At 46.1% G+C, this 57,412-nt stretch carries 68 protein-coding genes, 1 pseudogene and 1 other annotated feature (1 of these 70 cut by a window edge); of the genes and pseudogenes, 68 read left to right on the plus strand and 1 reads right to left on the minus strand.

Going from position 1 to position 57,412, the window contains the following annotated elements:
- The first annotated feature begins 927 nt into the window (after positions 1–927).
- The 7 genes from QP775_RS25110 to pssA all read left to right on the plus strand — a co-directional run bounded on the left by QP775_RS25110 (position 928) and on the right by pssA (position 9,171).
- A complete protein-coding gene (locus QP775_RS25110) occupies positions 928–1,392 on the plus strand; it encodes a CtsR family transcriptional regulator (protein WP_028543475.1) in 465 nt (154 codons plus the stop codon).
- A 96-nt stretch (positions 1,393–1,488) separates the two neighbouring features.
- Positions 1,489–2,043: a protein-arginine kinase activator protein McsA gene (mcsA, locus tag QP775_RS25115; protein ID WP_285109321.1), complete on the plus strand. Its 555-nt coding sequence runs from the start codon at positions 1,489–1,491 to the stop codon at positions 2,041–2,043.
- 50 nt (positions 2,044–2,093) lie between these two features.
- Positions 2,094–3,200: a protein-arginine kinase McsB gene (gene mcsB / locus QP775_RS25120; RefSeq protein ID WP_239333636.1), complete on the plus strand. Its 1,107-nt coding sequence runs from the start codon at positions 2,094–2,096 to the stop codon at positions 3,198–3,200.
- A gap of 51 nt (positions 3,201–3,251) precedes the next feature.
- Positions 3,252–5,696 (plus strand): ATP-dependent protease ATP-binding subunit ClpC, encoded by a 2,445-nt coding sequence (clpC, locus tag QP775_RS25125; RefSeq protein ID WP_239333634.1) that lies wholly within the window; start codon positions 3,252–3,254, stop codon positions 5,694–5,696.
- A 229-nt stretch (positions 5,697–5,925) separates the two neighbouring features.
- Positions 5,926–7,293 (plus strand): DNA repair protein RadA, encoded by a 1,368-nt coding sequence (gene radA, locus QP775_RS25130; protein ID WP_285109322.1) that lies wholly within the window; start codon positions 5,926–5,928, stop codon positions 7,291–7,293.
- 16 nt (positions 7,294–7,309) lie between these two features.
- Complete coding sequence (disA, locus tag QP775_RS25135) at positions 7,310–8,389, plus strand: DNA integrity scanning diadenylate cyclase DisA (RefSeq protein ID WP_285109323.1); 1,080 nt, start codon at positions 7,310–7,312, stop codon at positions 8,387–8,389.
- A 50-nt stretch (positions 8,390–8,439) separates the two neighbouring features.
- The gene (gene pssA / locus QP775_RS25140) at positions 8,440–9,171 is read left to right on the plus strand and encodes a CDP-diacylglycerol--serine O-phosphatidyltransferase (protein ID WP_239333630.1); all 732 of its coding nucleotides are present in this window, start codon (positions 8,440–8,442) and stop codon (positions 9,169–9,171) included.
- 94 nt (positions 9,172–9,265) lie between these two features.
- Here the strand turns inward: pssA and QP775_RS25145 are convergent, their stop codons facing one another.
- Positions 9,266–9,661 (minus strand): nucleoside triphosphate pyrophosphohydrolase family protein, encoded by a 396-nt coding sequence (locus QP775_RS25145; protein WP_028543482.1) that lies wholly within the window; start codon positions 9,659–9,661, stop codon positions 9,266–9,268.
- A gap of 220 nt (positions 9,662–9,881) precedes the next feature.
- Here QP775_RS25145 and QP775_RS25150 point away from each other — a divergent pair, with 220 nt between their 5' ends.
- From QP775_RS25150 to QP775_RS25450, 61 genes and pseudogenes are all read left to right on the plus strand, one after another.
- Positions 9,882–10,967, plus strand: coding sequence for a PIN/TRAM domain-containing protein (locus tag QP775_RS25150; RefSeq protein ID WP_285109324.1), 1,086 nt, complete (start codon positions 9,882–9,884; stop codon positions 10,965–10,967).
- Positions 10,968–11,010: 43 nt separating this feature from the next.
- The gene (ispD, locus tag QP775_RS25155; protein WP_239333626.1) at positions 11,011–11,721 is read left to right on the plus strand and encodes a 2-C-methyl-D-erythritol 4-phosphate cytidylyltransferase; all 711 of its coding nucleotides are present in this window, start codon (positions 11,011–11,013) and stop codon (positions 11,719–11,721) included.
- Between the two features lie 184 nt (positions 11,722–11,905).
- Positions 11,906–12,388: a 2-C-methyl-D-erythritol 2,4-cyclodiphosphate synthase gene (gene ispF / locus QP775_RS25160; RefSeq protein WP_239333648.1), complete on the plus strand. Its 483-nt coding sequence runs from the start codon at positions 11,906–11,908 to the stop codon at positions 12,386–12,388.
- A gap of 61 nt (positions 12,389–12,449) precedes the next feature.
- Positions 12,450–13,910: a glutamate--tRNA ligase gene (gene gltX, locus QP775_RS25165; RefSeq protein WP_239333624.1), complete on the plus strand. Its 1,461-nt coding sequence runs from the start codon at positions 12,450–12,452 to the stop codon at positions 13,908–13,910.
- Between the two features lie 597 nt (positions 13,911–14,507).
- Positions 14,508–15,152 (plus strand): annotated as a pseudogene (cysE, locus tag QP775_RS25170) (serine O-acetyltransferase); the annotation flags it as partial.
- A 200-nt stretch (positions 15,153–15,352) separates the two neighbouring features.
- Positions 15,353–16,798 (plus strand): cysteine--tRNA ligase, encoded by a 1,446-nt coding sequence (gene cysS / locus QP775_RS25175; RefSeq protein ID WP_285109325.1) that lies wholly within the window; start codon positions 15,353–15,355, stop codon positions 16,796–16,798.
- Positions 16,799–16,818: 20 nt separating this feature from the next.
- The gene (locus QP775_RS25180) at positions 16,819–17,259 is read left to right on the plus strand and encodes a Mini-ribonuclease 3 (RefSeq protein WP_285109335.1); all 441 of its coding nucleotides are present in this window, start codon (positions 16,819–16,821) and stop codon (positions 17,257–17,259) included.
- Between the two features lie 101 nt (positions 17,260–17,360).
- Positions 17,361–18,101 carry a 23S rRNA (guanosine(2251)-2'-O)-methyltransferase RlmB gene (gene rlmB / locus QP775_RS25185; protein WP_239333618.1) on the plus strand — a complete coding sequence of 247 codons (741 nt, stop codon included), beginning with the start codon at positions 17,361–17,363 and terminating at the stop codon, positions 18,099–18,101.
- A gap of 5 nt (positions 18,102–18,106) precedes the next feature.
- Positions 18,107–18,652 (plus strand): NYN domain-containing protein, encoded by a 546-nt coding sequence (locus tag QP775_RS25190; protein WP_239333616.1) that lies wholly within the window; start codon positions 18,107–18,109, stop codon positions 18,650–18,652.
- 334 nt (positions 18,653–18,986) lie between these two features.
- Positions 18,987–19,643, plus strand: coding sequence for an RNA polymerase sporulation sigma factor SigH (sigH, locus tag QP775_RS25195; RefSeq protein ID WP_028543491.1), 657 nt, complete (start codon positions 18,987–18,989; stop codon positions 19,641–19,643).
- Positions 19,644–20,011: 368 nt separating this feature from the next.
- Positions 20,012–20,161, plus strand: coding sequence for a 50S ribosomal protein L33 (gene rpmG / locus QP775_RS25200; protein ID WP_028543492.1), 150 nt, complete (start codon positions 20,012–20,014; stop codon positions 20,159–20,161).
- Positions 20,162–20,199: 38 nt separating this feature from the next.
- Entirely contained in the window at positions 20,200–20,391 is a 192-nt protein-coding gene (gene secE / locus QP775_RS25205; protein WP_028543493.1) for a preprotein translocase subunit SecE, read from the plus strand.
- Between the two features lie 24 nt (positions 20,392–20,415).
- Positions 20,416–20,949, plus strand: coding sequence for a transcription termination/antitermination protein NusG (gene nusG, locus QP775_RS25210; protein WP_028543494.1), 534 nt, complete (start codon positions 20,416–20,418; stop codon positions 20,947–20,949).
- A 77-nt stretch (positions 20,950–21,026) separates the two neighbouring features.
- Entirely contained in the window at positions 21,027–21,452 is a 426-nt protein-coding gene (rplK, locus tag QP775_RS25215; RefSeq protein WP_239333614.1) for a 50S ribosomal protein L11, read from the plus strand.
- Positions 21,453–21,512: 60 nt separating this feature from the next.
- Complete coding sequence (gene rplA, locus QP775_RS25220; RefSeq protein ID WP_028543496.1) at positions 21,513–22,205, plus strand: 50S ribosomal protein L1; 693 nt, start codon at positions 21,513–21,515, stop codon at positions 22,203–22,205.
- Between the two features lie 92 nt (positions 22,206–22,297).
- Positions 22,298–22,463, plus strand: a sequence feature (ribosomal protein L10 leader region).
- A 55-nt stretch (positions 22,464–22,518) separates the two neighbouring features.
- Positions 22,519–23,022: a 50S ribosomal protein L10 gene (rplJ, locus tag QP775_RS25225; protein WP_239333612.1), complete on the plus strand. Its 504-nt coding sequence runs from the start codon at positions 22,519–22,521 to the stop codon at positions 23,020–23,022.
- A 68-nt stretch (positions 23,023–23,090) separates the two neighbouring features.
- Positions 23,091–23,453: a 50S ribosomal protein L7/L12 gene (gene rplL, locus QP775_RS25230; protein WP_028543498.1), complete on the plus strand. Its 363-nt coding sequence runs from the start codon at positions 23,091–23,093 to the stop codon at positions 23,451–23,453.
- A 146-nt stretch (positions 23,454–23,599) separates the two neighbouring features.
- On the plus strand, positions 23,600–24,208 hold the full coding sequence (locus QP775_RS25235) for a class I SAM-dependent methyltransferase (protein WP_285109326.1): 609 nt from the start codon (positions 23,600–23,602) through the stop codon (positions 24,206–24,208).
- 409 nt (positions 24,209–24,617) lie between these two features.
- Positions 24,618–28,160 (plus strand): DNA-directed RNA polymerase subunit beta, encoded by a 3,543-nt coding sequence (gene rpoB, locus QP775_RS25240; RefSeq protein ID WP_239333609.1) that lies wholly within the window; start codon positions 24,618–24,620, stop codon positions 28,158–28,160.
- Between the two features lie 191 nt (positions 28,161–28,351).
- Positions 28,352–31,969, plus strand: coding sequence for a DNA-directed RNA polymerase subunit beta' (gene rpoC, locus QP775_RS25245; RefSeq protein ID WP_239333607.1), 3,618 nt, complete (start codon positions 28,352–28,354; stop codon positions 31,967–31,969).
- Positions 31,970–32,252: 283 nt separating this feature from the next.
- Positions 32,253–32,504 (plus strand): ribosomal L7Ae/L30e/S12e/Gadd45 family protein, encoded by a 252-nt coding sequence (locus QP775_RS25250; RefSeq protein ID WP_239333605.1) that lies wholly within the window; start codon positions 32,253–32,255, stop codon positions 32,502–32,504.
- A 142-nt stretch (positions 32,505–32,646) separates the two neighbouring features.
- Complete coding sequence (gene rpsL / locus QP775_RS25255) at positions 32,647–33,066, plus strand: 30S ribosomal protein S12 (protein ID WP_028543503.1); 420 nt, start codon at positions 32,647–32,649, stop codon at positions 33,064–33,066.
- Positions 33,067–33,116: 50 nt separating this feature from the next.
- Complete coding sequence (gene rpsG / locus QP775_RS25260) at positions 33,117–33,587, plus strand: 30S ribosomal protein S7 (protein WP_028543504.1); 471 nt, start codon at positions 33,117–33,119, stop codon at positions 33,585–33,587.
- A 56-nt stretch (positions 33,588–33,643) separates the two neighbouring features.
- On the plus strand, positions 33,644–35,722 hold the full coding sequence (gene fusA / locus QP775_RS25265) for an elongation factor G (protein ID WP_239333603.1): 2,079 nt from the start codon (positions 33,644–33,646) through the stop codon (positions 35,720–35,722).
- A gap of 107 nt (positions 35,723–35,829) precedes the next feature.
- Complete coding sequence (gene tuf, locus QP775_RS25270) at positions 35,830–37,020, plus strand: elongation factor Tu (protein ID WP_239333601.1); 1,191 nt, start codon at positions 35,830–35,832, stop codon at positions 37,018–37,020.
- Positions 37,021–37,257: 237 nt separating this feature from the next.
- Positions 37,258–38,616 carry a globin-coupled sensor protein gene (locus tag QP775_RS25275; RefSeq protein WP_285109327.1) on the plus strand — a complete coding sequence of 453 codons (1,359 nt, stop codon included), beginning with the start codon at positions 37,258–37,260 and terminating at the stop codon, positions 38,614–38,616.
- A 354-nt stretch (positions 38,617–38,970) separates the two neighbouring features.
- Positions 38,971–39,279 carry a 30S ribosomal protein S10 gene (gene rpsJ / locus QP775_RS25280; protein WP_005544556.1) on the plus strand — a complete coding sequence of 103 codons (309 nt, stop codon included), beginning with the start codon at positions 38,971–38,973 and terminating at the stop codon, positions 39,277–39,279.
- 47 nt (positions 39,280–39,326) lie between these two features.
- Positions 39,327–39,950, plus strand: coding sequence for a 50S ribosomal protein L3 (gene rplC, locus QP775_RS25285; protein ID WP_028543508.1), 624 nt, complete (start codon positions 39,327–39,329; stop codon positions 39,948–39,950).
- 25 nt (positions 39,951–39,975) lie between these two features.
- Positions 39,976–40,599 carry a 50S ribosomal protein L4 gene (gene rplD, locus QP775_RS25290; RefSeq protein ID WP_239333597.1) on the plus strand — a complete coding sequence of 208 codons (624 nt, stop codon included), beginning with the start codon at positions 39,976–39,978 and terminating at the stop codon, positions 40,597–40,599.
- Positions 40,599–40,889 (plus strand): 50S ribosomal protein L23, encoded by a 291-nt coding sequence (rplW, locus tag QP775_RS25295; protein WP_028543510.1) that lies wholly within the window; start codon positions 40,599–40,601, stop codon positions 40,887–40,889. Before rplD ends, rplW begins: the two co-directional genes overlap by 1 nt.
- Before the next feature lie 33 nt (positions 40,890–40,922).
- Positions 40,923–41,753, plus strand: coding sequence for a 50S ribosomal protein L2 (gene rplB, locus QP775_RS25300; protein WP_239333595.1), 831 nt, complete (start codon positions 40,923–40,925; stop codon positions 41,751–41,753).
- Between the two features lie 71 nt (positions 41,754–41,824).
- Positions 41,825–42,103, plus strand: a complete 279-nt coding sequence (gene rpsS / locus QP775_RS25305; RefSeq protein WP_239333593.1) for a 30S ribosomal protein S19 — start codon at positions 41,825–41,827, stop codon at positions 42,101–42,103.
- A gap of 33 nt (positions 42,104–42,136) precedes the next feature.
- Positions 42,137–42,469: a 50S ribosomal protein L22 gene (rplV, locus tag QP775_RS25310; RefSeq protein WP_028543513.1), complete on the plus strand. Its 333-nt coding sequence runs from the start codon at positions 42,137–42,139 to the stop codon at positions 42,467–42,469.
- Between the two features lie 13 nt (positions 42,470–42,482).
- On the plus strand, positions 42,483–43,148 hold the full coding sequence (gene rpsC, locus QP775_RS25315; protein WP_239333642.1) for a 30S ribosomal protein S3: 666 nt from the start codon (positions 42,483–42,485) through the stop codon (positions 43,146–43,148).
- A gap of 2 nt (positions 43,149–43,150) precedes the next feature.
- Positions 43,151–43,585 carry a 50S ribosomal protein L16 gene (rplP, locus tag QP775_RS25320; RefSeq protein ID WP_028543515.1) on the plus strand — a complete coding sequence of 145 codons (435 nt, stop codon included), beginning with the start codon at positions 43,151–43,153 and terminating at the stop codon, positions 43,583–43,585.
- The gene (gene rpmC / locus QP775_RS25325) at positions 43,575–43,775 is read left to right on the plus strand and encodes a 50S ribosomal protein L29 (protein WP_028543516.1); all 201 of its coding nucleotides are present in this window, start codon (positions 43,575–43,577) and stop codon (positions 43,773–43,775) included. Before rplP ends, rpmC begins: the two co-directional genes overlap by 11 nt.
- A gap of 62 nt (positions 43,776–43,837) precedes the next feature.
- Positions 43,838–44,104 (plus strand): 30S ribosomal protein S17, encoded by a 267-nt coding sequence (gene rpsQ, locus QP775_RS25330; RefSeq protein ID WP_028543517.1) that lies wholly within the window; start codon positions 43,838–43,840, stop codon positions 44,102–44,104.
- Between the two features lie 36 nt (positions 44,105–44,140).
- Positions 44,141–44,509, plus strand: a complete 369-nt coding sequence (rplN, locus tag QP775_RS25335) for a 50S ribosomal protein L14 (protein WP_028543518.1) — start codon at positions 44,141–44,143, stop codon at positions 44,507–44,509.
- 38 nt (positions 44,510–44,547) lie between these two features.
- Positions 44,548–44,901 carry a 50S ribosomal protein L24 gene (gene rplX, locus QP775_RS25340; RefSeq protein WP_084159035.1) on the plus strand — a complete coding sequence of 118 codons (354 nt, stop codon included), beginning with the start codon at positions 44,548–44,550 and terminating at the stop codon, positions 44,899–44,901.
- A gap of 26 nt (positions 44,902–44,927) precedes the next feature.
- The gene (rplE, locus tag QP775_RS25345) at positions 44,928–45,470 is read left to right on the plus strand and encodes a 50S ribosomal protein L5 (protein ID WP_028543520.1); all 543 of its coding nucleotides are present in this window, start codon (positions 44,928–44,930) and stop codon (positions 45,468–45,470) included.
- Between the two features lie 101 nt (positions 45,471–45,571).
- Complete coding sequence (locus tag QP775_RS25350; protein ID WP_028543521.1) at positions 45,572–45,757, plus strand: type Z 30S ribosomal protein S14; 186 nt, start codon at positions 45,572–45,574, stop codon at positions 45,755–45,757.
- A 32-nt stretch (positions 45,758–45,789) separates the two neighbouring features.
- Positions 45,790–46,188 (plus strand): 30S ribosomal protein S8, encoded by a 399-nt coding sequence (gene rpsH, locus QP775_RS25355; protein WP_028543522.1) that lies wholly within the window; start codon positions 45,790–45,792, stop codon positions 46,186–46,188.
- A 33-nt stretch (positions 46,189–46,221) separates the two neighbouring features.
- Positions 46,222–46,764, plus strand: coding sequence for a 50S ribosomal protein L6 (rplF, locus tag QP775_RS25360; RefSeq protein ID WP_028543523.1), 543 nt, complete (start codon positions 46,222–46,224; stop codon positions 46,762–46,764).
- Between the two features lie 62 nt (positions 46,765–46,826).
- On the plus strand, positions 46,827–47,195 hold the full coding sequence (rplR, locus tag QP775_RS25365) for a 50S ribosomal protein L18 (protein ID WP_239333583.1): 369 nt from the start codon (positions 46,827–46,829) through the stop codon (positions 47,193–47,195).
- Positions 47,196–47,221: 26 nt separating this feature from the next.
- Positions 47,222–47,719, plus strand: coding sequence for a 30S ribosomal protein S5 (rpsE, locus tag QP775_RS25370; RefSeq protein WP_028543525.1), 498 nt, complete (start codon positions 47,222–47,224; stop codon positions 47,717–47,719).
- A 13-nt stretch (positions 47,720–47,732) separates the two neighbouring features.
- Positions 47,733–47,918, plus strand: coding sequence for a 50S ribosomal protein L30 (rpmD, locus tag QP775_RS25375; RefSeq protein ID WP_239333581.1), 186 nt, complete (start codon positions 47,733–47,735; stop codon positions 47,916–47,918).
- 90 nt (positions 47,919–48,008) lie between these two features.
- A complete protein-coding gene (gene rplO / locus QP775_RS25380; protein ID WP_239333579.1) occupies positions 48,009–48,449 on the plus strand; it encodes a 50S ribosomal protein L15 in 441 nt (146 codons plus the stop codon).
- On the plus strand, positions 48,449–49,747 hold the full coding sequence (gene secY / locus QP775_RS25385; protein ID WP_285109328.1) for a preprotein translocase subunit SecY: 1,299 nt from the start codon (positions 48,449–48,451) through the stop codon (positions 49,745–49,747). The genes rplO and secY overlap by 1 nt, the downstream gene beginning before the upstream one ends.
- Before the next feature lie 145 nt (positions 49,748–49,892).
- Positions 49,893–50,537, plus strand: a complete 645-nt coding sequence (locus QP775_RS25390) for an adenylate kinase (protein ID WP_239333575.1) — start codon at positions 49,893–49,895, stop codon at positions 50,535–50,537.
- A gap of 5 nt (positions 50,538–50,542) precedes the next feature.
- A complete protein-coding gene (map, locus tag QP775_RS25395; RefSeq protein WP_285109329.1) occupies positions 50,543–51,295 on the plus strand; it encodes a type I methionyl aminopeptidase in 753 nt (250 codons plus the stop codon).
- 9 nt (positions 51,296–51,304) lie between these two features.
- Positions 51,305–51,616 carry a KOW domain-containing RNA-binding protein gene (locus QP775_RS25400; protein WP_239333571.1) on the plus strand — a complete coding sequence of 104 codons (312 nt, stop codon included), beginning with the start codon at positions 51,305–51,307 and terminating at the stop codon, positions 51,614–51,616.
- A 2-nt stretch (positions 51,617–51,618) separates the two neighbouring features.
- Positions 51,619–51,834, plus strand: coding sequence for a translation initiation factor IF-1 (gene infA / locus QP775_RS25405; protein ID WP_006676514.1), 216 nt, complete (start codon positions 51,619–51,621; stop codon positions 51,832–51,834).
- Positions 51,835–51,932: 98 nt separating this feature from the next.
- The gene (gene rpmJ, locus QP775_RS25410) at positions 51,933–52,046 is read left to right on the plus strand and encodes a 50S ribosomal protein L36 (protein WP_003333770.1); all 114 of its coding nucleotides are present in this window, start codon (positions 51,933–51,935) and stop codon (positions 52,044–52,046) included.
- An 18-nt stretch (positions 52,047–52,064) separates the two neighbouring features.
- On the plus strand, positions 52,065–52,433 hold the full coding sequence (gene rpsM / locus QP775_RS25415) for a 30S ribosomal protein S13 (protein WP_028543532.1): 369 nt from the start codon (positions 52,065–52,067) through the stop codon (positions 52,431–52,433).
- 16 nt (positions 52,434–52,449) lie between these two features.
- On the plus strand, positions 52,450–52,845 hold the full coding sequence (rpsK, locus tag QP775_RS25420) for a 30S ribosomal protein S11 (RefSeq protein WP_028543533.1): 396 nt from the start codon (positions 52,450–52,452) through the stop codon (positions 52,843–52,845).
- 136 nt (positions 52,846–52,981) lie between these two features.
- Positions 52,982–53,926: a DNA-directed RNA polymerase subunit alpha gene (locus QP775_RS25425; protein ID WP_028543534.1), complete on the plus strand. Its 945-nt coding sequence runs from the start codon at positions 52,982–52,984 to the stop codon at positions 53,924–53,926.
- A 33-nt stretch (positions 53,927–53,959) separates the two neighbouring features.
- The gene (rplQ, locus tag QP775_RS25430) at positions 53,960–54,325 is read left to right on the plus strand and encodes a 50S ribosomal protein L17 (RefSeq protein ID WP_239333569.1); all 366 of its coding nucleotides are present in this window, start codon (positions 53,960–53,962) and stop codon (positions 54,323–54,325) included.
- A gap of 183 nt (positions 54,326–54,508) precedes the next feature.
- Entirely contained in the window at positions 54,509–55,285 is a 777-nt protein-coding gene (gene truA / locus QP775_RS25435) for a tRNA pseudouridine(38-40) synthase TruA (protein ID WP_285109330.1), read from the plus strand.
- A 258-nt stretch (positions 55,286–55,543) separates the two neighbouring features.
- Positions 55,544–55,981, plus strand: a complete 438-nt coding sequence (gene rplM / locus QP775_RS25440; protein ID WP_239333565.1) for a 50S ribosomal protein L13 — start codon at positions 55,544–55,546, stop codon at positions 55,979–55,981.
- Between the two features lie 20 nt (positions 55,982–56,001).
- Complete coding sequence (gene rpsI, locus QP775_RS25445) at positions 56,002–56,394, plus strand: 30S ribosomal protein S9 (protein WP_028543538.1); 393 nt, start codon at positions 56,002–56,004, stop codon at positions 56,392–56,394.
- A gap of 359 nt (positions 56,395–56,753) precedes the next feature.
- A protein-coding gene (locus QP775_RS25450; RefSeq protein WP_239333449.1) for a phosphoadenylyl-sulfate reductase crosses the window boundary here: on the plus strand, positions 56,754–57,412 show its 5' portion. 34 nt of this gene lie beyond the right edge of the window; 659 of the gene's 693 nt are visible here — the first part of the coding sequence; its start codon is at positions 56,754–56,756; its stop codon lies off the right edge, out of view.

Below are 57,412 nucleotides of genomic sequence, written 5' to 3' on the forward strand. Positions count from 1 at the left end.
GTACTTGGACCGCAGGGTCCTGGGAGAGTAGGACGTTGCCAAGCAGTAAAGCCCATTGACTTATGTCGATGGGCTTTGTTTTCTCTATTGCAGGCAATGACTTAAGTAACTATAAGTACACCGGCCACTGAGTCATCATCGTTATCTGAATATAAAACGTGATATCCACCGTGTGAATAGTGGATATTATTTGTGTTTTTATCCGTTATCCACATGTGTATAACTAATGAGATTTAATTTATATATCCATTTTAGCAGCACATAACGATGAAACCACGGCATATTGCTCCGTTTATAGGGCTGAATATTAATGTTATTAAGATAGTTGTCCACTTTTTGTCCACTGCTTGTGGAAATGTCATATGTTGTTCACAATCTCATAAGAAGTGTATCTCTTTATTCCCCCCCCAAAGAACCAATTATCCACATATATTAGTCCATTTATTTATGATTTCAAAGATTTCAAATCCAAATTATAAATGTTATCTACAAGTACCTAAGTTAAGCGTTTACGGAATAAGCGGACGCAGATCGTCAAACGGCTGAAGTTACATTTGCCTAGTTACTTGTGCACCAAGTAACACAGGCTGTTATCAAATCTGATGTCACTTCATCTAGCCTCGCTTCATATGATTAGAAAAGAAAGTTGGATCTCATTACAAGTAATACCTTAAGTGAGCGTTTCTCTAATACAATTTGATGTGTACATGTTTTCTCGTAAGGCGCCATAGTTCCGATCATTAATGATTAACGTCCTTACAGAAGAATAAAGGCTAACCAAATTTATATTTGGCAAACGGAAACCGATTTGTTATAATAAATTCAAGGTCAAAGAAAGTCAAAGTCAATAAATGATTACCAACTCCGAATAATAATACGTCAAAATTGGTTAAACCTAATATAGATGCATAGAAAGGAGGGAGTAAGTTGCGCAACATTTCGGATTTGATCGAACAGCATCTGAAAATTATGCTGTTGGACAGCCGCGAGGGCGCTGTGGAAATTCAGCGTAACGATCTTGCTCAACAATTTGCTTGCGTTCCATCACAGATTAATTACGTGATTAGCACACGGTTTACGTTAGAAAAAGGTTATGTCGTGGAAAGCAAGCGCGGTGGCGGTGGATATATTCGCATTCAACGCATTGAACTTCCGGCTCAGCATGCCATACATACGCACGTGTGTGACACGATCGGTGAATGTATTGGACAAGATCCGGCAGATGGCCTTATCTATCAACTGGAAGAAGCGAAGATTATCTCCCGACGAGAAGCAAGTTTGCTTCGTGCAGCTATGTCACGTGACAACTTAATGTTAAAACTGCCTTATCGAGACGAGCTGCGTGCGAGATTGTTGCGCGCGATGCTGGTTGCTTTGCTAGGGAAGTCATAGTTATGATGGTGACATGAAGGACACAGCGTTCATTTTTGTTATGCTCAAGTTTGAAGGTGTAAGTAAAGAATGCACCTGACTAGGAGGAACGGGACTATGATGTGTCAACAGTGCGGCCAGAAGCCCGCAACCTTACATTTTACGAAGATTATTAATGGAGAGAAGACTGAATCCCATATTTGCGAGGGATGTGCCCGTGAGAAGGGAGAATTGAATGCTGATCCCGCGCATGAGTTTTCTATTCATAATCTGCTTTCAGGATTGTTGGATTTTGACTTATCGAACGGAACGGGTAATCTCAAAAATGGAGTATATGGGTTTAAGGCAACATCTGAGGCGATGCGCTGCGACAATTGCGGCCTTACGTTTTCGCAGTTCAGCAAGATGGGTAGATTCGGTTGTGACGAGTGTTATAAGTCATTCGGTTCACGACTTGATCCGCTGCTGAAAAGAGTTCATGGCAACATTATTCATGTTGGCAAGATTCCGAAGCGTAATGGTATTGTGTTACAGCGAAAGCGTGAATTGGATGAACTACGTGAGAAGCTGCAAGAGTGTATTCGTATGGAACAATTTGAAGAGGCGGCTCAATTACGGGATCACATTCGTATGCTGGAGAAAGAACTGACCGGCGGAGCAGAAGCGCAATAATATAGAGTGGTGTTAAGAAACGTTCAGACGGGTAAGGAGGAGTAAAGCTTATGTCTAATCATTCCTTTATGAAACAGCCTGTCAGCGATTGGATGCGTGGTACAGGGCCTGACTCGGATATTGTGATTAGCAGCCGGATTCGGATTGCTCGCAACTTGCATGGGATACCGTTTCCGCTTTTGGCAACGAACCAACAGTCCGCTGAATCGCTTACTCGCTTGACTGCTGTGGCTGAGTCGCCTGATTTTGCGGAGCTAGGGCATTTTTATGTGATGAAGCTGACAGAGTTAAACGTGACGGAAAGACAAGTACTAGTCGAGAAGCATCTCATCAGTCCTAATTTGGCTAATGAATCCCGCAATGGGGGACTACTGCTGAAGGATGACGAATCGATTAGTATTATGTTAAATGAAGAGGACCATCTCCGTATTCAATGTTTGTATCCAGGTCTCCAAATACGAGAGGCATGGGAGGCTGCAAGTCAGCTAGATGATGTATTTGAAGCTAAAGTAGATTATGCTTTTGATGAGAAACGCGGCTATTTAACCAGTTGTCCAACTAATGTTGGTACAGGGATTCGTGCTTCTGTGATGATGCATCTGCCAGCTCTTGTGCTGACACAGCAAATCAATCGTATTTTGCAAGCAGTAGCGCAAGTCGGTCTTGCGGTTCGTGGCTTGTATGGGGAAGGCAGCGAGGCGATTGGGAATCTGTTTCAAATATCCAATCAGATTACGCTTGGTCAATCCGAGGAAGAAATAATCGATAACTTGTATGGTGTTGTCAAACAAATTATCGAGCATGAGAAGGCTGCGCGCGAACAATTGAGACAAGAGAACATTACACGTCTCACAGATAAAGTGTGCCGTTCCTACGGTATCTTGAAGCATGCAGCTATTATGGAGACCAAAGAAGCGGCACAGCGTCTTTCTGATATTCGTTTAGGCGCAGATCTTGGATTGTTGAAGGATGTTTCGCCTACCATGTTGAATGAATTGATGGTAATGACCCAACCTGGATTTCTGCAGCATATTTATAATAAACAAATGAATGCGGATGAACGCGATATTTACCGCGCCCGCCTCATTCGGGAGACTCTGGTAAGGAAACAGTCTACACCACGTCAATCCGACAAAAGCAAGAAGTTGCAGGAATGAACCGAGTAATAACGAATTAACAAATAATGAATCATGTGGAGGTGCAAGTCGATGATGTTCGGTAGATTTACAGAACGAGCTCAGAAAGTATTGGCATTGGCTCAGGAAGAAGCCGTGCGCTTGGGACATAACAACATTGGAACAGAGCATATTTTGCTCGGTCTGATCCGTGAAGGAGAGGGCATTGCAGCAAAAGCATTAGTCGCATTAGGTTTAGGCTTGGAGAAAATTCAAGACGAGGTCGAGTCCTTGATTGGACGCGGTCAAGAGCAGCCGACAAACATTGCTTACACACCGCGTGCCAAAAAAGTTATCGAATTGTCCATGGATGAAGCACGTAAGCTTGGTCATACTTATGTGGGAACAGAACATATTTTGCTCGGCCTTATTCGTGAGGGTGAGGGTGTGGCAGCTCGCGTATTAAACAACCTGGGCATTAGTCTAAATAAAGCACGTCAGCAAGTGCTGCAGCTGCTTGGCAGCAGTGAAGCGGTATCCAGCCATCATGGTACACCACAGAACGTGAGCACGCCAACGCTGGATGGCTTGGCACGCGATCTAACTTCGATCGCAAAAGAAGGCAACTTAGATCCTGTAATTGGGCGCAGTAAAGAAATCGAACGTGTCATTCAAGTACTGAGCCGTCGTACGAAGAATAACCCGGTACTTATTGGCGAACCTGGTGTAGGTAAGACTGCTATCGCTGAAGGACTTGCGCAGAAGATTATTCATAATGAAATTCCGGAGACATTACGAGACAAGCGAGTGATGACACTCGATATGGGTTCAGTCGTGGCAGGTACGAAATATCGCGGCGAATTCGAGGATCGATTGAAAAAAATTATGGATGAGATTCGCCAGGCTGGCAACATCATTCTCTTTATCGACGAGCTTCACACGTTGATCGGTGCAGGTGGCGCAGAAGGGGCGATTGATGCGTCCAACATTCTAAAGCCGGCGCTTGCTCGCGGAGAGCTGCAATGCATTGGGGCTACAACGCTTGATGAGTATCGCAAATATATTGAGAAGGATGCTGCGCTTGAACGTCGTTTCCAACCGATTACGGTAGATCAGCCAACTCCTGAAGAGGCCATACAGATCTTGAAGGGCTTGCGCGATCGTTATGAAGCGCATCATCGTGTGAAGATCACCGATGAATCGATTGAGCAAGCGGTTAAGCTCTCTGATCGTTATATTACGGATCGCTTCCTGCCGGATAAAGCAATCGACTTGATCGATGAGGCAAGTTCCAAAGTAAGGCTTCACACGTACACCGTACCGCCTAATCTGAAAGAGCTGGAACAGCGGCTTGAGGATATTCGCAAGGAGAAAGATGCTGCTGTGCAAAGCCAGGAGTTTGAAAAGGCGGCAGCGCTGCGTGATACGGAGCAGAAGATGCGCGAAGAACTAGAGACGTTCCGCAATCAGTGGAAAGAGAAGCAAGGACGCATGGATTCGGAGGTTACTCCAGAAGATATCGCACAAGTCGTTGCAAGCTGGACTGGTATCCCTGTCATTAAACTTAAAGAAGAAGAGACTGAGCGTCTGTTGAAGATGGAGGAGATTCTCCATGAGCGTGTGATTGGGCAGGACGAAGCGGTTAAGGCGGTTAGCCGCGCAATCCGTCGCGCACGTGCAGGGCTTAAAGATCCGAAACGTCCAATGGGCTCGTTTATTTTCCTCGGTCCTACGGGTGTAGGTAAGACGGAATTGGCGAGAGCACTTGCCGAATCGCTCTTCGGAGATGACAACGCCGTTATCCGTATTGATATGTCCGAGTATATGGAGAAACATTCGACATCACGACTTGTAGGAGCGCCTCCAGGTTATGTTGGTTATGAAGAAGGTGGCCAATTAACCGAGAAAGTTCGCCGCAAGCCATACTCGGTAGTCCTGCTGGACGAAATTGAGAAGGCTCATCCCGAAGTATTTAACATTTTACTGCAAGTGTTGGAAGACGGACGACTTACAGATTCCAAAGGGCGTGTAGTCGACTTCCGCAACACATTGATCATCTTAACGTCAAATGTGGGCGCTGAGGCGATTAAGCGCAATTCTACGCTTGGTTTTACGGCAATAGATGACAATGCGCGCGACTACAACAACATGAAAGATAAAGTAATGGTCGAGCTTAAGAAGAGCTTCCGTCCAGAGTTCTTGAACCGTATCGATGAGATTATCGTGTTCCACTCTTTGGATGAGAAACATATTTCAGAAATTGTTAGCTTGATGGCTGACGATCTCCGCAAACGTCTGAACGAGCAGGATATTCACTTCAGCTTAACGGATGAAGCGAAGAAATTCCTTGCGAAGGAAGGATATGATCCAGCTTATGGAGCGCGTCCGCTGCGTCGTGCGATCCAGAAGCATATCGAGGACAAATTGTCTGAGGAACTGCTGAGAGGTCATATTAACAAAGGTGACTATGTCACAATTGATGAGCAGGACGGCGGATTGGTCGTTCAACTGAATACAGAACCAGCTGCAACAAATTAAGCAGATGATCTGAGACGGGCCCTAATAAGGGCTCGTTTTTTTGTGCCCGCTCCTTTCCACGTCCCCTCAAAAATGGTAAACTTGAGAATATTGAGATTACGGGCAAAGTTGAGCCATCTTCTGCTACAGTCGACATCATCTGTAAACCTTAAGAACAGAGCGATATGTCTCACAGCGAGAAGCAGATGAATTCGTCCGCAGAATGAAAGGTTAGGAGTTGTCGGCTGGTATGGCCAAAGTAAAGACCAAGTTTTATTGCACGGAATGTGGTTATGAATCACCTAAGTGGATGGGGAAATGTCCGGGCTGCAATGAATGGAATACAATGGTTGAAGAGCGTGAGACGGTTGTGAAGACGGCTGGCGTACAATCATCCTTTCTCATTACGAAAGAAAAGCCGCAACCGATCATACATATAGAGAGTGGGCGTGAACCACGACTAAGCACGACGATTTCCGAACTTAATCGTGTGCTTGGCGGGGGTGTTGTCCCAGGATCCTTGATTCTGGTCGGCGGTGATCCGGGCATTGGCAAGTCAACACTGCTGCTCCAGACCTCTAATGCGATAGCCGTTAGTGGTTTGAAGGTGTTGTATGTATCAGGTGAGGAATCGATGCGCCAGACCAAGCTGCGTGCTGATCGTTTAGGGTCGTTGTCTGAACGGTTGTTTGTACTAAGTGAAACCAACTTGCTTCACATTGAAGAGGCGATAGAACAGATACAACCGGATTTCCTTGTCATAGATTCGATTCAGACTGTCTATCAACCATCGGTTGAATCAGCTCCGGGCAGTGTTGCTCAGGTTCGAGAGTGCACCAGTGCGTTTATGCGTGTAGCAAAAGGCAAAGGGATTGCAACGGTGCTTGTGGGCCATGTGACCAAGGAGGGGGCAATCGCAGGACCTCGGCTCTTGGAGCACATGGTAGACTGTGTGCTTTATTTTGAAGGGGAACGGCATCATTCCTATCGCATATTGCGCGCAGTGAAGAATCGCTTTGGTTCAACCAACGAAATGGGCATATTCGAGATGACCGAAGGTGGGCTGGTTGAAGTCAAGAACCCGTCCGAGCTGTTCTTGCAGGAGCGTCCATTAGGTGTATCAGGCTCTACTGTTGTAGCGAGCCTTGAGGGGACACGTCCAGTACTAGTGGAGATGCAGGCGCTGGTCGCTGCCACGAATTTCCCATCACCGCGCCGAACAGCGACAGGTATCGATCATCATCGTCTAGCCCTGATTATCGCCGTGCTTGAGAAGCGGATGGGCATGTTCTTGCAGAATCAGGATGCTTATGTCAATGTAGCGGGTGGCATGCGTCTGGATGAACCAGCGGTTGATCTGGCGATTGCGGTTGCCATTGCATCGAGCTTTCGGGATATGCCGACACAGCCGTTTGATGTAGTTATTGGCGAAGTGGGATTGACAGGCGAGGTACGGGCAGTATCCCGAGCCGAGCAGCGTGTTAAGGAAGCAGAGAAACTTGGTTTTAAGCGAATTATTATGCCTGAGAATAGTCTTCGAGGCTGGACACAGCCTAAACATATTGAGATCATTGGAGTTAATACAGTTGCGGAAGCATTAACAGCGGCGTTAGGTTAGGGGGCATAGATATAGAATGAAAGACAGTCAAAGTCAGCTCGACATTATGAATGATTTATTAAAGCTGGTTGCTCCGGGCACTGCTTTTCGCGAGGGATTAGAGAACGTTCTTCGCGCAAAGACTGGAGCGCTGCTCGTAGTTGGTTACAGTCCGGAAGTAATGGAGGTTGTTGACGGCGGATTCTCCATTAATTGCGATTTTACGCCAAGCTATTTATATGAATTAGCTAAAATGGACGGCGCCATTATTTTGAGCGAAGACATGAAGCGGATTTTGTACGCTAACACGCAGCTGATTCCGGATTCCTCGATTCCATCCATCGAGACAGGTATCAGACATCGTACGGCAGAGCGAGTAGCGAAGCAGACGGGAAAGCTGGTCGTGTCTATATCCCAGCGCCGGAATGTGATCACGCTGTATCAGGGCAGTCTAAGATATGCGCTCAAAGAGATGGGCGTTATTTTGACAAAAGCAAATCAAGCCATTCAGACACTGGAGAAATACAAAGCGGTGCTGGTTCAAGGTTTGACTAATCTAACCGCTTCCGAGTTCGAGGAACTGGTCACATTAGTAGATGTCGTGAATGTTGTGCAACGTACAGAGATGGTATTACGTATTAAGTTAGAGATCAAACGTTATATTAACGAACTTGGAACCGAAGGGCGCCTGATTAGCATGCAGCTCGAAGAGCTCGTCAGCAATACGGAGGACGACGCATGGCTTCTGCTTAAAGACTATGCGCGCGACTCTAGTGACGAGAAGATCCGCGACATTCTTGCCCAACTGAAGAAGTGTACGGCTGATGAACTGCTGGATACGCATCATCTGATTCGTATACTTGGATACCCCGCAACCAGCACGGCTCAAGATGAGTCGATCTCACCGCGAGGTTATCGCGTGCTGAACAAGCTCCCGCGCTTGCCTAATATTGTCATCCATAATTTAGTGGACACCTTCAGCTCTTTACCGCAGGTCATGATGGCCACTATTGAGGAACTGGATGAGGTAGATGGAATTGGAGAAGTTCGGGCCCGTACGATTAAAGAAGGGCTGAAGCGAATTCAGGAGCAAGTGTTCATTGACAGGCAGATTTAGTGTACCTAAAATGAAAACACGTTGGGCATAGTAAAATTAGAGGTGAACCTATGATTACAAAGTCCATTCCGAACCTGTTTACCATTGGTAACTTGTTTCTCGGAATCATATCCATCATGCTTGCGTTTAACGATGAGGTCAACCTTGCTGCCCTCATGGTTATTATTGCAATGCTGTTGGATGGTTTAGATGGAAGTGTCGCTCGTGCGCTTAACGTGCAGAGTGAATTCGGCAAAGAATTGGATTCATTATCGGATGTTATTTCGTTTGGAGTTGCTCCGGCATTTGTTATGTATGTGTGTGCATTTAGTGAATTGAACCCTGCGCTTGCATGGGTTGTAACGGCTATTTTCCCGATCTGTGGAGCGTTGCGTCTTGCGCGGTTTAATGTTATCGAAGGAATCCCTGGCTACTTTGTAGGTCTTCCGATTCCAGCAGCTGGTGGTGTGGTATGTACGCTTGCTTTGTTCCATAAGAGTATTGCTGCGCCATATTTGATCGTAGCCATGCTGCTCGTATCCTATTTAATGGTTAGTACTGTTCGCTATCCGAATTTCAAGAAGCATGGCATTCCGAAGAAAGCCATTTGGATTACACCATTTGTTATTGCTGGTGCGGTAGCTATTGCATTGTGGAAGCCGGAGCAGACACCTAAGCTTATATTCGTGCCGCTCGTCTTGTACGCGTTGCTCGGCTTAAAAAAAAACGTTAGAATGCTGAATCGCCGTCGCAAAAAGACGGTGGAAGCGGATGATTGGACGCAACGCAAGCATTCTTCTTAGGAACTCTGATTAATACAATAACAGTGTCCCTTACTTAAAAAGCACCTGTTCCGAGGAACAGGTGCTTTTTGCATTGAACTGCTATATTAGCGAATTAAGACAGGTTAAAAACTCCCAAAGTTGAACATTTGCTGGACTCTTGCTTTACAACCTCGTCCAGGCGAATATCAAGCAGATTACAAAGCGCGGACATATAGAACAAATGCTTGCCCAGTTCCGCACGGATGACGTCTTTGCAATTCTCGCATAGATGGCCTTGCAGATGGCTCTCTAGGCTGTGCTTGGCCTGATCAAGATCCATCTCTGGCTGGTAGGGCTGGCGCTTTGCATGAACCTCCAAACATCCGCATTCTGTGATTGCTTTGGTGACGGCACGATTAACAGAAGAGTCCGACTGTCCGCATTTGGAGAGAACGTCTAACAGACTCCGGTGTCTTAGTAATAGGTCGGCAACTTGGTCTTGAAACGTTTGCAAATTAGGAGTGCTCATTTCAAATCCACCTCTATTCTTGAAATGGTGCAGCGATGATGTTCACCGCACTTGAACGCTCTTCTTTAAAATAACCACGTGCATCCGTATTCATTATAAAACTAATAATTCCCATATATCAACCTGCATGAAAAGGAAAAAACGTTTCCGTACGGATTAGACCGTCACTCCTTGGGCCATAATTGTAAAGATAAGACAATAATCAAGGAGGTGGACGTTTATGTTCAGACGCACATTTACGGTGCTGGCTGGAATTTTAGGGGCATGGTGCGGCATGGAAGTGCACGCTGCCCTGTATGCCAGAACGATGGAATGGTCATCCGCCGTGAACGGTTGGACGTCAGGTCGGATATGGTGGGCTCTTGGAGGCGCTGTAGCAGCAATGGTTCTATGTCATTCACTTGCTACACCTGCAGCACGGTTATGGAACATATGGCGCACTCGAATTACGGAGATGTCCCCTGCACAACTCATTATACACACAAGTGGACTCTTAATCGGTCTTTGCTTTTCTGCGCTGCTTATGCCTTTATTAAGCCACTTTGGACTTATCGGTCAATTGGTAGCCGTTCTTTGTACGACGGGGTGTGGCATTATAGGCGTACAGATTGCCCACTGGAAGCAGGAAGAAGTGCTGGAGTGGATGCAGTTATGGAAGCAACCTAAAGCAGAAGAAAACAACACGAGCCTCGGTTTCGAAGAGCATAAAATCATGGACACGAGTGTTATTATTGACGGTCGTATTGCAGACATCTGCAAGACGGGATTTATTGAAGGAACCATCGTTATACCTGAGTTTGTGCTGGAAGAGCTGCAGCATATCGCAGATTCTTCTGATTTGCTCAAGCGCAATCGCGGTCGGCGGGGACTGGATATCTTAAATAAAATTCAAAAGGAACTGGAAGTAAAAGTGCTAATATACGAAGGTGACTTTGATGAAATATCTGAGGTAGACAGCAAGCTGGTGAAGCTGGCCAAACTGTTAAAGGGTAAAGTCGTAACCAACGACTATAACTTAAACAAAGTGTGCGAGCTACAAGGTGTATCTGTCTTAAATATTAACGATCTGGCCAATGCTGTCAAGCCAGTTGTACTACCGGGCGAAGAGATCGTCGTACAAGTGATCAAGGATGGTAAGGAGCATGGTCAGGGTGTAGCCTATTTGGATGACGGGACGATGATCGTTGTGGAAGGCGGTAGAGAGTACATCGGTACCACGATGGAAGTGCTTGTAACTAGCGTATTGCAGACGTCCGCGGGCCGTATGATATTTGCCAAGCCGAAACTGTTGGAAAAAGCCCAATAAACAGGTATGATGGGTGTATTACCATCATGGAGGGTTAGCAGAGATGGAGCAGCAATTCGGTGTTATCGTTGTAGCGGCAGGTAAGGGTACTCGTATGGGAATGCAGGAGAGCAAGCAGTACTTGCTGCTGCAGGACAAGCCAGTATTGATACATACGCTGGAACGATTTGAAGCTATGGAGCAATGTGCATCCATCGCTCTGGTAACAGGCAGACACGATTTGGAGCGCTGCCGCATTTGGGTGGAACAGTATCATTTAACTAAAGTACTTGATATTGTGCCTGGCGGGAAAGAACGTCAGCATTCTGTATATGAAGGACTGAAGGCGATCCAAGCGCGAGGCCTGAATATTGTGCTTATACATGATGGGGTTAGACCCTTTGTAGAGGCAGAACAGGTACTTGCTGTTGGAGAAGCGGCAATTACATATGGAGCGGCTGTGCTAGCCGTACCCGTTAAAGATACGATTAAGCAAGTCAATGCGAATGGTGTCATTACAGCAACTCCTGACCGAAGCAGCTTGTGGGCGATTCAGACCCCACAGGCTTTTCGTCTTGAAGATGTGATGCGTGCCCATGACGAAGCGGGTAAAGCGGGACGTATCGGTACTGATGATGCTATGCTTGTTGAGCAGATCGGCATTGAAGTGCATATCGTTGAAGGCAGCTACTCCAATATTAAGCTGACGACACCAGAAGACCTGGCATGGGCTGATTGGTGGCTGAGCAGGAGCAATGAGCCAGCACAAGCATGACAAGGCTGGATAAGAGCTATCAGTCTGATGTGAGTGATGGACAAGACTGATGTATGTAATGGGCAAGGTGACAAGATGAAGCACAAAGATCTAAGCTAATTGGAATGGTGATTGGAATTGTGATTGGAAGTCGGATATGGTGGAGTCATGGGATTTTACTTAACAGATGGGAGCGGAGAACAACATGATCCGAGTAGGGCAAGGGTTTGATGTACACCAGTTGGTGGAGGGACGTCCGTGTATTATTGGCGGCGTGACGATTCCATACGAGAAAGGACTGTTGGGTCACTCAGATGCGGACGTGCTGATGCATACCATCAGCGATGCTGTCCTTGGTGCGCTTGGCTTAGGCGATATCGGCAAGCACTTTCCGGATACAGATCCAGCTTTCAAAGATGCGGACAGTGTTAAACTAATGGAGCATGTCTGGCGGATGGCTGTTGATCGTGGGTATAAACTCGGTAATCTGGATTGTACGATTATTGCACAGCAGCCCAAGATGCTGCCACACATACCCGCGATGGTGGATAATATTGCACGAGTGTTGGAGGCTGAAGCTTCCCAGATTAATGTCAAGGCGACAACGACAGAAAAGCTGGGTTTTACAGGTCGTGGCGAGGGAATTGCCGCACAAGCGGTTGTCTGCTTAATTCGTAATATGGTATGATAACGGGATGAATATAGGCTTATACAAGCCGATAAAAGGCATAGTTCGGAGGGACAAAACCATGAGTAAAGACATCCGAGTACGGTATGCGCCAAGTCCAACAGGACATTTACATATTGGTAACGCGCGCACCGCGTTATTTAACTATTTGTTTGCGCGCCACCATGGAGGAAAGTTTATCGTACGTATCGAGGATACGGACATAAAGCGTAATGTGGCAGGCGGAGAAGAGAGCCAGTTCAAATACATGAAATGGCTTGGCATCGAGTGGGATGAAAGTATTGATGTTGGGGGTGAATTTGGGCCCTATCGTCAGACGGAACGACTTGATATTTATAATCAGCATGCGCAAGACCTTATGGAACGCGGGCTTGCTTACAAGTGTTATTGTACGGAAGCGGAGTTGGAGAAGGAGCGCGAGGAACAGACGGAACGTGGTGAGACACCTAAGTATGCGGGAACTTGCCGTCACCTGACACCAGAGCAGCAAGCTGCTAAAGCAGCGGAAGGTCGTCAGGCAAGCGTGCGTTTCCTTGTGCCGACGGGACGTTCGTATACGTTTGATGATATCGTCAAGGGTGATATCACTTTTGAATCGGATACGACTGGTGATTGGGTCATCGTTAAAAAGGACGGTATCGCAACTTATAACTTCGCTGTAGTCATCGACGATTATTTGATGAAGATGTCCCATGTACTGCGTGGAGAAGATCATATTACTAACACGCTGCGCCAGTTGATGATTTATGAAGCGTTTGGCTGGGATGCACCGAAGTTCGGACATATGACGCTTATCGTCAACGAGAACCGCAAGAAGCTGAGCAAGCGCGACGAATCCATTATTCAATTTATTGAGCAGTATGATCAATTGGGTTATCTTCCTGAGGCTATGTGCAACTTTATTGCACTGCTTGGCTGGTCGCCTGAGGGAGAAGAGGAGATGTTCTCCCGTGATGAACTGATCCGCATTTTTGATGAGAACCGCTTGTCTAAGAGTCCTGCTGTATTTGATACGAATAAGCTGACTCATCTGAACAATTTGTACATGAAGAAAGCAGATCCTGACCGGATTGCGGCGATGTCGATCCCACATCTGCAGAAGGCGGGCCGTTTGCCAGCCTCATTAAGCGATGAACAACAAGCTTGGGCCCATGCTCTGGTTAAGCTGTATCAGGAGCAAATGAATTGTGCATCCGACATTGTGGAGCTTTCCGATCTGTTCTTCCGTGAAGAGTTAACATTAGATGAGGAAGCATCCGCAGTTCTGGCTGAAGAGCAAGTTCCGACTGTGCTGGCTGCCCTTCATACGAAGCTTGCAGCAGCTTCTGATTGGGATGTAGATACAGTCAAAGGCGCTATTAAAGAAGTACAGAAAGAAACAGGTGCGAAGGGCAAAGGATTGTTCATGCCAGTTCGTGTGGCAGTTTCAGGACAGATGCATGGTCGCGATCTGAATGAAACTATCGTTCTACTGGGACGCGAGACTGTGCTGCGCCGATTAAGCAATCGCCTGCAAGCGTAACGTTCTTACCAGATTAGCCGTGTGATCGTAACACAATAAATGGGCGGCTCGGTTTATTTTACAGAAGAAGTATTATTGTCAATATCAGGTGTCTTCCAGTATACTGGTCATAACCAATGTAAATTAGAATTAACTAGAGACTTTTCGACAACAGATTCACATAGCAACCAATCAGTACTATATGCAACAGCGTTGAACGGGAGAGCGTATTTGCAGATAGGCGTGCACAGAGAGGACTGCCGATGAAGCGGGTGCAACGACACCATGACTTCGGGGCTGCAAGCAGTTCCATGCCTCGCGATACGCACTGCGCCCGGAAGCTTCATTCTTGAGTGTAGAATATGCAGATTGTATATTTTTCAGGTAGAGAATGACGAGTCGTTTACGTTATAGAACGATAAAGTGGAGCAATACAGCAGTAATGTTACGTTAGGCAAAGAGGTATTCCTTTATGCATTAACTCTCGTTACGTTGGCATTCGTATTGTTCAAGCAGAGTGGGACCGCGCATGGCGTCTCTGCAGCATAACGCTGCGGGGGCGCCATTTTTTGTCATGAGGCGGACTTTCAATTATGAACGGTTCGGGAGGAATAGGCCATGGGACGTATACTGCAACAGATGCGATCCGATATTCGAACGGTATTTGAAAATGATCCCGCGGCACGCAGTCGATTTGAAGTCATCTTTACCTATTCCGGTTTGCATGCGATATGGGGACATCGAGTGGCCCATTGGTTCTTCAAGCGGAGATGGTATACCGTAGCCCGCACAATAGCTCAAGTAAGTCGATTTATGACAGGCATCGAGATTCATCCAGGCGCCACTATCGGCCAACGCCTGTTTATTGATCATGGTATGGGGGTGGTCATTGGCGAGACTTGCGAAATTGGAGATGACGTTGTCATCTATCAAGGTGTTACTCTCGGTGGGACTGGTAAAGAAAAGGGCAAGCGACACCCTACCATTGGCAATAACGTCGTAATTGCATCCGGCGCCAAGGTGCTTGGTTCTTTTAGCATTGGAGATAATACAAGTATTGGAGCCAATTCAGTTGTACTGCGTGAAGTACCAGGCAATTGTACCGTTGTAGGTATTCCAGGCCGGATCGTCAAGCAGGATGGCGTGCGTATTGATCGTTTGAATCATGCTCAGCTCCCTGACCCGGTCGTTGATATGTTCCGTGTGCTGCAGGGGCAGATCGATAAGCTGGAGCAGGAAGTTCAGCATCTACGATCGCAGACAATCGAGACCCTCACTAACTCGGCAGATGAGGCGTATAGTGAAGGCAATGTTAATTGGGATAAAGAAAATGGTCAGGCAGAGGAAAAAGGTAGCCCAGATAAAGAAGGACGTACGGATAATGCTCAAAGTAGAGATGAAGAAGAACGACAAGATAAAGATAAGGATACTAAGGACAAAAACTCCAAGGAGGTTATGCGCGCATGACATTAGCGATTTATGACACAATGACACGCAAGAAGCAGCCCTTTACTCCACAGAAGCCGGGTGAAGTCAGCATGTACGTATGCGGTCCAACCGTGTACGGTTATATTCATATTGGAAATGCCAGACCGGCAATCGTCTTTGACATGGTTCGCAGGTATTTGGAAACAACAGGTTACGATGTTAACTATGTGATCAACTTTACGGATGTAGATGACAAACTGATCACAAAAGCGCGAGAGATGAACCTGACCGTGCCAGAAGTGGCAGATATGTTTGTTGACGCTTATTACGCAGATTGCGATGGGCTGGGCATTCGCCGTGCCACCAATAATCCACGTGTAACGGATAATATCGATGAAATCATAAGCTTTATTTCAACACTAGTGGAGCAGGATTTTGCATACCCATCGGGAGGGGATGTATATTTCCGTACGAAGAAGTTCGCAGACTACGGAAAGTTGTCCCATCAGAATCTGGAGGAACTCCAGTTCGGAATTCGAATCGAAGTAGATGCCCGCAAGGAAGCGGCAGAAGACTTTGTGCTCTGGAAAGGAGCAAAGCCAGGCGAAATTGCTTGGCCGAGTCCATGGGGGGATGGAAGACCAGGCTGGCATATCGAATGCTCGGCTATGGTGCGTAAATACCTGGGGGATACACTGGACATTCATGGCGGCGGCCAAGACCTGACGTTCCCACATCATGAATGTGAATCGGCACAATCGGAAGCGGTGACGGGCAAGCCTTTGTCGCGGTTCTGGATGCATAACGGATATATTAATATCAATAACGAGAAAATGTCTAAATCTCTTGGCAACGGTGTGCTCGTTAAAGATTTGCTCACACATTACAACCCGGGAGCTATTCGTTACTTTATGCTGTCCACACATTATCGCAACCCGCTTAACTTTACGGATGAAGCGATGCAGCAGGCTGTAAACTCAACGGAACGATTAACTAATGCGGTTTCGAATGTAAAGCATGCTCTACAGGCAACAGGCATGTCTTTGGATGAAGCGATGCAGGCAGCTGCTTCTTTCGGGGAGCCTAATGAAGCACTGCAGGTGAAGCTGGCTGGAATCTTAGAAACGTTCGACACGAAGATGCAAGATGACTTTAACACGGCTGATGCGATCACGGCGATGTTCGATTGGGCGAGTGAAGCGAATGTGTACGTACAGCAAGGGAGTGCTGCCGGAACACTACGTCCTGCTGACCTGCTTGCGCTTCTTGATGCATTTGAAGCGATGAACGATGTATTAGGAATTGTAATCGAGCAGGAAGTAGAGCTTTTGGATGAGGAGATCGATCAATTAATCCAGGAACGAACGGAAGCGCGTCAAGCGCGCAACTGGGCGCGCGCCGATGAGATTCGTGATCTGCTTACGGCACAAGGAATCGTATTAGAGGATACACCGCAAGGTGTTCGTTGGAAACGGGTGTGAAAGGAGCAGAAGTCATAACAGTGGATGAAGAACGTGATGTGAAGAAGGATGATTGGCTGTTCGACTTTGCCCCTGCGAAAGGGGCGAAGTTGTTAAACCCGATAGCCCTTGCGTATATGGGAGATGCTATATACGAGATTGCTGTGCGGCAATACGTAATTGCACAGCCGAATCACCGACCTCACCATATGCACCAGGAGACGATTAAATATGTATCAGCAAAAGCGCAGGCCAAATTTCTAAACAAGTTAGCGCCAATGTTGACAGAGGAGGAAGCGGACGTTGTTCGTCAAGGGCGCAATGCCAAGTCTACTGTCCCAAAGAGCGCCAACGTTCAAGAGTATAGGCATGCTACGGCACTAGAGGCATTGTTCGGTTATTTATACTATGAAAAGCAGTTAGAACGCTTGCAGGAACTGGTTCATCTCATGCTGAAAGAAAGCGAAAATGAAGTAGGATGACGGTTGCGACAGGCAGGGGTTGTACCCTTTTACATCTAACCAGACATCTAATACCGATAACATAAAAGGAATTATAGAGCAACTAGGAGGTACTTTATTATATGCAAGAAGAAATGATTGCTGGCAAGCACTCTGTCATGGAGGCGCTGCGTTCCGGCCGAACAATCAATAAAATATGGATCGCTGAACAGGCGCAGAAACACTTGACGCAGCCGATTATCGCCGAAGCTAAAAAGGCCGGCATTATCGTTCAGTCGGCAGATAAGCGTAAACTGGATCAGATGGTTGAAGGTATCCAGCATCAAGGTGTTGTTGCGCAGGTGGCAGCCTATGATTATGTGGAAGTCGAGGATATTTTGGCACTTGCGGAAACGAGAGGGGAAAAGCCGTTTATTCTTGTGCTGGATGAGATTGAAGATCCACACAATCTTGGTTCAATGCTGCGGACGGCAGATTGCACGGGGGTACATGGTGTTATTATTCCGAAACGTCGTTCAGTTGGCTTAACGGCAACTGTATCGAAAATATCTGCTGGGGCTGTTGAGTATGTACCTGTTGCACGAGTGTCCAACCTTGCTCAAACCATTGATCAGCTGAAAGAACGAGGGGTCTGGGTAGTAGGAACCGATGTAACGGCTGAACAGGAAGTATACGACGCTGATATTTTGGACTCCCCGGTTGCCATTGTAATCGGCAATGAGAATAAAGGCATGGGCAGACTCATCCGTGAATCGTGTGATGTATTATTAAAGCTGCCGATGGCGGGGCGTATCAATTCCCTGAATGCTTCGGTGGCAGCGGGCATCGTCATGTATGAGGTTGTACGCCGTCGTAGAGGCTAATCGCGATGCAACAACAGGCAGATTGGCGCGACGTGCTTCTGGTAGACGGATATAATATGATCGGCGCATGGTCTGAACTGAAGAAGCTGGCGGATACCAAGTTGGAGGAGGCGCGTGATCGTCTGTTGGACATGCTTACGGATTACCAAGCATATTCCGGCAGACGTGTCATTGCCGTATTCGATGCTTATCGCGTACCGGGCATTGGAGCAACTTACAAGCAAGGTGACGTAACGGTTAGTTTCACGAAGGAGAAGGAAACGGCGGATGAATGCATCGAAAGACTCGTGCGTGAGTTAAAGCATCGCCGCCGCACGATCTATGTGGCCACTTCAGATATGACTGAGCAGAATGTCATCTTTGCCCTGGGCGCGCTCCGTGTATCAGCGCGTGAACTACGAATAGTCATCGAACAGGCGCGACGTGAGGTGGAAGTACAGATTCGAGAGCAAGCGCTGCGTCCAATCAAGCGCAATCCGCTTGAAGACAAATTAAGTCTGGACGTTATGCTGAAGCTTGAACGGCTGCGAAGAGGGGATAAAATGGAGTAGATTCGAACTGACTAGCACATTTTTACTGAAACGTATGTTGTTTCTTGAGTTGTCAAAAGTGTTCAAACCATTAAAGGCTCCATTTTTCCCGTAGAATCAAGTATTCTCGCGGTTGACGCTTGGGAAGCTATTCATATATACTGAATCTATCATTTTGTCGGATCAGCTATTTCAACAGTTTTGGAAGCGATAGTCAATTTGAATGGTTATCGATTCTATCAACAGAACAGACCCAATGCTTATTAGCCTGATGTTCATGTACATACAGAACAATATGCGAAGCGGGGTATCTTATGTAACGGGTGGATTGCGTTGCAGGCCGGAGGGATTGCTAGTGAGTGTTGACCTCAAAGAAATAAGCACGTTTCCATACGATAAGTTAACGGATGAACAGCTTGTAGATGCCGTTCGCGAAGGTGACGGCGATGCACTGGAATATCTGATTAACAAATATCGCAATTTTGTACGTGCGAAGGCACGCTCCTATTTTCTGATCGGCGCTGACCGGGAGGACATTGTGCAGGAAGGTATGATTGGACTGTACAAGTCTATACGAGATTTTAAGGGAGACAAGCTCGCATCGTTCAAAGCATTTGCTGAATTGTGTATTACGAGACAAATCATAACTGCGATTAAGACTGCTACGCGACAGAAGCACATTCCACTTAATTCTTACGTCTCCTTGGACAAACCCATTTACGACGAGGATTCCGATCGGACACTCTTGGATGTTATCGGAGGCTCTCGTGTATCAGACCCTGAAGAGCTCATCATTAATCAAGAAGAATTCGTTGGTCTTGAAGACAAAATGTCTGAAATATTAAGCGACCTTGAACGCAAGGTGCTTATGCTTTATTTGGACGGCAGATCCTATCAGGAGATTGCAGTTGATCTCGACCGACATGTGAAGTCTATAGACAATGCCCTGCAGCGTGTGAAGCGGAAGTTGGAAAGATATCTGGAAGTGCGCGATGGTGGCGAGTCGATATAAAGAAAGTGTTCAGGACACGTGATAACACGCAGTCATTGGGCACTTTCTTTTTATTATTCCACTGTGGTAATAGTCAGGTATGGCACGATTATGCTATCGATCCAGTGAAGTTAATCAGAAGGGTTTAACTCAAGCAGGTTTATAGCATAATGAGAAAGAGACGATTGGAAAAGCGAACCTTTGTGTTATATCCCAGTGTTGTATATGATAGAGCAAGTGGCGGAAGACCTATTGCGTCAATATCTTTTCATTGACATGAAATACCCTATATGATAAAGTGTTTTGGGTAGCCCTAAATATGCGTACGTTTTTAGGAATATATTCCGACGCTTCTTTATCTAAAAAGGTGTCTTCAGGAGGTGTACAACATGCGGGTAATTGTTACGATGGCTTGCACTGGCTGCAAACAACGCAACTATACAACTACGAAGAACAAACGTAATCACCCAGACCGCATCGAGTTGAAGAAATTCTGCAAGTTCTGCAACGAGCATACTTCTCATCGCGAAACAAGATAAGTCAGGTGGAGGTGTAGTCCGTGGCTTTCTTAGGAAATGTGAAACGTAGTTTTGGTTCTATGTTTTCCTTCTTTGCCGACAGCTGGGGCGAATTAAAGAAGGTTCGCTGGCCCAACCGTAAAGAGTTGACAAGCTATACGATCGTCGTATTGTCCACGGTCATCTTTGTTACGCTCTATTTTTGGGTCCTGGACATCGGGATCTCTGCGATCGTCGAAGCGATTATTTAATAAAAGTCCCAAGGTGGCTTCAGTATGGAAAAAAGATGGTACGTTGTCCATACCTATTCAGGGTATGAAAACAAAGTCAAAGCCAATTTGGAAAAGCGCGTCGAATCCATGGGCATGGAAGACAAGATATTCCGCGTTCTTGTTCCGATGGAAGAAGAGCTGGTAAACAAAGACGGTAAGAAGAAGACTGTCATGCGTAAAGTTTACCCAGGATATGTTCTTGTTGAAATGGTTCAAACGGATGAGTCTTGGTACGTTGTGCGTAATACGCCAGGCGTAACCGGATTTGTTGGTTCCACAGGCTCGGGTTCCAAGCCAACTGCATTGCTTCCAGAAGAAGTTGAACAGATTCTGAAAACAATGGGTATGGAAGAACCGAGAATGACGGTTGAGTTCGAACTGAAAGAATCAGTGCGCATCAAAGTTGGTCCTTTTGCGAACTTTGTTGGTACAGTCGAAGAAATCGTGACCGAGAAGCAGAAGCTTAAGGTTCACGTAAACATGTTTGGTCGAGAAACCCCACTTGAGTTGGATTACCACCAAGTAGAGAAGATTTAATAGATCTTATTGGTTTCTGTTGCGGATAAGCACGTTTGTGCCGATGGCCGCATAACTAGCGCAAGGAGGTGTTCCACGTGGCAAAGAAAGTCATTAAAGTGGTCAAGTTGCAAATTCCAGCGGGTAAGGCGAATCCTGCACCTCCTGTAGGTCCAGCATTGGGTCAAGCAGGGGTTAACATCATGGCGTTCACAAAGGAATTTAATGCGAGAACTGCAGATCAAGTTGGTTTGATTATTCCAGTTGAGATCTCTGTATTCGAAGACCGTTCCTTTACGTTCATCACTAAAACTCCACCAGCTGCTGTCTTGTTGAAAGTAGCAACTAAGGTAGAGAAAGGTTCCGGCGAACCTAACAAGAAAAAAATTGCAACTGTTAAGCGCGACGTTGTTCGTCAAATCGCTGAACAGAAAATGGCTGACCTGAACGCAGCTTCCGTTGAAGCAGCAATGCGTATGGTTGAAGGTACAGCTCGCAGCATGGGTATCGTAGTAGAAGACTAATTCCCGTCTTCGTACGCAGTGGGAGGTTAATCCGTTACTACCACAAAGGAGGAAAAGAACATGGCATCTCATGGTAAAAAATATGTTGAAGCTGCAAAGTTGATCGACAAAGAAGCAACTTATGAAGCTTCTGAAGCCATTGAATTGGTGAAGAAAGCGGCAGCAGCGAAATTTGACGAAACAGTTGAAGTGGCTGTTCGTTTGGGTGTAGACCCTCGTAAACAAGATCAGGCTGTTCGTGGTGTAGTTGTATTGCCACACGGTACTGGTAAAACAAAACGCGTTCTCGTGTTTGCAAAAGGCGAGAAAGTAAAAGAAGCAGAAGCAGCTGGTGCGGATTATGTTGGCGACCAAGAACTCATCAACAAAATTCAACAAGGTTGGTTCGACTTCGATGTCTGCGTAGCAACACCAGACATGATGAGTGAAGTAGGTAAATTGGGACGTATCCTTGGTGGTAAAGGTCTCATGCCTAACCCTAAAGCCGGTACGGTTACTTTTGATGTTACTAAAGCTGTTCAAGAAATTAAAGCTGGTAAAATCGAGTATCGTCTGGATAAAGCAGGTCAAATTCATGCACCTATCGGTAAAGTATCTTTCAGTGCTGAACAGTTGAATGACAACTTGAAAGCTTTGATCGACGCATTGAACCGTGCTAAGCCCGCAGCGGCTAAGGGTGTTTACATGAAAAACATCGCGATTTCTTCGACGATGGGCCCTGCAGCTCGCGTTAACACAGCAACTTATCGTTAAGATAAATGCGGCTCAATTGGTAAGTAACGGATACTGTTGACATGGTTCGACTGGACGTGTTACTCTAATAGAGTTGTTAATGACGACGTAAATAACATTGAATAATCGTACCGTAGACAGTAGGTGCCGAGAGGCTTAATCCCCTACCGAGGTGTTCGAATAGACTGAGTGCGAAGGTGTGCGTTGTATACGTACCTCGTACACCAATCGCTTCGTAATGCCTCTGTAGTTCGCTGCAGAGGCTTTTCTAATGCTCGGGTAGGAAGAACGGATGTAATACGGTTGATCATGAAATATGTAGGAGGTGTATCGAGTGGCAAACGCGAAAGTGATTGAATCCAAACAACAAGCTGTTACCGAGATTGCTGGTAAATTGCGTGAGAGCGTAACAACAGTTGTTGCTGACTACCGTGGTTTGAGCGTTGCGCAAGTGACAGAACTTCGTAAGCAACTTCGTGAAGCTGGTATCGAGTTCCAAGTATTGAAAAATACATTGGTTCGTCGTGCTACTGCTGCAGCTGAGTTTACTGAACTTGACGAAGCATTGACTGGTCCTACAGCAATCGCATTCAGCCGTGAAGACGCAGTTGCTCCTGCGAAAATCTTAAACGATTTCGCAAAGAAAAACGAAGCCCTTGAAATCAAAGGTGGCATAGTAGAAGGTCGCGTTGTAGACGTAGACCAAATCAAAGCGTTGGCAGCATTGCCTTCCCGCGATGGTTTGTTGTCCATGTTGCTCAGCGTGCTCCAAGCACCTGTGCGCAACTTTGCATTGGCAGTCAAAGCAGTCGCAGAGAAGAACGAAGCCGAAGCGTAAGCAACGTCTTCTATTGGAATCTAGCGGCAGTATCATAAAATATGAAAACATTGATGGAGGTTACTATAATGAGCAAAGAGCAAATCTTGGAAGCCATTAAAGGCATGTCCGTATTGGAATTGAATGATCTTGTTAAAGCAATCGAAGAAGAATTCGGCGTAACAGCAGCTGCTCCAGTAGCAGTTGTAGCTGGTGGCGGAGCAGAAGCAGCAGCAGAGCAATCCGAATTCGACGTAATCTTGACTAGCGCTGGCGCTGGTAAGATCAACGTTATCAAAGTAGTTCGCGAAATCACTGGTCTTGGCTTGAAAGAAGCTAAAGAAGTAGTAGACAACGCTCCTAAAGCAATCAAAGAAAAAGTAAGCAAAGAAGACGCTGAAGCTATCAAAGCTAAGCTTGAAGAAGCAGGCGCATCTGTAGAAGTGAAGTAATAACCACTTCTGTAAGTACAAACCCCTTGAAGATCCTTCAAGGGGTTTGTTGTCTAGGATACGAAAGGGGTATCTTGGCAATCCTCGTAGTTATGACGCGCCCTAGACAATGAACGCTCGTGCTTACCGATGATGGAGGTGGATATATGGCGCACTATTATAGCAAAAGTCAGGAAGTTAGTCATGATCGCAAGCAGCTGCAATTTACATTGCGCGGCTATCAGTTGCGATTTATGTCTGATGCTGGCGTATTCTCAAAAGATAGCATTGATTATGGTAGTAGAGTATTAATTGAGCAGTTAGATATAGCACCAAATGCTAAGGTGTTGGATGTAGGCTGTGGTTATGGCCCGATTGGTCTGACGGCAGCTAAACTGGCTTTTGAAGGCCATGTTGTGATGGTGGATGTAAATGATCGTGCGTTGGCGTTAGCGCGTGAGAATGCAGCTGCGAATGGCATAACCAATATAACCATTCAATCAAGCGATGGTTTAGCGGAATTAGGTGGAAGTCGATTTGATGTTATTATAACGAATCCGCCTATCCGAGCAGGCAAAGAGGTAGTGCATCGTATCTTCGAGGAATCCTACGAGCATCTGAACGATGGCGGGTGCTTATGGATTGTTATTCAGAAGAAGCAGGGGGCTCCCTCGGCCGAGGCTAAGCTGCAATTGCTCTTTGGTGAGGGGCAAGTGAAGGAAGTTATTAAGGATAAGGGCTACCGAGTATTTCGGGCGACCAAAGAGTTGGGATAAATTACAATGCGAAAATAAGTATGAAAATCTCAATTCTAAGTTGACTGCGTTTGCCCAATGTGGTATTATTATAAAATGTCAGTATTAGGATGGACTTCATGTCTTTACTTTGCTAAAATGTCAAGCCTTTTTTTGAAAAGGATGCATACATTTTCGTTATATGACGTATAATGTTTACATTTTGGGCAAATCTATCGATATGAAGTGTAGTGAGACAACCCAGAAACGACGGCACGGAGAAACGGCGTCCATCGCAACTTGCGTTTTGTCGTGAACGTGCGTTTTTCTTTTTGTCCCTCTTTTTCCATTTTATCACGTTTTCTGAGTCTCTTTCGTGGACTTTATTATAAAGGATATCGAAAAGGATTCGCAATCCATTTTTTAAGTAGACATGAGGGGTGAGTATAAGTTGGCAGGACATCTTGTTCATTATGGACGACGCACTCGGCGCAGCTATGCGCGCATCAAAGAGGTTCTCGAAGTTCCGAACTTGATTGAAATCCAACAGAAATCGTACCAATGGTTTTTGGATGAAGGATTGCGAGAGATGTTCCAAGACATATCTCCGATTCAGGATTTCACAGGTAATCTCGTTCTGGAGTTTATCGATTACAGCTTAGGTGAACCGAAATATTCGGTCGATGATTCTAAGGAACGCGATGTAACATATGCGGCACCACTCCGTGTGAAGGTGCGACTTCTCAACAAAGACACCGGCGAAGTGAAGGAACAAGAAGTATTCATGGGTGATTTCCCACTCATGACGGAAACAGGAACGTTCATCATCAACGGTGCAGAACGTGTCATTGTCAGCCAGTTAGTTCGTTCCCCGAGTGTCTATTTCAGTACGAAGGTTGACAAGAACGGTAAGAAGACGTACACGGCAACGGTTATTCCTAACCGCGGTGCGTGGCTCGAACTTGAAACCGACGCAAAAGACATCATTTACGTTCGTATCGACCGTACACGTAAAATTCCGGTAACCGTGCTGCTTCGCGCACTAGGTTTTGGAACTGACGAGCAGATTTTAGAATTGCTCGGTCACGACGAATATATTCGTAATACGCTGGACAAAGACAACACGGATTCCACGGAGAAAGCGCTCATCGAGATCTACGAGCGACTTCGTCCAGGCGAGCCGCCTACGTTGGAAAATGCAAGAAGCTTGCTGATTGCCCGTTTCTTTGATCCGAAGCGTTACGATCTGGCGAATGTCGGTCGTTACAAAATAAATAAAAAGCTTCACATTAAAAACCGACTCTTCAATCAGAAGTTAGCACAAACACTTATTGATCCGGATACGGGAGAGATTGTTGCAGAAGCAGGCCAGATGATTGACCGTCGCTTGCTGGACGAAATCTTACCACGTCTTGAGAGCAATGTCGGCTTTAAGACTTATCAGGTCGCCGGCGGTGTGTTGGATTCGGATGATATTCCGCTCCAATGTATTGATGTATATTCTCCAATTGAAGACGGTAAAATCGTGAAAGTTATTGCCAACGGCTTAATTGATAAGTCCGTTAAACATATTACGCCTGCGGATATTATCGCATCGATTAACTACTTTATCGATTTGCTGCATGGCATTGGCAGTACGGATGACATTGACCATCTTGGTAATCGTCGTTTGCGCTCTGTAGGTGAATTGCTGCAGAATCAATTCCGTATTGGATTGTCCCGTATGGAACGTGTTGTACGCGAACGTATGTCGATTCAGGATGCTAATGTGATCACGCCACAAGCTTTGATCAACATTCGTCCGGTTATTGCTTCGATTAAGGAGTTCTTCGGAAGCTCCCAGTTGTCGCAGTTTATGGACCAGACGAACCCGCTGGCTGAATTGACGCATAAGCGTCGCCTTTCTGCACTCGGACCTGGTGGTCTGACGCGTGAGCGCGCGGGCTTTGAAGTTCGTGACGTCCATCCGTCTCACTATGGCCGTATGTGTCCGATCGAGACACCAGAGGGTCCGAACATCGGGTTGATCAACTCCTTGTCCACGTTTGCACGTGTGAATGAGTATGGCTTCATTGAGGCGCCATATCGTTGGGTAGATCCGAAAAGCGGTCGTGTTACGGAACATATCGATTACATGACAGCAGATGAAGAAGATAATTATGTCGTTGCCCAAGCGAATGCTGCTCTGAACGATGATGGCACATTCCGCGACGAAACGGCAATTGTTCGTTATAACAAGCAGTCTGACAACATTCTGACAATGCCTACTGACCGTGTAGATTACATGGACGTATCGCCTAAACAGGTTGTGTCGGTTGCGACAGCGCTCATTCCGTTCCTGGAGAACGATGACTCGAACCGTGCACTCATGGGATCGAACATGCAGCGTCAGGCGGTACCGCTTCTGATACCGCAAGCGCCGTTCGTAGGTACGGGAATGGAACACAAATCCGCTAAGGACTCCGGTGTATGCATCGTGTCCAAAATTAACGGTGTTGTGGAGCGTGTTAGCTCAAATGAGATCAATGTTCGTCATATTGAAGTGATTGACGGCCGCGAGGTTCGCGGTGATCTTGTTAAACATAAGCTGCAGAAATTCATGCGTTCCAACCAAGGGACGTGCATCAACCAACGTCCGCTTGCCCGTAAAGGCGATATTGTCAAAGTAGGCGATATTCTGGCGGATGGGCCTTCCACTGAAATGGGCGAATTGGCGCTCGGACGTAATGTCGTTGTTGCGTTTATGACGTGGGAAGGTTACAACTACGAGGATGCGATTCTTCTCTCTGAGAAGCTTGTGAAAGAAGACGTATATACTTCGATTCATATCGAAGAGTATGAGTCTGAAGCACGTGATACGAAACTCGGACCGGAAGAAATTACGCGTGATATTCCAAACGTAGGGGAAGAAGCGTTGAAGAATCTCGACGAGCGCGGTATTATCCGTGTCGGCGCAGAGATCAAAGCTGGTGATATTCTCGTTGGTAAAGTAACACCGAAAGGTGTAACCGAGCTTACAGCGGAAGAACGCCTGTTGCATGCGATCTTTGGTGAGAAAGCACGTGAAGTTCGTGATACATCACTTCGCGTACCGCATGGTACTGACGGTATCGTTGTAGACGTTAAAGTGTTTACGCGTGAAAATGGCGATGAGTTGCCACCGGGTGTTAATCAACTTGTTCGTGTATACATCGCTCAGAAACGTAAAATCTCTGAAGGCGATAAGATGGCGGGACGCCATGGTAACAAGGGTGTCATCGCTCGTATCTTGCCAGAAGAAGATATGCCATTCCTGCCAGATGGAACACCAGTTCAAGTTGTATTGAACCCGTTGGGCGTTCCTTCCCGTATGAATATCGGTCAGGTACTCGAGGTCCACTTGGGTATGGCTGCTCGTTATCTTGGCTTCCATGCTGCAACACCGGTATTTGACGGTGCAACGGAGTATGACGTGTTTGATACGATGGAAGAAGCAGGCATGCAGCGAAATGGTAAGACCGTCTTATATGACGGACGAACCGGAGAATCGTTCGAACGTGAAGTTACTGTTGGTGTCATGTACATGATCAAATTGGCACACATGGTTGACGATAAGATTCATGCTCGTTCTACAGGACCATATTCACTTGTTACGCAGCAGCCGCTCGGTGGTAAAGCACAGTTCGGTGGACAGCGCTTCGGTGAGATGGAAGTATGGGCACTTGAAGCATATGGTGCCGCATATACACTGCAAGAGATTCTTACAGTCAAGTCTGATGACGTGGTTGGTCGCGTGAAGACTTACGAATCCATCGTTAAGGGTGAGAATGTACCGGAACCAGGCGTTCCAGAATCATTCAAAGTCTTGATTAAAGAGCTGCAAAGCTTAGGTATGGACGTTAAGATCTTGACTGAAAACGAAGAAGAAATCGAAATGCGTGAATTCGATGAGGATGAGGAAACCCCTCAAGACAAGCTGAACTTGGGCTTGGAAGATGACTACGCAATCGAATAATAGTAATACTCGTGCTAACGATGGTAGACAGCAAGATGCTGAATGCCATCGTTACACGATATTGGCCGTCTATTCTGGAAATCAATGATTTCCTTGTCAAGACGCTCTCTCGAAATAGACCGAAGTTCACTAGGCCGTCTATTTCAAGTAGACGGTGATCTCAAGTACAGATTAAGGAGGGTCGCTCCTAGATGGACGTCAACAATTTTGAATTTATGAAGATCGGGCTCGCCTCTCCCGAGAAGATTCGCTCATGGTCCCGCGGCGAAGTCAAGAAACCAGAAACGATTAACTATCGTACGCTCAAGCCAGAGAAAGAGGGCTTGTTCTGTGAAAAGATTTTTGGACCGACGAAAGACTGGGAATGTCACTGTGGCAAGTACAAACGTGTTCGTTATAAAGGTGTAGTCTGTGACCGCTGCGGCGTTGAAGTGACACGTCAAAAAGTACGCCGTGAGCGTATGGGTCATATTGAATTAGCTGCTCCTGTATCACATATCTGGTATTTCAAAGGTATCCCATCTCGTATGGGCTTGGCGCTTGATATGTCTCCGCGTTCTTTGGAAGAGATTATTTATTTCGCTTCCTACGTAGTTACAGATCAAGGAGATACGCCATTGGAGAAGAAGCAACTCTTGTCCGAGAAGGAATATCGCAGTTACCGTGAAAAGTATGGACATGCGTTCCATGCCGGAATGGGTGCTGAAGCGGTTAAGAAGTTGCTGCAGGATCTCGACCTCGATAAAGAACTCGAAACGCTGAGGGAAGAGCTGCGTACGGCTCAAGGCCAACGCCGTAACCGTGCGATTAAGCGTCTCGAAGTAATCGAAGCTTTCCGTAACTCGGGCAACTGTCCGGATTGGATGATTCTTGACGTGCTGCCGGTTATTCCACCTGAACTGCGTCCGATGGTTCAATTGGATGGTGGTCGCTTTGCGACTTCTGACTTGAATGATCTGTACCGTCGTGTTATTAACCGGAACAACCGCTTGAAACGCTTGCTGGACCTTGGCGCTCCAGATATCATCGTACAGAATGAGAAGCGTATGCTTCAAGAAGCTGTAGATGCTCTGATCGACAACGGTCGTCGCGGCCGTCCTGTTACAGGTCCTGGTAACCGTCCATTGAAATCGTTGAGCCACATGCTCAAAGGTAAACAGGGACGTTTCCGTCAGAACTTGCTCGGTAAACGGGTTGACTATTCTGGTCGTTCCGTTATCGTTGTAGGGCCTAGCCTCAAGATGTATCAATGCGGTCTGCCTAAAGAAATGGCCTTGGAATTGTTCAAGCCGTTTGTCATGAAAGAACTTGTGAACAAAGGCTTGGCTCACAATATTAAGAGTGCAAAGCGTAAAGTAGAGCGCGTGAGCCCAGAAGTATGGGACGTTCTGGAGCAAGTTATCCGTGAACATCCAGTACTGTTGAACCGTGCCCCTACCCTTCATAGACTCGGTATTCAAGCATTTGAACCGATTCTGGTTGAAGGACGCGCAATTAAGCTTCACCCACTCGTATGTACAGCGTACAATGCGGACTTTGACGGTGACCAGATGGCTGTTCACGTACCATTGTCTGCTGAAGCACAAGCGGAAGCACGTCTTCTGATGCTTGCATCGGGTAACATCTTGAACCCTAAAGACGGTAAACCTGTTGTTACGCCATCTCAGGATATGGTCCTCGGATCTCACTTCTTGACCATGGATAACAAAGATGCTAAAGGTTCAGGTATGATCATTTCTCATGTGAATGAAGCCGTATCCGCATACCAACGTGGTACAGCATCCTTGCATGCGCGTGTAGCCATTCCGGTTAAGGCGCTTGGCAAGACCAACTTTACGGAGAAACAACAAAGTGCGTTCATGATTACGACCATTGGACGTATTATCTTTAACGAAATCTTCCCGGCTGATTTCCCTTACATCAACGAGCCAACTAAGCGCAACTTGTTCGAGGGAACACCGGATCATTACTTTGTATACGATAAAGGTGCGAACATCCGTGAGTACATGATGGAAGTTCCACAGACCGGAGCAGTTGGTAAAGACTACTTGGGTCAAATTATTGCCCGTTGTTTCGAGATCTTCCATACAACCAAAACGGCTGTTATTTTGGATGATATCAAGCAGCTTGGATTCACTTATTCTACGCGTGCAGGTATTTCTATCGCGGTGTCGGACGTAATCGTTCCGCCAGAAAAAGTTGAAATCCTGAAAGAATCCGAAGAGAAAGTCAAAGTCATTACGAACCAATATCGTCGTGGTTTGATCACGAATGATGAGCGTTATGACCGTGTTATCGAAGTATGGTCGAAAACAAAAGACCAGATTACCGATATTTTGATGAAATCGATGGATCGTTACAACTCGATTATGCTCATGGTGGACTCCAAAGCCCGCGGTAACAAATCGCAGATCACACAGCTCGGCGGTATGCGTGGTTTGATGGCGAATCCATCTGGTCGTATTATCGAATTGCCAATCAAGTCGAACTTCCGTGAAGGCCTTACGGTCTTGGAATACTTTATCTCGACGCATGGTGCGCGTAAAGGTTTGGCGGATACGGCGCTTCGTACAGCGGATTCGGGTTACTTGACCCGTCGTCTCGTTGACGTTGCCCAAGATGTCATCGTTCGCGAAGACGATTGCGGTACAGATAAAGGCTTCTTGGTCAGCGATATTTCTGACGGTAAAGAGGTTATCGAAGGATTGTACGATCGTATCGAAGGACGTTACTCCTTCCAAACGATCAAGCATCCTGAGACGGGTGAAGTCATTGTCAACCGCAATGAACTGATCGATTCCGACAAAGCCGAAGAGATCGTGAAGTCTGGTGTGAAGAAGCTGCAAATCCGTTCAGTATTGAGCTGCCGCGCTCGTCATGGCGTATGTAAGATTTGTTACGGCCGTAACTTGGCGACAGGTAAGCATGTAGAGATCGGGGAAGCAGTCGGCATTATCGCCGCTCAATCCATCGGGGAACCAGGAACACAGTTGACGATGCGTACGTTCCATACCGGCGGTGTTGCCGGAGATGATATTACGCAAGGTTTGCCGCGTATCCAGGAGTTGTTCGAGGCCCGTAATCCTAAAGGTCAAGCAACTATTTCCGAGATTGATGGTGTAATCAAAGAAATCCGCGAGACGAAAGACCGTCGCGAAGTGGAAGTCCAAGGTGAAGCAGAGACTAAAGTCTATGCAGCAAGCTATGGCTCCCGTATTCGTGTACATGAAGGTCAGACGATCGAGGCGGGCGACGAGATTACAGAAGGTTCGATTGACCCTAAAGAGATGCTGCGCATCAAAGGTATTCGAGGCGTTCAGAACTATATCCTTCAGGAAGTTCAGCGCGTTTACCGGAACCAAGGGGTTGAAATTAACGATAAGCACGTTGAAGTTATGATTCGACAAATGCTTCGTAAGATTCGTATCATCGATAATGGAGACACGGTTCTATTGCCAGGCGCCTTCGTTGATATGCATGAATACGAGTCTGCGAACAAAGATGCTATTTTGTCTGACAAAGAACCGGCTGTTGCTAAACCAGTATTGCTCGGTATTACGAAAGCTTCCTTGGAGACAGATTCCTTCTTGTCCGCAGCTTCATTCCAAGAGACAACTCGTGTCTTGACAGATGCTGCAATCAAAGGTAAAGTTGACCAATTGCTCGGTCTGAAAGAGAACGTTATTATCGGTAAGCTGATCCCTGCAGGTACGGGTATGAACCGTTATCGCAGCGTTAAGCTTATCAATCCTCTGAATGAGCAAATGGAAGAAGCACTTGAGCATGCAGGTGTAGGCGCAACTGAATAAGTTCAGCCTAATGATAAAGAAGGCGTCCGATTACTGTTGCTTCAAGTAACAGTAATCGGCGGCTTTTTCATGTATGATACACAGCGATATTTAATAATTGCTAATTCAATATTTTACTCGACATGAGGACGGATTCTTGATAGAATGCTCTTTGTGCCGCAATAGTGCGCAATATTGAAAGAGTAGCACCAGAAGAGAAAGTGCTTGACAGCATACTCTCGAAGTGCTAAAATATCGTAGTGTGCCCAAGACGGATGCCTGTGCTTTTGGAGGATTAAGATTCATGTCTAATGAAAAGAGTCTACAGGATGCTAAAGTTAAGATTGGGAGCAAGCAGACACTAAAGATGGTTGAGCAAGGTCTTGCCATTGAAGTGTATGTTGCACTAGATGCCGATACGAAGCTTCTTAATAAGATCGTATCCCTTTGCCGTAAGAGAAACGTTAAGCTTATTGAAATAAGCTCGATGTTGGAACTTGGCAAAATGTGTGGCATCGAAGTTGGAGCTGCTATGGCAGCGATAGTCGAAGAGTAAGTAACCGATGTTTTTGTTAAGGATGACGGAATGGTTTCCGAGGCAAAAACTTTTCATTTGCTCATTTATGAACCGCCTGGATCTGTGGACTTAAAAGAGTGAATTGTTAAAGGTGTTAATAACATGGGAAGGGGGTGGCAACATGCCAACTATTAACCAATTAGTTCGCAAAGGCCGCAAAGCTAAAGTAACAAAATCCAAATCCCCAGCATTGCAAAAAGGGTTTAACGCCCTGAAACGTGCTGAGACTGATTTGAGCGCGCCTCAAAAACGTGGTGTATGTACTCGTGTAGGTACAATGACTCCGAAGAAACCGAACTCCGCACTTCGTAAATATGCTCGTGTTCGTTTGACGAACCGTGTAGAGGTAACGGCGTACATCGGCGGTATTGGACATAACCTGCAAGAGCATAGTGTCGTGCTCGTGCGCGGCGGCCGTGTTAAGGATCTTCCGGGTGTTCGCTACCACATCGTTCGCGGTGCATTAGACACTGCTGGTGTGAACAACCGTATGCAAGCTCGTTCCAAATATGGTACGAAGCGTCCTAAAGTTAAAAAATAATTAATAGTTTCATGATATATTCATGAGCTCACGTGGAAAGGGGGATACACATGCCACGCAAAGGACCAGTTACTAAGCGCGACGTGTTGCCAGATCCGGTATACAATAGCAAGTTGGTTACTCGCCTAATCAATCGTGTTATGATCGATGGTAAACGTGGTGTTGCTCAAACTATTCTGTATGATGCTTTCAAGTCCATTGAAGAGCGTACGGGTAAAGACCCTATGGAAGTGTTTGAAGCAGCAATCAAGAACATCATGCCGGTTCTAGAAGTTAAAGCTCGCCGTGTAGGCGGATCTAACTATCAAGTACCAGTAGAAGTTAAGCCAGAACGCCGTACATCCTTGGGATTACGTTGGTTGGTTAACTATTCGCGTAACCGCGGTGAAAAAACAATGCAAGAGCGTTTGGCAGCAGAGATTATCGATGCTTCCAACAACACTGGAGCAGCTGTTAAGAAACGCGAAGATACGCACAAAATGGCTGAAGCGAACAAAGCATTTGCTCACTACCGTTGGTAGGATTGAGTTAAAGCTACTCGCATTTAACCAACTCATATTTGAAGGGAGATCCAACCATGGCAAGACAGTTCTCCTTGGCAAATACGCGTAATATCGGGATCATGGCTCACATCGATGCTGGTAAGACAACAACAACGGAGCGTATCTTGTACTATACAGGCCGTACTCACAAGATTGGTGAGGTGCACGAAGGTGCAGCAACAATGGACTGGATGGAGCAAGAACAAGAACGTGGTATCACGATCACATCCGCTGCGACTACAGCGCAGTGGAAAGGTCATCGTGTTAATATCATCGATACTCCGGGTCACGTTGACTTCACAGTAGAGGTTGAACGTTCCCTTCGCGTATTGGACGGAGCCGTAGGCGTATTCTCTGCAAAAGAAGGCGTAGAGCCGCAATCCGAAACGGTATGGCGTCAAGCTGACCGTTACGGTGTACCTCGTATTGCTTACGTTAACAAAATGGACATCATTGGCGCTGATTACCTCAACGTTATTGAGTCCATGAAAGATCGTTTGCAAGCGAACGCAGTTGCGATTCAATTGCCTATCGGCGCTGAGAATGATTTTGTTGGTATCATTGACTTGGTAGAGCAAGTTGCTCACATCTTCAAAGATGACCTTGGTCGTGATGTCGAAATTACAGAAATTCCTGCAGAGTTCAAAGAGCAAGTTGCTGAACTTCGCATGGAATTAGTTGAGAAGGTTGCAGAACTCGACGAAGATTTGATGATGAAATACCTCGAGGGTGAAGAGCCAACAGTTGAAGAACTCAAGGCTGCTCTCCGTAAAGGTGTTTGTTCCGTTCAAATCTTCCCAGTAGTATGCGGTTCTTCTTACAGAAACAAAGGCGTTCAATTGATGATTGACGCAGTTGTTGACTACTTGCCATCCCCACTTGATGTACCTGATATTAAAGGTCATCTTGAAGATGGTGAAGAAGCGATCCGTCATTCTTCTGACGAAGAGCCGTTCTCGGCACTTGCGTTTAAGATCATGACAGACCCTTATGTTGGTAAACTTACGTTCTTCCGTGTGTATTCAGGCGTATTGAGCTCCGGTTCTTATGTATTGAATGCTACAAAGGGCAAACGTGAGCGTATCGGCCGTATTCTTCAAATGCACGCTAACAGCCGTGAAGAAATCGACGTAGTATACTCCGGAGATATCGCAGCTGCAGTAGGCTTGAAAGATACAGGTACTGGCGATACACTTTGTGATGAGAAAAATCCGGTAATCTTGGAGTCCATGAACTTCCCTGATCCGGTAATCGAAATCGCAGTAGAGCCTAAAACCAAAGCTGACCAAGATAAAATGGGTGTTGCTTTGAGCAAATTGACAGAGGAAGATCCAACTCTGCGTGCGCATACAGATGAAGAGACTGGTCAAACTATTTTGGCTGGTATGGGTGAGCTTCACTTGGAGATCATCGTTGACCGTATGCGTCGTGAGTTTAAGGTTGACACGAATGTTGGTAAACCACAAGTTGCTTACCGTGAAACATTCAAAACTGGCGCTAAAGTCGAAGGTAAGTTTGTACGCCAATCTGGTGGTCGCGGTCAATACGGACACGTATGGATCGAATTTGCACCACAAGAGCCGGGCGCAGGCTTCGCATTCGAAAACAAAGTTGTCGGTGGTGTCGTTCCTCGTGAATACATCGCTCCAGTTCAAGCTGGTATCGAAGAGTCAATGAAGAACGGTGTAATTGCGGGCTTCCCACTCGTTGATATTAAAGCAACTATTTTTGACGGATCTTATCATGATGTTGACTCCAGTGAAATGGCGTTTAAGATTGCCGGTTCCATGGCACTTAAAGCTGCTAAAGACAAGTGTAATCCTGTCTTGCTTGAGCCAATCATGAAAGTTGAAGTTACAGTTCCTGAAGAGTACATGGGCGACGTTATGGGGATGTTGAATTCCCGTCGTGGTCGTATCGAAGGTATGGATACTCGCTCAGGAGCTCAAATTATTCGTGCTAAGGTACCTCTCGCTGAGATGTTTGGATATTCCACAACTCTTCGTTCTGGTACACAAGGCCGTGGCGTATTCTCCATGGAGCTTTCGCACTATGAAGAAGTTCCTCGCAGCATCTCGGAAGAGATTGTTTCGAAGCACAAAGGCGCTGAGTAATTTAACTGCTTAATCTAAGTTTACACAAGGTCGGGAAGTTGATCTAAATCTTCATGCCGACCTTCAATCCCATATATTATTCCACTATTAAGGAGGAATTGTTCAAAATGGCAAAGGCAAAATTTGAACGTAATAAACCGCATGTTAACATCGGTACTATCGGTCACGTTGACCACGGTAAAACAACTTTGACAGCTGCAATCACTACAGTATTGTCCAAACGTTATGGCGGTGCTGCAATTGCATTCGATCAAATCGATAAAGCTCCAGAAGAGCGCGAACGCGGTATCACAATTTCCACATCTCACGTAGAGTACGAAACACCAGCTCGTCACTATGCACACGTTGACTGCCCAGGTCACGCGGACTACGTTAAAAACATGATCACTGGTGCTGCTCAAATGGACGGCGCGATCTTGGTTGTATCTGCAGCTGACGGTCCAATGCCACAAACACGTGAGCACATCTTGTTGTCCCGCCAAGTAGGCGTACCTTACATCGTTGTATTCTTGAACAAATGCGACATGGTAGAAGACGAAGAGTTGCTTGAATTGGTTGAAATGGAAGTTCGTGACTTGTTGAACGAATATGAGTTCCCAGGCGACGACACTCCAATCATCCGTGGTTCCGCTCGTGAAGCTCTTCAAAACCCTGATGGTGAGTGGGCTGATAAAGTTGTTGAATTGTTCGAACAAATCGACAACTACATTCCACAACCAGAGCGCGAAACTGACAAGCCTTTCTTGATGCCTGTCGAGGACGTGTTCTCCATCACTGGCCGTGGTACAGTTGCTACTGGTCGTGTAGAGCGCGGTACTGTTAAAGTAGGCGAAGAGATCGAAATCGTTGGTATCCAAGAAGAGACTCGCAAATCGGTTGTTACGGGCGTAGAAATGTTCCGTAAACTTCTTGATTCCGCTCAAGCTGGTGACAACATCGGTGCGTTGCTTCGTGGTGTAGACCGCAGCAACATCGAGCGCGGACAAGTATTGGTTAAACCAGGTACGGTTAAACCACATACAGAGTTCACTTCCCAAATCTACGTGTTGACTAAAGAAGAGGGTGGCCGTCACAAGCCTTTCTTTACTGGCTACCGTCCACAGTTCTACTTCCGTACAACTGACGTAACAGGTATCATCGAATTGCCAGAAGGCACTGAAATGGTTATGCCTGGTGACAACATCACAGTTACTGTTAAATTGATCAGCCCAATCGCTATCGAAGAAGGAACACGCTTCGCGATTCGTGAAGGCGGACGTACAGTAGGTGCCGGTGCGGTTGCATCCATCCAAAAATAATTAATGTTCGGCATTAGCCGACATTAATCACAATCCCTTTCCTAACGGAGAGGGATTGTTTTTGTTTATGTGGATAAGTTCAGAATGTTCTAATACAATATTCACAGCTTGGATATATGGGATGCCTATGCGGGACTATTTACCGGACTATAATAGGAGTAATGTCCTATATGTCACAAGGGTGTGGATAACTCTTGCGGGACAGAGTGTACACTTCTTAGGGAAGGATGCATCCTGATGAACTTTATAACGAAATGGTTTTCCGATAACACAACGGAGTTAGGGCAATTCAGTGCTACAAGGAAGGGTTCAGAGCCCATATGGAACATAGATGATCAGCAACAGGTAAGTGAGGCTTGGGGAAAAATAAATTTACCAGATGAACATCCCTTATGGAAACAACTAAACATGATCTCATTAACGGAAGTTGACCTTAGACTATTAAGATGTTTAAAGCCTTATATTTCTATGGAATTAGAGGCATTGACAACTCAATTTTATGACACGATTATAAGTATAGCTCAACTGGATATGTTGATTCGAAATAACAGTTCAGTGGAAAAGTTGAAGTCAACGCTCCGCATCCATATTGAAGAAATGTTTAATGGTGTGATTGATGGTCCCTATATTATAAAACGTATAAAAATTGCTTCTGTACATCAGCATATAGGACTTGAGTCGAAATGGTATATGGGAGCTTTTCAAAATTTGCAGGCCATCATTACTGATCTTGTGCTGCGCCGCATTCCGGATAAAGAGTGTTCAATATCATGTATTCATGCTCTGAACAAAATATTTAATCTGGAACAACAGCTTGTGCTGGATGCTTATGAGGAGCGTTTCCATATGCAAATGGCCCAGCAATATGAAGTAGTTAAAAATGAGTTGAAACAAAATATAAGCCAGCTAAGTGAACAACTTGCGGCACTGGCAGCTGAAACCAATCTCACAATATCCAGTCTTAGTCATAAAGGTGTAGAGCTTAACGATAGAGTTCAAGCTGCAGCGCAATCAACAAGTATGACACAAGAGGTCGCTATGGAAGGCAAACAATTGATGACCGGAGTGTCTGAGAGTATTCAGCGGATTAATGACCATGCTCATGAAATGCAAATTCGGATTATCAATTTAAAAGATACGTCTATACGAATAAGAACTATTATTGGAGCTGTAAGAGAGATAGCAGATCAGACTAACTTATTATCATTAAACGCTTCTATAGAAGCTGCACGTGCAGGAGAGCATGGGTTGGGATTTGCTGTTGTAGCCAAAGAAGTAAATAAATTGGCCGACCATACGAAGCAAACGGTAGCGGACATTGAAGAGTTGATAGGGAACTCAACTTTGGTTAATAACTCTGTTGTTCAAATTATTAGTGAGGTACGTGCTAGTGTGGCCTCCGTAAAGGAGCAATCAGAAGAAACTAGTGGAGCTTTCATAAATATCGTTCAAAAGGTTGAAACAAGCAGGCACTCCATGGATAGCATTCAAGGAGAATTTGAGCTTCTTATGGAAATGATTGCAGGAATCGGTCAGGCAACACGGCAAGTTGCTGAATCGGCTGAACAATTAAGTCATACAACGATGAAGCTGTAAGCGGACTTCTTCTTATATAGAAGGAACTCGCGACAGTTGGTATGGATTACCGTGGCATTATATGAATTCTTCATTATATAATGTCCTAGCAGCCGACTTTGAGATGAACTGACGACAATACTAAGTTGCTTGGTATACCGTAATATTTCTCTTATTTTATATGTATAAACGAATTTGCTACAAATGCTTGCAATTATCGGGACATTTATATATAATAGTGAATGTTGTTCGTCGACGTTGCGATGAAGTGAGAGGTTACCGACACACCCGGCCCCTTTGCCATGGACGGTGTGCACGGAAAATTTTCACGGAGTATGTCCGATGCAAAATTGGGCGATTAAAGGAGGGAATAAAATGGCAAAGCAAAAAATTCGTATTCGCTTGAAAGCATACGACCACAGAATTCTTGATCAATCAGCTGAGAAGATCGTTGAAACGGCTAAGCGTTCCGGTGCAGGAGTATCCGGTCCAATCCCGTTGCCAACAGAGAAGCAAATCATCACCATTCTTCGTGCGGTGCATAAGTACAAGGATTCTCGCGAGCAGTTCGAAATGCGCACTCATAAGCGTCTTATCGACATCGTGAACCCAACGCCGCAAACTGTTGATGCGTTGATGCGACTGGACCTGCCGTCCGGTGTAGATATCGAAATCAAGCTGTAAGAACAGCTTAAGTATGAACGGAATATGGAAGGAAAAGAGGTGTCAACATGAAAGGTATCTTAGGAAAAAAACTCGGCATGACTCAAGTATTTACTCCAGAGGGTAATGTTGTGCCAGTAACAGTTATCGAAGCTGGTCCTTGTGTCGTTCTTCAAAAGAAAGATCTTGAGAACGATGGTTACGAAGCAATTCAAGTCGGCTTTGCTGACAAGAAAGAAAAGCGTGCCAACAAGCCAGAAATCGGACATGCTAAAAAAGCTAACACAACGCCTAAGCGCTACATTAAGGAATACCGTGGTATCGATCTTTCGCAATACGAAGTTGGCCAGGAGTTGAAAGCTGACTTGTTCACTGAAGGTGAATTCGTAGACGTTACAGGTATTTCTAAAGGTAAAGGTTTCTCCGGCGTTATCCAACGTTGGGGTCAAAGCCGCGGACCTATGTCCCACGGTTCCCGTTACCATCGTGGCCCAGGTTCCATGGGTTCTATCCAAGCGAACCGCGTTCCTAAAGGCAAACGTCTTCCAGGACATATGGGTAGCGTAACAATTACAATTCAAAATCTTGAGGTTGTTAAAGTGGATACGGAACGTAACGTAATCCTCGTTAAAGGCTCCATTCCAGGACCTAAAAACAGCTTCATTAACGTTAAATCCGCAATTAAAAAGTAATGTGTGAGGAAAGGAGGAGCTCAGAATGCCTAAAGTAGCATTGTACAACATTTCCGGTACGCAAGTTGGCGAGATTGAATTGGCTGACAGTGTATTCGGAATTGAGCCTAACAAACATGTACTTCATGATGCAGTTGTGATGCAGCTTGCATCGTTGCGTCAAGGTACACACAAAGTTAAAGGTCGTTCCGAGGTTCGCGGCGGTGGCCGTAAGCCATGGAAACAAAAAGGAACTGGCCGCGCGCGTCAAGGTTCGATTCGTTCGCCACAATGGAAAGGCGGCGGCGTAGTATTCGGACCAACACCACGCAGCTATGCATATAAGCTTCCTAAAAAAGTTCGTCGTTTGGCGATCAAATCCGCACTTTCTTCCAAAGTGTTGGAAAATAAAATTATTGTACTTGACGAGTTGAACTTGAACGCGCCGAAAACGAAAGAATTCCAAGCGATCTTGAACAACTTGAAAGTGGAACGCAAAGCGCTTGTTGTAGTACCTGAGTACAACGACAACGTGGCGCTCTCCGCTCGCAACATCCCATCCGTGAAATTGGTTGCGGCTGATGGAGTTAACGTTTATGACGTGCTTCGCCACCAGAACCTGATCATCACGAAGGATGCTGTTTCGAAGGTAGAGGAGGTGTTCGCGTAATGAAAGATCCTCGTGATATCATTAAGCGTCCTATCATCACTGAGCGTACTGCTGAGATGATGGATGGCCTTAAATACGTATTTGAGGTTGACATTCGTGCCAACAAAACAGAAGTCAAGAGTGCTATCGAGCAAATCTTCAAAGTGAAAGTAGCGAGCGTGAACACGTTGCGTGTTCCGGCTAAGCCGAAACGTTATGGCCGCTACAATGGCTACACTTCCGAATGGAAGAAAGCTTTCGTAACTTTGACAGCTGACAGCAAACCGCTTGAGTTCTTTGAAACGGTATAAATAAACAAGTTTTGAAGTAAGGAGGGAAAACAAGTGCCAATCAAAAAGTATAAACCGACATCCCCGGCTCGTCGTGGCATGAGCGTTTCGACGTTCGAAGAGATCACAACAAGCACACCGGAGAAATCGTTGCTTGCGCCTCTTAGCAAAAAAGCTGGCCGCAACAACCAAGGTAAAATTACTACTCGCCATCATGGCGGTGGTCACAAACGTAAGTATCGTATCATCGATTTCAAACGTAACAAAGATGGCATTCAAGGCCGCGTTGCTACAGTTGAGTACGATCCAAACCGTACTTCTAACATTGCATTGATTCACTATGCTGATGGTGAGAAACGTTATATCATCGCACCTAAAGGTTTGAAAGTCGGCGATGTTGTTATGTCCGGCGCTGGAGCTGATATCAAGATCGGTAATGCAATGCCGCTTGAGAACATTCCAGTAGGTACAGTTATCCACAACATCGAGTTGAAACCAGGTAAAGGTGCTCAGTTGGTTCGTGCAGCTGGTACGGAAGCTCAATTGCTTGGTAAAGAAGAACGTTATGTAACAGTTCGCTTGTCCTCTGGTGAAGTTCGTAAAGTCTTGAAAGTTTGCCGCGCTACTATCGGTTCCGTTGGTAACCAAGATCATGAACTCATTAAGATCGGTAAAGCAGGTCGTAACCGTTGGTTGGGCAAACGTCCAACAGTCCGCGGGGTTGTAATGAACCCGGTTGATCACCCACATGGTGGTGGTGAAGGTCGCGCTCCAATCGGTCGTAAATCGCCATTGTCTCCATGGGGCAAACCTACGCTCGGTTACAAAACGCGTAAAAAAGGCAAACACTCCGATAAATATATTGTTCGTCGTCGCACGAAATAATATTTGTTCGGTTCGATACGCAGCAGCGTAACAAGCGAAACAAACAGGTCTCGTGAAGGGAGGATTCACACATGGGTCGCAGTTTGAAAAAAGGACCATTCATTGATGGTCACCTTTTGAAGAAAGTTGAAGTTATGAACGAAGGCGGCAAGAAAGTCGTAATTAAGACTTGGTCCCGTCGTTCCACAATTTTTCCTCAATTCATCGGTCACACAATTGCAGTATATGATGGCCGCAAACATGTACCAGTTTACGTTACAGAAGATATGGTAGGACACAAGTTCGGAGAGTTCGCACCTACTCGTACGTACAAAGGTCATGATGATGACAAGAAAACGGGCAAACGATAATTCAGAACTTAGCATTTGAGGGGAGGTACTAACATGCAAGCGAAAGCTCATGCAAATAGTGTTCGCATCGCTCCCCGCAAAGTCAAGCTCGTTATCGACTTGATCCGCGGAAAGCAAGTAGGCGAAGCAATTGCAATTTTACGCCACACGCCAAAATCGGCGTCCCCAGTGGTTGAAAAATTGTTGAACTCTGCTATTGCCAATGCAGAACATAACTATCAATTGGACGTGAATAAGCTCGTAATTGAGCAAGTATTCGTGAACGAAGGTCCAACATTGAAACGTTTCCGTCCTCGCGCAATGGGACGTGCAAGCCGTATCAATAAGAGAACTAGCCACATCACGCTTGTGGTATCCGAGAAATAAGGAGGGAAAACGTGTGGGTCAAAAGGTAAATCCCGTCGGACTTCGAGTAGGTATTATCCGTGATTGGGAATCTAAATGGTACGCTGAGAAAGACTTCGGCGCATTGCTGATTGAAGACGTTAAGGTTCGTGAGTACCTTAAAAATAAACTTAAAGACGCAGCTGTGTCTAAAATCGAAATCGAACGTGCCGCTAATCGCGTGAACGTTACGATTCACACCGCTAAACCAGGTATGGTAATTGGTAAAGGCGGTTCCGAGGTTGAAGCTCTTCGTCGTGAAGTAACTAAAATTGCTGGCGGCAAAAAAGTGCACATCAACATTTCGGAAATCAAAACTCCAGACTTGGATGCAATTCTCGTTGCTGAGAGCATTGCACAACAACTGGAGCGCCGCGTTTCTTTCCGTCGCGCGCTGAAACAAGCGATTCAACGTTCTATGCGTTCAGGTGCAAAAGGAATTAAAACAGCGGTAAGTGGTCGTTTGGGCGGTGCTGAAATCGCTCGTTCTGAAGGATACAGCGAAGGAACTGTACCACTTCATACGCTTCGCGCCGACATCGATTATGGCACGGCAGAAGCTCATACAACTTACGGCCGTATCGGCGTAAAAGTATGGATCTATCGTGGAGAGGTACTTCCTACGGCTAAGAAAAAGGCTGTTGAGGAAGGAGGCAACTAATCATGTTGGTACCTAAACGTGTCAAACATCGTAAACAACAACGCGGTAGCTTGAAAGGTCGCGCTAAAGGCGGCACAACTGTAAACTTCGGTGAATACGGTTTACAAGCTCTTGAACCTACATGGATCACAAACCGTCAAATCGAGGCTGCTCGTATTGCGATGACTCGTTACATTAAACGTGGCGGTAAAGTATGGATCAAAATCTTCCCGGATAAGCCAATTACGCAAAAGCCTCTTGAGGTGCGGATGGGTTCCGGTAAAGGTAACGTTGAGAAATGGGTAGCTGTTGTTAAGCCTGGTAAGATCATGTTCGAACTTTCTGGTGTTCCTGAGGAAGTCGCTCGTGAAGCAATGCGCCTCGCTGCACACAAACTCCCTATCAAGACGAAGTTTGTGAAACGCGAAGAAATGGGTGGTGAAGCAAATGAAAGCTAGTGAATTCCGCAACTTGACCACTGCTGAACTTGAACAAAAGATTGTCGGATTCAAGGAAGAACTTTTCAACCTCCGTTTCCAATTGGCTACTGGACAGCTTGACAACCCAACTCGCATCCGTGATGTACGTAAAGCAATTGCTCGTGCTAAAACGGTATTGCGTGAAAGAGAACTTGGGATTACTAGCTAATTTAGCGTCAAGATCTTGACTATAAATAGACATCCTGTACTCAGGAAGGAGGCAACACACTCATGAGTGAACAACGCAACGCTCGTAAAGTGCAAGTTGGTAAAGTGGTCAGTGACAAAATGGACAAAACAATCGTAATCGCGGTTGAAACGTACAAAAAGCATGACTTGTACCACAAACGCATTAAATATACGAAAAAGTTCAAAGCTCACGACGAGAACAACGAAGCTAAGATCGGCGATACTGTAAAAGTCATGGAAACGCGTCCTTTGTCGAAAGACAAACGCTGGAGACTGGTAGAGATCGTTGAGAAAGCTGTAATCGTTTAATGCTCGGTTAGTTTTAACCGGAAGGAGGAAAACAGAATGATTCAACCATTTACACGTTTAGCTGTAGCAGACAACTCTGGTGCAAAAGAACTGATGTGTATTCGTGTCTTGGGTGGTACGGGACGTCGCGTAGGCCACATTGGAGACTTGATCATCTGCTCTGTAAAACAAGCAACACCAGGCGGCGTTGTCAAAAAGGGTGACGTTGTAAAAGCAGTTATCGTTCGTACGAAGCGTTCCGTTCGTCGTAAAGACGGTTCTTACATCGCATTTGATGAGAACGCAGCGGTAATTGTTAAAGACGATAAAGGCCCACGTGGAACACGTATTTTCGGACCAGTTGCTCGCGAACTTCGCGATAAAGACTTCATGAAAATCGTTTCCTTGGCACCGGAAGTTATTTAATCAACTTGCCTGCAAGCAAGGTTCAGGAGGTGTGACACATGCCACGAATGAAGAAAGTACTGGAGTCGCATAACAACAAATTGCACGTGAAAAAAGATGACACTGTCATCGTTATCACTGGTAAAGACAAAGGTAAAAAAGGCCGCGTTATCGCAGCTTTCCCACGTCAAAACCGTGTTCTTATTGAAGGTGTTAACATGGTGAAAAAACACCAAAAGCCTAACCAAAAGAACCCGCAAGGCGGTATCGTTGAACAAGAAGCTCCAATTCACGTATCGAACGTAATGCACGTGGATCCTAAGTCGGGCAAAGTAACACGTATTGGTTACAAAGTGTTGGAGAACGGTAAAAAAGTACGTGTTGCAAAACGCTCCGGCGAAATCATCGACTAATCGCTAGGAAAGGAGGTCCATTTTACATGGCAGCTCGCATGAAAGAACGTTATTTGAACGAAATAACTCCTGCTCTGATGCAGAAGTTCAACTATACAACGGTAATGCAAGTACCTAAAGTAGAAAAAGTCGTCATCAACATGGGTATGGGTGAGGCAGTTTCGAACTCCAAGGTCTTGGATACAGCTGTTGCCGAATTGCAATTGATCTCTGGTCAAAAGCCAGTTATCACTCGCGCTAAAAAATCCATCGCAGGCTTTAAGCTTCGTGAAGGAATGCCGATCGGTGTGAAGGTGACACTACGTGGTGAGCGTATGTATCACTTCCTGGACAAATTGTTCAACGTCACGCTTCCACGTGTCCGCGACTTCCGCGGTATCTCTAACAAAGCGTTTGACGGCCGCGGTAACTACACGCTCGGTCTGAAAGAGCAAATCATTTTCCCTGAGATCGAGTACGATAAAATCGATAAAGTACGCGGTATGGACATCGTTATCGTTACTACAGCGAAAACGGACGAAGAGTCCCGTGAATTGTTGACGCAACTCGGCATGCCTTTCACGAAATAATCGTCAAAATCGAAAGAGTAATCTATTCGATTCATAAGTAATAAGGACAATGAGTTTGTTAGTGACCTTGGTCCTACAAATATCATAGGAGGTGTCAACACGTGGCAAAAACTTCGATGCTGGTAAAACAACAACGCAAACCGAAGTTCAAAGTGCAAGGATACACTCGTTGTGAGCGTTGTGGTCGTCCGCATTCTGTATTACGTAAATTCAAAATTTGCAGAATTTGTTTCCGCGAATTGGCATATAAAGGCCAGATTCCTGGCGTTAAAAAAGCAAGCTGGTAATCAACCCTGTTGCGGGAAGGAGGTTTACACTAATGGTTATGTCTGATCCAATTGCTGATATGCTTACACGCATTCGCAATGCTAACACAGTACGTCATGAAACGGTGGAAATGCCTGCTTCTACAATGAAGAAGCAAATCGCTGAGATCCTCAAGCGTGAAGGCTTTATCCGTGATGCAGAATATATCGATGACAACAAACAAGGGATCATCCGTATCTTCTTGAAGTACGGTGCTAACAATGAGCGTGTCATCACAGGCTTGAAACGTATTTCCAAGCCAGGATTGCGTGTATACTCTAAATCGAACGAGGTACCTCGTGTACTCGGCGGTCTTGGTATCGCGATCATCTCGACGTCTAAAGGCGTTGTTACGGATAAAGAAGCTCGTCAATCCAAATCTGGCGGCGAGGTAGTCTGCTACGTTTGGTAATTAATCGCATAATGATTGGAGGTGCAACAACACATGTCTCGTATTGGTCGCAAACCAATTGACGTTCCAGGTGGCGTAACAGTTACTTTGGACAATAGCGTGATTACGGTTAAAGGACCGAAAGGAACGTTGTCTCGTGAACTTCATAAAGATATGCAAGTATCTGTAGAAGAGAACGTAATTAACGTTGTTCGTCCTTCTGATAATAAACTTCACCGTTCCCTGCACGGAACAACTCGTAGCGTAATTAGCAACATGGTTAATGGTGTAACCGAAGGTTACTCCAAAACTTTGGAGCTGGTTGGCGTAGGTTACCGTGCTAACAAAGCTGGGGACAAACTTGTATTAAACGTTGGTTATTCCCATCCGGTAGAAATCACTCCGGAAGCAGGCATCGAATTCGACGTTCCTGCACAAACGAAAATCATCGTTAAAGGTATCGACAAAGAGCGCGTTGGTGCTTATGCAGCTAAAATTCGTTCCGTACGTGAGCCAGAGCCATATAAAGGTAAAGGTATCAAGTACGAAGGCGAACGCATTCTGCGTAAAGAAGGTAAAGCTGGCAAGAAGAAGTAAGATCTTGCCTAGCTCGCTTACCCGTGTAGCTTAATGGCTAAACTGAAGGGAGTGAAACAATCGTGATTACGAAAGGCGATAAGAACAAAGCTCGTTTGAAACGTCACCTTCGTGTGCGTAAGAAAATTGAAGGAACGACAGCACGTCCGCGTTTAAACGTATTCCGTTCCTCTAAACATATCTACGCTCAACTCATCGATGATGTTAAGGGCGTAACAATCGCAGCAGCTTCCACTATGGATAAAGAGGTTGCAGAAGGCATCTCTAACGGCGGTAACGTCGAATCCGCTCGCAAAGTTGGCGAGTTGGTAGCGAAGCGTGCGAAAGATGCAGGCGTAACTGAAGTGGTATTTGACCGTGGCGGTTACTTGTATCATGGACGTGTCCAAGCATTGGCAGACGCAGCTCGTGAAGCTGGTCTTGAGTTCTAAGAATTTAACAAAAGGAGGTTGACGACTTGCGAGTTGATCCAAACACGTTAGAACTGTCTGAAAAAGTTGTTCAAATCAATCGTGTGTCTAAAGTCGTAAAAGGCGGACGTCGTTTTAGCTTTAGTGCACTCGTTGTTGTCGGAGACGGCAAAGGCTGGGTAGGCGCTGGCATCGGTAAAGCTTCCGAGGTTCCTGACGCTATCCGCAAAGGCATCGACGATGCTAAGAAAAATCTCATTCATGTTCCTTTCGTCAATACGACAATCCCTCACTTGGTAACTGGAAGCTTTGGCGCTGGTAAAGTGCTCTTGAAACCAGCATCCGAAGGTACTGGGGTTATCGCTGGCGGCCCGGTTCGTGCCGTGTTGGAGTTGGCTGGTGTAGGCGATATCTTGACAAAATCGCTTGGCTCTTCTAACTCAATGAACATGGTAAATGCTACGCTTGAAGGTCTGTCCCGTCTGAAAACGGCAGAACAAGTAGCGAAGTTGCGTGGCAAATCCGTTGAGGAACTGTTAGGATAAGGAGGGGACTACGATGGCAAAATTGCAGATTACCCTCGTTCGCAGTCTGATCGGTCGTCCAGAGAATCAGCGTAAGACGGTGAACACTTTGGGCCTGCGTAAGATGAATCAGACGGTTGTTCAAAATGACAACCCTGCGATTCGTGGCATGGTTAATCAAGTGAATCACTTGGTTAAAGTAGAAGAAATTGAAGGCTAAGCCAAGCAGCTTAGCTTCAACTTGTTCAACCACAATGAAACAACTTATAATACATTAACGGCATAAATAATTAAGGAGGTGCGACGAACGATGAAGTTACATGAACTTTCTCCAGCACCTGGTTCCCGTGAGGAGCGTTACCGCAAAGGACGCGGTATTGCATCTGGTAACGGTAAAACTGCAGGTCGCGGTCACAAAGGTCAAAATGCTCGTTCCGGCGGTGGTGTTCGTCCGGGCTTTGAAGGCGGTCAAAACCCACTGTACCGTCGTCTGCCTAAACGCGGATTCACCAATCCTACTCGTAAAGAGTATGCGGTGTTGAACGTAGCTGACTTGAACAGCTTTGCAGCTGGAACAGAAGTTACTCCGGAATTGCTCATGGAACAAGGCATCATCAAGAACCCATTGAGCGGTATTAAGATCTTGGGTAACGGTGATTTGTCTGTTCAACTTACGGTTAAGGCTAATAAGTTCTCTCAAGCTGCGGTAGAGAAGATCGAGGCTGCCGGCGGCAAATCCGAGGTGATCTAATGTTTAAGACCGTATCGAATATATGGCGGGTCGAAGATCTTAGACGTAAGATATTATTTACGCTTATGATCTTGATCGTCTATCGCGTTGGGTCATTTATTCCTGTTCCCGGCGTCGATAAATCGGTCTTTGAGGCAACCAACCAAGGCAGTGACTTGTTCAGTCTCATGAACACGTTCTCCGGGGGAGCGTTATTCAAATTCTCTATCTTCGCACTAGGAATCATGCCGTATATCACGGCATCGATTATTGTGCAGCTTCTATCGATGGATGTCGTGCCGAGGTTTGCACAGTGGGCGAAGGAAGGTGAAGTCGGTAAACGCAAGTTAGCTCAAATTACTCGTTACGGAACGATAATTCTGGGTCTGATTCAAGCATTCGGTACAGCGATTGGTTTCAACCGCTTGTACGGGTTGCAAATGGTTCCGAACGCGACTTTAACAGATTACATTGTAATCGCCATTGTTCTAACGGCCGGAACTGCGTTTCTGATGTGGCTTGGTGAACAAATTACGGAGAAAGGTGTCGGCAACGGCATCTCGATCTTAATCTTTGCCGGTATCGTGGCAGCAATACCAACGCATATCGGTGAGATTTATCAATCGCAATTTGTCAATGGCGACGGATCGCTCTTCCTGAACATTGTCAAAATGCTTGTAATTGCGCTATTCATCGTATTTATTATCGTAGGGGTTATCTACATTCAACAAGGTAACCGCAAGATTCCGGTGCAATACGCAAAACGTGTCGTCGGCAATAAAATGTACGGCGGACAAAATACGCACATTCCGCTTAAAGTGAATGGTGCTGGTGTAATTCCGGTCATCTTTGCGGTTTCGCTATTGATGTTCCCAATTACAATCGCTCAGTTCTGGACAGGTAAAGCATGGGCTAACTGGGTGATTAACAATATGTACTACGACAAGCCGCTTGGCATGGTGCTGTACGTGCTGTTAATCGTCGGTTTCACATTCTTCTACACGTTCGTTCAAATGAACCCTCAGCAAATGGCGGATCAATTGAAAAAGAACGGCGGCTATATCCCAGGCATTCGTCCGGGTAAAGCAACAGCAACATACTTGACGCGTGTAATGTCTCGTATCACGCTTGCAGGTGCAATCTTCTTGGCTCTCGTTTCCGTTATTCCTGTGTTCTTCGGAGCACTTGCAGGATTGCCGCGTTCGGTGCAAATCGGCGGTACATCTTTGCTCATCGTGGTCGGCGTAGCGCTTGATACGATGAAACAGATCGAAAGCCAGTTGATCAAACGACATTACAAAGGTTTTATCAACAAATAGTCAATAGGTTCTGATAGAGCCGTTAAGGCTCATCGGCACCTATTGTGCTGTTTCTTGTAGAGCAGAGGCTTAACGAATGCCATCGAAAGATTAACACTTCCGACGAAAGTTAAGCCTATGCTTACCAAAAAGGGAGTGACATTCGATGAACATTCTATTCATGGGGCCTCCTGGGGCAGGTAAAGGAACACAGGCTGAACGTATTGTTACGGAATTCCGAATTCCTCATATCTCCACAGGCGATGCATTCCGCGCAGCAATGCGAGAAGGAACGCCAATCGGTCTAAAGGCAAAGGAATACATTGATCAAGGTCTGCTCGTTCCAGATGACGTTACGGTTGGTGTCGTTCGTGAACGACTTGCTCAGCCGGACTGTGAACAAGGCTTCCTGTTGGACGGCTTCCCTCGTACTTTGGCACAAGCGGAAGCATTAGACGATATGCTCGAAGCTATGGGACGTAAGCTTGATCATGTCATCGACCTGAGCGTTGACCGTAATTTATTGCTGGCACGTCTCACAGGCAGACGTATTTGCAAGTCTTGCGGCGCGACGTACCATGTCATTTTTAACCCGCCACAACAAGAGGGCGTATGTGATAAATGCCAAGGCGAGTTGTACCAGCGTTCGGATGATTCCGAAGAGAAAGTTGGAACACGCCTTGACGAATATATCAACAAGACGGCTCCTTTGCTTTCATACTATGGAGACAAAGGCTTGTTGCGTCAGGTTGACGGTGAGAAGGAAATCGATACGGTGACGTCTGAGATCGTATCTTTACTGCGAGGTTAAAACGAATGATCATTTGTAAGTCCGAAGTGGAATTAGGCTTCATGAGGGAAGCAGGGCGAATTGTTGCGGAAACGCACCGTCTCATGGCCAACTCCGTCAAGCCGGGTATTACAACTCGGGAACTTGACGCCATCGCTGACAAATTCATTCGCAGTCAGGGGGCAACCCCTTCTTTCAAAGGCTACAACGGATTTTCCGGCAGCATTTGCGCATCAGTGAATGAAGAGCTGGTGCATGGCATTCCCGGCGATCGGATTTTAAACGAAGGCGACATCATTAGCATCGACATCGGTGCGCAGTATCGCGGATACCATGGCGACTCTGCTTGGACGTATGGAGTCGGCAAGATTTCGGACACCGCTCAGCGGCTGCTCGACGTCACGGAGCGTTCGCTCTATGCCGGACTTGAACTTATCAAGTCGGATGTCCGCCTGTACACGATATCCCATGCGATTGAACGCGTGATCGAGGATGCAGGTTTTTCCGTTGTACGTGAGTACGTTGGTCACGGGGTAGGTGCGGATCTTCATGAAGAACCGCAAATTCCGAACTACGGCACTCCGGATCGCGGACCTCGTCTCAAACCGGGCATGACGCTCGCCATTGAGCCGATGGTCGTTATCGGGGAACGTTATGTGAAGACGCTCGCGGATAACTGGACGGTTGTAACGGTGGACGGAACATGGTGTGCTCATTTTGAGCATACAGTGGCTGTAACACCGGACGGTTGTGAAATCTTAACGACATTAGAGAAGTAGGTGATTGGGATGAGCAGCATTCCGAACCCGCAGCTCGGCCAGTTCGTTAAGGTGCTTCAGGGCCGCGGTGAAGGCAAGCTTGCCATCATTGTTGGTGTGGAGCCTTCGCGATACGTTAACATAGCGGATGGGGACAAACGAAAGTTTGACCAGCCGAAACGTAAAAACTTGCTTCATTTGGAGTTGCACGAGGCGATAAGCCATGAAGTTGTCGATAGTTTAAAGGAAAGCGGACGGGTCACAAACAGTAAGCTGCGCTATGTTATTGCAAAATACACGGAGCAACTGGCCGCTGCAAATGGTAATCAGAAAGGAGAATGACGTTGGCTAAGGAAGATGTGATTGAAGTTGAAGGCACGGTAATTGAGCCGTTGCCAAATGCGACATTTAGAGTTGAACTTGAAAATGGACACCAAATTCTTGCCCATGTTTCCGGAAAGCTGCGGATGCATTTCATCCGTATCCTTACTGGGGACAAAGTGGTCGTACAGCTGTCGCCATACGATTTGAGCAAAGGTCGCATCACTTATCGAAAATAGCACTCGGAACTCGAAGGGCGCTTGCAATGCCTTGCAAACCGTCCGGTATATCGAAAGCGGTTTGACGTGTGCAACTTTAGGACTGGGAGGTATTCAGCATGAAGGTAAGACCTTCTGTTAAACCTATCTGCGAAAAATGCAAAGTTATTCGCCGCAAAGGTAACGTTATGGTAATCTGTGAAAATCCGAAACACAAACAAAAACAAGGATAAGAAGGGGGTGTAGCGTTAATGGCTCGTATAGCTGGTGTAGACTTGCCACGTGATAAACGCGTTGAGATCGCCTTAACATACATTTTTGGTATTGGGAAGACTACTTCTCAAAAAATCATCGCGGAAACTGGCGTAAACAAAGATACTCGCGTTCGTGACTTAACGGAAGAAGAAGTTAACGCAATCCGTGAAGCAATCGACAAAAAGGTTAAGGTTGAAGGTGACCTTCGCCGTGAAATTTCTTTGAACATCAAGCGTTTGGTTGAGATTGGATGCTATCGTGGTATCCGTCATCGCCGTGGCTTGCCTGTTCGCGGACAACGTACTAAGACTAATGCTCGTACACGCAAAGGTCCTCGTCGTACGGTAGCTAATAAGAAGAAGTAAGGAGGGATAAGTAGCAATGGCTAAACCGAAAAAAGCAGTACGTACTAAACGTCGTGATCGCAAAAATATTGACACTGGTGTGGCACATATCCGTTCCACGTTTAACAACACGATTGTAACAATCACGGATACACACGGTAATGCAATTTCTTGGGCGACTTCAGGTGGATCGGGCTTCAAAGGCTCACGTAAATCTACTCCGTTCGCCGCTCAATTGGCTGCAGAAACAGCTGCGAAAGCAGCTATGGAACATGGCATGAAGACGGTAGAAGTAATGGTTAAAGGCCCAGGCGCAGGCCGTGAAGCTGCCATCCGTTCCTTGCAAGCTGCAGGTTTGGAAGTTAGCTCCATTAAAGACGTAACTCCAATCCCGCACAACGGCTGCCGTCCGCCAAAACGTCGTCGCGTATAGTTATACGCACGACTCAAATGTCGTATATAACTTACGCCTGTTGGTAATAATGGTTGTTTAGGCATACTGCATGAATCGACCGACCTTAGGTGTTTCTAAGTTAACGCCAGCGACGTTTTGAAGGAGGGTTATACAAGTGATTGAGATCGAAAAGCCGAAAATCGAAACCGTTGATGTCAATGAGGAAGGCACTTACGGCAAGTTTGTGGTGGAGCCGCTTGAACGCGGCTACGGCACAACGCTAGGGAACTCCCTGCGCCGTATTTTGCTGTCCTCTTTGCCAGGCGCTGCAGTAACATCCGTTCAAATTGACGGTGTACTGCACGAGTTCTCGACGATTCCAGGCGTCTACGAAGACGTAACGGAAATTATCTTGAACTTGAAATCCCTGTCGCTTAAAATCCACTCCGATGAAGAGAAAATTCTCGAAATCGATGCGGATGGCGAAGGGGTTGTAACGGCTGGTGACATCCGTGCGGACAGCGATGTGGAAATTTTGAACCCGGATCTCCGCATTGCAACACTCGCTCAAGGTTCCAGACTCCACATGCGCATTTATGCGAATCGTGGACGTGGCTTCGTGCTTGCGGATCGCAACAAGAATGAAGATCAACCGATCGGTGTCATTCCTGTTGACTCCATCTACACGCCTATCTCCCGCGTTAACTATAGCGTAGAGAACACGCGTGTAGGCCAAGTGACGAACTATGACAAGCTTACGCTTGAAGTATGGACTGATGGCAGCATTCGCCCTGAAGAAGCGGTGAGCCTCGGCGCGAAGATCTTGACGGAGCATTTGATGCTCTTCGTAGGTCTGACAGACGAAGCAAAAGACGCTGAAATCATGGTGGAGAAAGAGGAAGATAAGAAAGAAAAAGTACTTGAGATGACTATCGAAGAGCTTGATCTTTCTGTTCGTTCTTATAACTGCTTGAAGCGTGCAGGCATCAACACTGTTCAAGAGCTGATTACGAAAACAGAAGAAGACATGATGAAAGTCCGTAACTTGGGCCGCAAGTCTTTGGAAGAAGTTCAAGAAAAGCTCGAAGAACTTGGTTTGGGCCTGAGAATGGAAGACTAAACGGGACTTGTCTTAGAAGGAGGGGAAACTACAATGGCATATCAAAAATTGGGTCGTGATTCCAGCGCGCGTAAAGCGTTATTCCGTGACTTGGTAACCGACTTGTTCTTGTATGAGCGCATTCAAACAACTGAAGCTAAAGCGAAAGAAGTTCGTTCGATTGCTGAAAAGTTGATCACTAAAGCGAAGCGCGGTGACTTGCACGCTCGTCGTCAAGTGGCAGCATTCGTACGTCGTGAAACAGTTGATGGGGAGAAAGACGCTATCCAAAAGCTGTTCTCGGAGCTTGCACCTCGTTATGCAGAGCGTCCGGGCGGATATACGCGTATCTTGAAACTTGGTCCTCGCCGTGGCGATTCAGCGCCTATGGTGTACTTGGAACTCGTTGACCGCGCGTAATTACGACACGGTACACACGATATAACACTGTGTGAGCAGTGTGGAAGAAGGCTCCCCTTGAGGAGCTTTTCTTTTTGTCGGGATCTTGCGGTTATGCCAATTAAGCTCGACTTACTACGATTTACCGTCTGAGATAGAACGTGCTTTTCTAGAGCCATTCTATCGTACGTCACGGAGGTTAGCATGCGAAATATAGGGATGACCGTTGCTTACGACGGAACTGCGTACTGCGGCTTTCAGTCGCAGCCAGAATTGGATACCATTCAAGGACGTATTGAAAAAGCGATTGCCATGCTGACCGAAGAACATGTCGTTATTACGGCTTCAGGCCGTACAGATGCCGGTGTTCATGCGCAGGGGCAAGTGTTTAATTTTATTACGACCTCCGCTATCCCAATTGAGCGGTGGGCCTTGGCGATGAATTCCAGACTTCCTCGTGACATTGTCATTAAGGATGCTTGGGAAGCGCCCATGGACTTTCATGCCCGTTACTCGGCTAAACGAAAGACGTATCGTTACTCCATTCTGTCAGAACGTATTCCGGATCTGTTCCAACGCCATTATGAGTTTCATCATCCGGGACGCCTACAACTGGAACCGATGCGTGCAGCTCTTAAGCATTTGGAAGGAGAGCATGACTTTACGTCTTTCGCTTCGCCGAAATCGACAAAGCAGATTCACGTACGCACGATATATCAGGCGTGGATGGAGTATGAGCCGAGCCAGAGCGGTGAGCCAGGACGCGGCAGATATCATTTATTTGTCACAGGCAATGGGTTTCTATATAATATGGTGCGCATTATTGCAGGTACTTTACTCGTAGTGGGCAGAGGTAAGATATTACCGGAAGCAATTCCGGGTATTTTAGCCGCATGTGATCGCGGAACAGCAGGTCCTACTGCAATGTCTCACGGTCTTATGTTATGGAGTATTGATTACGGCGGGGAAGAGCGTCTGTAGCGTTTCTTTTTTCGAAAAACAACTTGCGTAAAAGCCCTTATTATTGTACAATAACAAATGTGTTTCTTTATGGCTTCCCACGGCCCCCAATAAAGAAATTACATTACTGTCTAGAACCTAATAATCAAATGTAACATATGACTTGAACGATATATACAGCATTGCGAATACCGCAGTTTGAAAGTGCTGCAGTGTCATTACACATGATGCTGAGCTGACACTTTCAAATGCAGCATATTCACCAGAGGAGGAAGTTTCATGCGTACCACTTACATGGCGAAACCAGCTGATGTTGAACGCAAATGGTTCGTTATCGATGCAGAAGGCAAGACGCTTGGTCGTCTCGCTTCCGAAGCTGCGGCACTGATCCGTGGCAAACACAAACCTACTTTCACACCACACGTTGACGGCGGTGACTTTGTTGTCATCATCAACGTTGACAAAGTTGTGTTAACAGGTAAGAAATTGCAAAACAAAATGTACTACCGTCACTCGATGCATCCAGGTGGTTTGAAAGTGACAAGCGCTCAAGAAATGTTGAACAACAAACCTGAGCGCATGGTTGAACTCGCTGTTCAAGGCATGTTGCCTAAGACACGCATGGGCAACAGAATGAAGCTTCGTGTTAAAGCTTATGCAGGCGCAGTACATCCACATCAAGCACAACAACCTGAAGTTTACGAACTTCGCGGATAATCGAAAGGGAGGACAGTACCATGGCACAAGTACAATACTATGGGACAGGTCGTCGTAAGCATTCCGTAGCGCGTGTTCGCCTCGTACCAGGTGAAGGCCGCATCGTTATCAATAAACGTGACCTTAACGAATACTTCGGTTTGGAGACTTTGAAACTTATCGTTAAGCAACCATTGAACCTCACAGAGACAGTCGGCAAGTACGACGTGTTAGTGTTGGCTCATGGTGGCGGTATCTCCGGCCAAGCTGGCGCAATTCGTCACGGGATTTCCCGTGCATTGCTTAAAGCAGACCCAGAACTTCGTCCAGCATTGAAAAAAGCTGGATTCTTGACTCGCGACCCACGTATGAAAGAGCGTAAGAAATACGGTCTTAAAGCAGCTCGTCGCGCGCCACAATTCTCGAAACGTTAATCCCTTATCAATCAGGGATTTCAGCCTCGGACCTATCGGTCCGGGGTTTTTTATTTTATAAGGCTTATTTTTATGAAACGACTTATGAAATATTCAACATGATGTTCCCCATAAAAACATAGATACATACGCTTAATGAGCCTTTTTCCTGAAATGGAAGGGGCTTTTTTTCTTTTCGCAAGTATCATCTATAATTTCCTCGTATATTTCTTTAATCCAAATACCTTAGGCCCAAATAGTGAATATACTTCTAACCAAAATGAAAAAAATGAATTGACATTTAGAGCCAAACTGAATAATCTATAAAGTAGATAAAACACACCTAAATAGTAGGAATATAAATTGGAGGATGCGGTATCATGAATCTATTGGAGAAAGAAGCGTTAATTGCGGAAAAGGCCGTGCAATTTGAACCGGCTTCTGCTGAAGAAGTGATTGCATGGGCGGTACAAACCTTTCCTAATCTTACGTTTGCATGCAGCTTCGGTGCAGAAGATGTTGTTGTAGTTGATATGCTGCAGAAGATTAGTCCTTCAACCGATATTTTCTACCTGGATACACAGTTTCACTTTGATGAGACGTACGAGACTCGCGACCGCATATCTTCCCACTATAATTTAAATTTCGTACGTGTGGCTCCAGTACTAACCCCAGAACAGCAGGCCGAAGTACATGGTGAGGAACTTTGGAGTTCTAACCCCAATCAGTGCTGCAACATTCGCAAAGTAGATCCCTTGACTAACATTTTAAGCAAATATGATGCGTGGATAACTGGTATTCGCCGTGATCAAGCACCCACACGTGCTAATTCCAAAAAGGTCGAATACGATACCAAGTTTGGACTCGTAAAATTCAACCCGCTGGCAGCTTGGACATGGGACGATGTATGGGCTTATATTCGGGCCAATAATCTTATTTACAATCCACTACATGATCGTAATTTTCCGAGTATAGGCTGCATACACTGCACTCGTCCTGTAATGGATGGGGAAGATCCTCGAGCAGGAAGATGGGCAGG

Source organism: Paenibacillus sp. UMB4589-SE434 (assembly GCF_030226685.1).
Lineage (GTDB): Bacteria > Bacillota > Bacilli > Paenibacillales > Paenibacillaceae > Paenibacillus_B.

Coding starts and splice junctions, on each gene's coding strand:
- mcsA (WP_285109321.1), top strand. CDS start 1,489: ATGATGTGTCAACAGTGCGGCCAGAAGCCCGCAACCTTACATTTTACG.
- mcsB (WP_239333636.1), top strand. CDS start 2,094: ATGTCTAATCATTCCTTTATGAAACAGCCTGTCAGCGATTGGATGCGT.
- clpC (WP_239333634.1), top strand. CDS start 3,252: ATGATGTTCGGTAGATTTACAGAACGAGCTCAGAAAGTATTGGCATTG.
- radA (WP_285109322.1), top strand. CDS start 5,926: ATGGCCAAAGTAAAGACCAAGTTTTATTGCACGGAATGTGGTTATGAA.
- disA (WP_285109323.1), top strand. CDS start 7,310: ATGAAAGACAGTCAAAGTCAGCTCGACATTATGAATGATTTATTAAAG.
- pssA (WP_239333630.1), top strand. CDS start 8,440: ATGATTACAAAGTCCATTCCGAACCTGTTTACCATTGGTAACTTGTTT.
- QP775_RS25145 (WP_028543482.1), bottom strand. CDS start 9,661: ATGAGCACTCCTAATTTGCAAACGTTTCAAGACCAAGTTGCCGACCTA.
- QP775_RS25150 (WP_285109324.1), top strand. CDS start 9,882: ATGTTCAGACGCACATTTACGGTGCTGGCTGGAATTTTAGGGGCATGG.
- ispD (WP_239333626.1), top strand. CDS start 11,011: ATGGAGCAGCAATTCGGTGTTATCGTTGTAGCGGCAGGTAAGGGTACT.
- ispF (WP_239333648.1), top strand. CDS start 11,906: ATGATCCGAGTAGGGCAAGGGTTTGATGTACACCAGTTGGTGGAGGGA.
- gltX (WP_239333624.1), top strand. CDS start 12,450: ATGAGTAAAGACATCCGAGTACGGTATGCGCCAAGTCCAACAGGACAT.
- cysS (WP_285109325.1), top strand. CDS start 15,353: ATGACATTAGCGATTTATGACACAATGACACGCAAGAAGCAGCCCTTT.
- rlmB (WP_239333618.1), top strand. CDS start 17,361: ATGCAAGAAGAAATGATTGCTGGCAAGCACTCTGTCATGGAGGCGCTG.
- QP775_RS25190 (WP_239333616.1), top strand. CDS start 18,107: ATGCAACAACAGGCAGATTGGCGCGACGTGCTTCTGGTAGACGGATAT.
- rpmG (WP_028543492.1), top strand. CDS start 20,012: ATGCGGGTAATTGTTACGATGGCTTGCACTGGCTGCAAACAACGCAAC.
- nusG (WP_028543494.1), top strand. CDS start 20,416: ATGGAAAAAAGATGGTACGTTGTCCATACCTATTCAGGGTATGAAAAC.
- rplA (WP_028543496.1), top strand. CDS start 21,513: ATGGCATCTCATGGTAAAAAATATGTTGAAGCTGCAAAGTTGATCGAC.
- rplL (WP_028543498.1), top strand. CDS start 23,091: ATGAGCAAAGAGCAAATCTTGGAAGCCATTAAAGGCATGTCCGTATTG.
- QP775_RS25235 (WP_285109326.1), top strand. CDS start 23,600: ATGGCGCACTATTATAGCAAAAGTCAGGAAGTTAGTCATGATCGCAAG.
- rpoC (WP_239333607.1), top strand. CDS start 28,352: ATGGACGTCAACAATTTTGAATTTATGAAGATCGGGCTCGCCTCTCCC.
- QP775_RS25250 (WP_239333605.1), top strand. CDS start 32,253: ATGTCTAATGAAAAGAGTCTACAGGATGCTAAAGTTAAGATTGGGAGC.
- rpsL (WP_028543503.1), top strand. CDS start 32,647: ATGCCAACTATTAACCAATTAGTTCGCAAAGGCCGCAAAGCTAAAGTA.
- rpsG (WP_028543504.1), top strand. CDS start 33,117: ATGCCACGCAAAGGACCAGTTACTAAGCGCGACGTGTTGCCAGATCCG.
- fusA (WP_239333603.1), top strand. CDS start 33,644: ATGGCAAGACAGTTCTCCTTGGCAAATACGCGTAATATCGGGATCATG.
- tuf (WP_239333601.1), top strand. CDS start 35,830: ATGGCAAAGGCAAAATTTGAACGTAATAAACCGCATGTTAACATCGGT.
- QP775_RS25275 (WP_285109327.1), top strand. CDS start 37,258: ATGAACTTTATAACGAAATGGTTTTCCGATAACACAACGGAGTTAGGG.
- rpsJ (WP_005544556.1), top strand. CDS start 38,971: ATGGCAAAGCAAAAAATTCGTATTCGCTTGAAAGCATACGACCACAGA.
- rplC (WP_028543508.1), top strand. CDS start 39,327: ATGAAAGGTATCTTAGGAAAAAAACTCGGCATGACTCAAGTATTTACT.
- rplD (WP_239333597.1), top strand. CDS start 39,976: ATGCCTAAAGTAGCATTGTACAACATTTCCGGTACGCAAGTTGGCGAG.
- rplW (WP_028543510.1), top strand. CDS start 40,599: ATGAAAGATCCTCGTGATATCATTAAGCGTCCTATCATCACTGAGCGT.
- rpsS (WP_239333593.1), top strand. CDS start 41,825: ATGGGTCGCAGTTTGAAAAAAGGACCATTCATTGATGGTCACCTTTTG.
- rplV (WP_028543513.1), top strand. CDS start 42,137: ATGCAAGCGAAAGCTCATGCAAATAGTGTTCGCATCGCTCCCCGCAAA.
- rplP (WP_028543515.1), top strand. CDS start 43,151: ATGTTGGTACCTAAACGTGTCAAACATCGTAAACAACAACGCGGTAGC.
- rpmC (WP_028543516.1), top strand. CDS start 43,575: ATGAAAGCTAGTGAATTCCGCAACTTGACCACTGCTGAACTTGAACAA.
- rpsQ (WP_028543517.1), top strand. CDS start 43,838: ATGAGTGAACAACGCAACGCTCGTAAAGTGCAAGTTGGTAAAGTGGTC.
- rplN (WP_028543518.1), top strand. CDS start 44,141: ATGATTCAACCATTTACACGTTTAGCTGTAGCAGACAACTCTGGTGCA.
- rplX (WP_084159035.1), top strand. CDS start 44,548: ATGCCACGAATGAAGAAAGTACTGGAGTCGCATAACAACAAATTGCAC.
- rplE (WP_028543520.1), top strand. CDS start 44,928: ATGGCAGCTCGCATGAAAGAACGTTATTTGAACGAAATAACTCCTGCT.
- rpsH (WP_028543522.1), top strand. CDS start 45,790: ATGGTTATGTCTGATCCAATTGCTGATATGCTTACACGCATTCGCAAT.
- rplF (WP_028543523.1), top strand. CDS start 46,222: ATGTCTCGTATTGGTCGCAAACCAATTGACGTTCCAGGTGGCGTAACA.
- rpmD (WP_239333581.1), top strand. CDS start 47,733: ATGGCAAAATTGCAGATTACCCTCGTTCGCAGTCTGATCGGTCGTCCA.
- rplO (WP_239333579.1), top strand. CDS start 48,009: ATGAAGTTACATGAACTTTCTCCAGCACCTGGTTCCCGTGAGGAGCGT.
- secY (WP_285109328.1), top strand. CDS start 48,449: ATGTTTAAGACCGTATCGAATATATGGCGGGTCGAAGATCTTAGACGT.
- QP775_RS25390 (WP_239333575.1), top strand. CDS start 49,893: ATGAACATTCTATTCATGGGGCCTCCTGGGGCAGGTAAAGGAACACAG.
- map (WP_285109329.1), top strand. CDS start 50,543: ATGATCATTTGTAAGTCCGAAGTGGAATTAGGCTTCATGAGGGAAGCA.
- QP775_RS25400 (WP_239333571.1), top strand. CDS start 51,305: ATGAGCAGCATTCCGAACCCGCAGCTCGGCCAGTTCGTTAAGGTGCTT.
- rpmJ (WP_003333770.1), top strand. CDS start 51,933: ATGAAGGTAAGACCTTCTGTTAAACCTATCTGCGAAAAATGCAAAGTT.
- rpsM (WP_028543532.1), top strand. CDS start 52,065: ATGGCTCGTATAGCTGGTGTAGACTTGCCACGTGATAAACGCGTTGAG.
- rpsK (WP_028543533.1), top strand. CDS start 52,450: ATGGCTAAACCGAAAAAAGCAGTACGTACTAAACGTCGTGATCGCAAA.
- rplQ (WP_239333569.1), top strand. CDS start 53,960: ATGGCATATCAAAAATTGGGTCGTGATTCCAGCGCGCGTAAAGCGTTA.
- truA (WP_285109330.1), top strand. CDS start 54,509: ATGCGAAATATAGGGATGACCGTTGCTTACGACGGAACTGCGTACTGC.
- rplM (WP_239333565.1), top strand. CDS start 55,544: ATGCGTACCACTTACATGGCGAAACCAGCTGATGTTGAACGCAAATGG.
- rpsI (WP_028543538.1), top strand. CDS start 56,002: ATGGCACAAGTACAATACTATGGGACAGGTCGTCGTAAGCATTCCGTA.